Source organism: Enterobacter sp. MG-EB028, from assembly GCF_056673305.1.
Map to the genome: position 1 here is coordinate 2447648 of NZ_CP195079.1, position 56419 is coordinate 2504066.

At 58.0% G+C, this 56419-nt stretch carries 53 protein-coding genes and 2 pseudogenes (2 of these 55 cut by a window edge); 25 read left to right on the forward strand and 30 right to left on the reverse strand.

Features of this window, described 5'->3' with window-relative positions:
• The 3 genes in view from ACR42C_RS11650 to ACR42C_RS11660 are tightly spaced (at most 23 nt apart) and all read right to left on the reverse strand, a layout consistent with a single transcriptional unit that may run on beyond the window.
• Positions 1 to 100: the 5' end (the start) of an efflux RND transporter periplasmic adaptor subunit gene (locus tag ACR42C_RS11650; protein WP_479984109.1), read on the reverse strand. The gene continues 1151 nt to the left of window position 1, outside the view; 100 of the gene's 1251 nt are visible here — the first part of the coding sequence; its start codon is at positions 98 to 100; its stop codon lies beyond the left edge, outside the window.
• Between the two features lie 11 nt (positions 101 to 111).
• Positions 112 to 453, reverse strand: a complete 342-nt coding sequence (gene cusF, locus ACR42C_RS11655) for a cation efflux system protein CusF (protein WP_316379158.1) — start codon at positions 451 to 453, stop codon at positions 112 to 114.
• Between the two features lie 23 nt (positions 454 to 476).
• Positions 477 to 1862, reverse strand: a complete 1386-nt coding sequence (locus ACR42C_RS11660; protein ID WP_320719530.1) for an efflux transporter outer membrane subunit — start codon at positions 1860 to 1862, stop codon at positions 477 to 479.
• Between the two features lie 163 nt (positions 1863 to 2025).
• Here ACR42C_RS11660 and ACR42C_RS11665 point away from each other — a divergent pair, with 163 nt between their 5' ends.
• Together ACR42C_RS11665 and ACR42C_RS11670 are read left to right on the forward strand one after the other, a co-directional pair.
• Positions 2026 to 2709 carry a copper/silver response regulator transcription factor gene (locus ACR42C_RS11665; protein WP_479984110.1) on the forward strand — a complete coding sequence of 228 codons (684 nt, stop codon included), beginning with the start codon at positions 2026 to 2028 and terminating at the stop codon, positions 2707 to 2709.
• Positions 2699 to 4153: a Cu(+)/Ag(+) sensor histidine kinase gene (locus ACR42C_RS11670; protein WP_479984111.1), complete on the forward strand. Its 1455-nt coding sequence runs from the start codon at positions 2699 to 2701 to the stop codon at positions 4151 to 4153. Before ACR42C_RS11665 ends, ACR42C_RS11670 begins: the two co-directional genes overlap by 11 nt.
• A gap of 3 nt (positions 4154 to 4156) precedes the next feature.
• On the opposite strand, the gene ACR42C_RS11675 is transcribed toward ACR42C_RS11670, so the two are convergent.
• Positions 4157 to 5062 carry a LysR family transcriptional regulator gene (locus ACR42C_RS11675; protein WP_116339841.1) on the reverse strand — a complete coding sequence of 302 codons (906 nt, stop codon included), beginning with the start codon at positions 5060 to 5062 and terminating at the stop codon, positions 4157 to 4159.
• A 117-nt stretch (positions 5063 to 5179) separates the two neighbouring features.
• On the opposite strand from ACR42C_RS11675, the gene ACR42C_RS11680 reads away from it, so the two are divergent.
• The gene (locus ACR42C_RS11680) at positions 5180 to 6580 is read left to right on the forward strand and encodes an MFS transporter (RefSeq protein ID WP_479984112.1); all 1401 of its coding nucleotides are present in this window, start codon (positions 5180 to 5182) and stop codon (positions 6578 to 6580) included.
• Positions 6581 to 6659: 79 nt separating this feature from the next.
• Here the strand turns inward: ACR42C_RS11680 and ACR42C_RS11685 are convergent, their stop codons facing one another.
• The 3 genes from ACR42C_RS11685 to ACR42C_RS11695 are packed head-to-tail and all read right to left on the reverse strand — an operon-like array spanning position 6660 to position 9370.
• Positions 6660 to 7655, reverse strand: a complete 996-nt coding sequence (locus ACR42C_RS11685) for a DUF2891 domain-containing protein (protein ID WP_479984113.1) — start codon at positions 7653 to 7655, stop codon at positions 6660 to 6662.
• 9 nt (positions 7656 to 7664) lie between these two features.
• Positions 7665 to 8651, reverse strand: a complete 987-nt coding sequence (locus tag ACR42C_RS11690; protein ID WP_116339836.1) for a DUF979 domain-containing protein — start codon at positions 8649 to 8651, stop codon at positions 7665 to 7667.
• Positions 8648 to 9370, reverse strand: a complete 723-nt coding sequence (locus ACR42C_RS11695) for a DUF969 domain-containing protein (RefSeq protein ID WP_116339834.1) — start codon at positions 9368 to 9370, stop codon at positions 8648 to 8650. The genes ACR42C_RS11690 and ACR42C_RS11695 overlap by 4 nt, the downstream gene beginning before the upstream one ends.
• A gap of 199 nt (positions 9371 to 9569) precedes the next feature.
• Between ACR42C_RS11695 and ACR42C_RS11700 the strand changes: the two genes are divergently transcribed.
• Complete coding sequence (locus tag ACR42C_RS11700; RefSeq protein ID WP_116339832.1) at positions 9570 to 10115, forward strand: winged helix DNA-binding protein; 546 nt, start codon at positions 9570 to 9572, stop codon at positions 10113 to 10115.
• Between the two features lies 1 nt (position 10116).
• Here ACR42C_RS11700 and glgX read toward each other — a convergent pair whose 3' ends face one another.
• The 3 genes from glgX to treZ are packed head-to-tail and all read right to left on the reverse strand — an operon-like array spanning position 10117 to position 16460.
• Entirely contained in the window at positions 10117 to 12192 is a 2076-nt protein-coding gene (glgX, locus tag ACR42C_RS11705; protein ID WP_479984114.1) for a glycogen debranching protein GlgX, read from the reverse strand.
• Between the two features lie 15 nt (positions 12193 to 12207).
• Positions 12208 to 14676: a malto-oligosyltrehalose synthase gene (gene treY, locus ACR42C_RS11710; protein WP_479984115.1), complete on the reverse strand. Its 2469-nt coding sequence runs from the start codon at positions 14674 to 14676 to the stop codon at positions 12208 to 12210.
• Positions 14673 to 16460: a malto-oligosyltrehalose trehalohydrolase gene (gene treZ / locus ACR42C_RS11715; protein WP_479984116.1), complete on the reverse strand. Its 1788-nt coding sequence runs from the start codon at positions 16458 to 16460 to the stop codon at positions 14673 to 14675. The genes treY and treZ overlap by 4 nt, the downstream gene beginning before the upstream one ends.
• A 132-nt stretch (positions 16461 to 16592) precedes the next feature.
• Here treZ and ACR42C_RS11720 point away from each other — a divergent pair, with 132 nt between their 5' ends.
• From ACR42C_RS11720 to ACR42C_RS11735, 4 genes are all read left to right on the forward strand, one after another.
• A complete protein-coding gene (locus ACR42C_RS11720; protein WP_080329141.1) occupies positions 16593 to 17120 on the forward strand; it encodes a GNAT family N-acetyltransferase in 528 nt (175 codons plus the stop codon).
• A gap of 77 nt (positions 17121 to 17197) precedes the next feature.
• Entirely contained in the window at positions 17198 to 17956 is a 759-nt protein-coding gene (locus ACR42C_RS11725) for a 5'-nucleotidase, lipoprotein e(P4) family (RefSeq protein WP_479984117.1), read from the forward strand.
• A 141-nt stretch (positions 17957 to 18097) separates the two neighbouring features.
• A complete protein-coding gene (locus ACR42C_RS11730; protein WP_479984118.1) occupies positions 18098 to 19084 on the forward strand; it encodes an MBL fold metallo-hydrolase in 987 nt (328 codons plus the stop codon).
• A 1-nt stretch (position 19085) separates the two neighbouring features.
• Entirely contained in the window at positions 19086 to 19997 is a 912-nt protein-coding gene (locus ACR42C_RS11735; RefSeq protein WP_479984119.1) for a LysR family transcriptional regulator, read from the forward strand.
• Here ACR42C_RS11735 and ACR42C_RS11740 read toward each other — a convergent pair.
• A complete protein-coding gene (locus ACR42C_RS11740; RefSeq protein ID WP_479984120.1) occupies positions 19988 to 20872 on the reverse strand; it encodes a LysR substrate-binding domain-containing protein in 885 nt (294 codons plus the stop codon). The genes ACR42C_RS11735 and ACR42C_RS11740 overlap by 10 nt on opposite strands.
• A 113-nt stretch (positions 20873 to 20985) precedes the next feature.
• Between ACR42C_RS11740 and ACR42C_RS11745 the strand changes: the two genes are divergently transcribed.
• The 3 genes from ACR42C_RS11745 (at position 20986) to ACR42C_RS11755 (ending at position 24189) form a co-directional block, all read left to right on the forward strand.
• Positions 20986 to 22473: a UbiD family decarboxylase gene (locus tag ACR42C_RS11745; protein ID WP_192982253.1), complete on the forward strand. Its 1488-nt coding sequence runs from the start codon at positions 20986 to 20988 to the stop codon at positions 22471 to 22473.
• 128 nt (positions 22474 to 22601) lie between these two features.
• The gene (locus ACR42C_RS11750) at positions 22602 to 22889 is read left to right on the forward strand and encodes a VF530 family protein (protein ID WP_439206653.1); all 288 of its coding nucleotides are present in this window, start codon (positions 22602 to 22604) and stop codon (positions 22887 to 22889) included.
• 7 nt (positions 22890 to 22896) lie between these two features.
• A complete protein-coding gene (locus ACR42C_RS11755; RefSeq protein WP_192982247.1) occupies positions 22897 to 24189 on the forward strand; it encodes a glycoside hydrolase family 10-like protein in 1293 nt (430 codons plus the stop codon).
• Positions 24190 to 24230: 41 nt separating this feature from the next.
• On the opposite strand, the gene dsbG is transcribed toward ACR42C_RS11755, so the two are convergent.
• The 8 genes and pseudogenes from dsbG to ACR42C_RS11795 form a co-directional block, all read right to left on the reverse strand.
• Positions 24231 to 24989: a thiol:disulfide interchange protein DsbG gene (gene dsbG / locus ACR42C_RS11760; protein WP_479984121.1), complete on the reverse strand. Its 759-nt coding sequence runs from the start codon at positions 24987 to 24989 to the stop codon at positions 24231 to 24233.
• A 41-nt stretch (positions 24990 to 25030) separates the two neighbouring features.
• Positions 25031 to 25642 carry a DsbA family protein gene (locus ACR42C_RS11765; RefSeq protein ID WP_192982242.1) on the reverse strand — a complete coding sequence of 204 codons (612 nt, stop codon included), beginning with the start codon at positions 25640 to 25642 and terminating at the stop codon, positions 25031 to 25033.
• Positions 25643 to 25649: 7 nt separating this feature from the next.
• Complete coding sequence (locus ACR42C_RS11770) at positions 25650 to 27674, reverse strand: protein-disulfide reductase DsbD family protein (RefSeq protein WP_479984122.1); 2025 nt, start codon at positions 27672 to 27674, stop codon at positions 25650 to 25652.
• A gap of 48 nt (positions 27675 to 27722) precedes the next feature.
• On the reverse strand, positions 27723 to 28094 hold the full coding sequence (locus ACR42C_RS11775) for a hypothetical protein (RefSeq protein WP_463701564.1): 372 nt from the start codon (positions 28092 to 28094) through the stop codon (positions 27723 to 27725).
• 87 nt (positions 28095 to 28181) lie between these two features.
• Complete coding sequence (locus tag ACR42C_RS11780; RefSeq protein WP_320719656.1) at positions 28182 to 28742, reverse strand: RNA polymerase sigma factor; 561 nt, start codon at positions 28740 to 28742, stop codon at positions 28182 to 28184.
• A 5-nt stretch (positions 28743 to 28747) separates the two neighbouring features.
• Complete coding sequence (locus tag ACR42C_RS11785; RefSeq protein ID WP_233003318.1) at positions 28748 to 29167, reverse strand: hypothetical protein; 420 nt, start codon at positions 29165 to 29167, stop codon at positions 28748 to 28750.
• Positions 29168 to 29268: 101 nt separating this feature from the next.
• Positions 29269 to 29589, reverse strand: a pseudogene (locus ACR42C_RS11790) (GPW/gp25 family protein); the annotation flags it as partial.
• A gap of 34 nt (positions 29590 to 29623) precedes the next feature.
• Positions 29624 to 30090 (reverse strand): annotated as a pseudogene (locus ACR42C_RS11795) (phage baseplate assembly protein V); the annotation flags it as partial.
• Positions 30091 to 30182: 92 nt separating this feature from the next.
• Here ACR42C_RS11795 and ACR42C_RS11800 point away from each other — a divergent pair.
• Positions 30183 to 31253, forward strand: coding sequence for a hypothetical protein (locus ACR42C_RS11800; RefSeq protein WP_479984123.1), 1071 nt, complete (start codon positions 30183 to 30185; stop codon positions 31251 to 31253).
• Between the two features lie 115 nt (positions 31254 to 31368).
• On the opposite strand, the gene ACR42C_RS11805 is transcribed toward ACR42C_RS11800, so the two are convergent.
• From ACR42C_RS11805 to ACR42C_RS11840, 8 genes are all read right to left on the reverse strand, one after another.
• A complete protein-coding gene (locus tag ACR42C_RS11805) occupies positions 31369 to 32919 on the reverse strand; it encodes a methyl-accepting chemotaxis protein (protein ID WP_479984124.1) in 1551 nt (516 codons plus the stop codon).
• Between the two features lie 89 nt (positions 32920 to 33008).
• On the reverse strand, positions 33009 to 34025 hold the full coding sequence (locus ACR42C_RS11810) for a LacI family DNA-binding transcriptional regulator (protein ID WP_116339792.1): 1017 nt from the start codon (positions 34023 to 34025) through the stop codon (positions 33009 to 33011).
• A 28-nt stretch (positions 34026 to 34053) separates the two neighbouring features.
• The gene (locus ACR42C_RS11815) at positions 34054 to 35460 is read right to left on the reverse strand and encodes a sucrose-6-phosphate hydrolase (RefSeq protein WP_479984125.1); all 1407 of its coding nucleotides are present in this window, start codon (positions 35458 to 35460) and stop codon (positions 34054 to 34056) included.
• On the reverse strand, positions 35460 to 36830 hold the full coding sequence (locus tag ACR42C_RS11820; protein WP_439209806.1) for a sucrose-specific PTS transporter subunit IIBC: 1371 nt from the start codon (positions 36828 to 36830) through the stop codon (positions 35460 to 35462). The genes ACR42C_RS11815 and ACR42C_RS11820 overlap by 1 nt, the downstream gene beginning before the upstream one ends.
• Before the next feature lie 66 nt (positions 36831 to 36896).
• A complete protein-coding gene (locus ACR42C_RS11825) occupies positions 36897 to 38414 on the reverse strand; it encodes a carbohydrate porin (protein WP_116339786.1) in 1518 nt (505 codons plus the stop codon).
• A 172-nt stretch (positions 38415 to 38586) separates the two neighbouring features.
• Positions 38587 to 39477: an aminoimidazole riboside kinase gene (locus ACR42C_RS11830; RefSeq protein ID WP_163329481.1), complete on the reverse strand. Its 891-nt coding sequence runs from the start codon at positions 39475 to 39477 to the stop codon at positions 38587 to 38589.
• 88 nt (positions 39478 to 39565) lie between these two features.
• Positions 39566 to 40777 (reverse strand): diguanylate phosphodiesterase, encoded by a 1212-nt coding sequence (locus tag ACR42C_RS11835; protein ID WP_316379181.1) that lies wholly within the window; start codon positions 40775 to 40777, stop codon positions 39566 to 39568.
• A gap of 94 nt (positions 40778 to 40871) precedes the next feature.
• Positions 40872 to 42353 (reverse strand): alpha/beta hydrolase, encoded by a 1482-nt coding sequence (locus tag ACR42C_RS11840; protein ID WP_316379182.1) that lies wholly within the window; start codon positions 42351 to 42353, stop codon positions 40872 to 40874.
• Between the two features lie 266 nt (positions 42354 to 42619).
• Between ACR42C_RS11840 and ACR42C_RS11845 the strand changes: the two genes are divergently transcribed.
• From ACR42C_RS11845 to ACR42C_RS11875, 7 genes are read left to right on the forward strand one after another with little or no spacing between them, the layout of a single operon-like run.
• Positions 42620 to 43474 carry a MurR/RpiR family transcriptional regulator gene (locus tag ACR42C_RS11845; protein WP_316379183.1) on the forward strand — a complete coding sequence of 285 codons (855 nt, stop codon included), beginning with the start codon at positions 42620 to 42622 and terminating at the stop codon, positions 43472 to 43474.
• Positions 43475 to 43486: 12 nt separating this feature from the next.
• Positions 43487 to 44062 carry a D-alanyl-D-alanine dipeptidase gene (ddpX, locus tag ACR42C_RS11850; RefSeq protein ID WP_316379184.1) on the forward strand — a complete coding sequence of 192 codons (576 nt, stop codon included), beginning with the start codon at positions 43487 to 43489 and terminating at the stop codon, positions 44060 to 44062.
• 14 nt (positions 44063 to 44076) lie between these two features.
• Positions 44077 to 45609, forward strand: coding sequence for an ABC transporter substrate-binding protein (locus ACR42C_RS11855; RefSeq protein WP_302218321.1), 1533 nt, complete (start codon positions 44077 to 44079; stop codon positions 45607 to 45609).
• A gap of 23 nt (positions 45610 to 45632) precedes the next feature.
• Complete coding sequence (locus ACR42C_RS11860) at positions 45633 to 46655, forward strand: ABC transporter permease (RefSeq protein ID WP_116339772.1); 1023 nt, start codon at positions 45633 to 45635, stop codon at positions 46653 to 46655.
• The gene (gene ddpC / locus ACR42C_RS11865) at positions 46652 to 47545 is read left to right on the forward strand and encodes a D,D-dipeptide ABC transporter permease (protein ID WP_047647662.1); all 894 of its coding nucleotides are present in this window, start codon (positions 46652 to 46654) and stop codon (positions 47543 to 47545) included. The genes ACR42C_RS11860 and ddpC overlap by 4 nt, the downstream gene beginning before the upstream one ends.
• The gene (locus tag ACR42C_RS11870) at positions 47545 to 48531 is read left to right on the forward strand and encodes an ABC transporter ATP-binding protein (protein ID WP_479984126.1); all 987 of its coding nucleotides are present in this window, start codon (positions 47545 to 47547) and stop codon (positions 48529 to 48531) included. The genes ddpC and ACR42C_RS11870 overlap by 1 nt, the downstream gene beginning before the upstream one ends.
• Positions 48524 to 49453, forward strand: coding sequence for an ABC transporter ATP-binding protein (locus ACR42C_RS11875; protein ID WP_479984127.1), 930 nt, complete (start codon positions 48524 to 48526; stop codon positions 49451 to 49453). Before ACR42C_RS11870 ends, ACR42C_RS11875 begins: the two co-directional genes overlap by 8 nt.
• Here ACR42C_RS11875 and ACR42C_RS11880 read toward each other — a convergent pair.
• Positions 49450 to 50199: an SDR family NAD(P)-dependent oxidoreductase gene (locus tag ACR42C_RS11880; protein ID WP_116339766.1), complete on the reverse strand. Its 750-nt coding sequence runs from the start codon at positions 50197 to 50199 to the stop codon at positions 49450 to 49452. The genes ACR42C_RS11875 and ACR42C_RS11880 overlap by 4 nt on opposite strands.
• Before the next feature lie 114 nt (positions 50200 to 50313).
• On the opposite strand from ACR42C_RS11880, the gene ACR42C_RS11885 reads away from it, so the two are divergent.
• On the forward strand, positions 50314 to 51219 hold the full coding sequence (locus ACR42C_RS11885; protein ID WP_479984128.1) for a LysR family transcriptional regulator: 906 nt from the start codon (positions 50314 to 50316) through the stop codon (positions 51217 to 51219).
• A 23-nt stretch (positions 51220 to 51242) separates the two neighbouring features.
• Here the strand turns inward: ACR42C_RS11885 and ACR42C_RS11890 are convergent, their stop codons facing one another.
• Positions 51243 to 51671, reverse strand: a complete 429-nt coding sequence (locus ACR42C_RS11890) for an OsmC family protein (protein WP_028013230.1) — start codon at positions 51669 to 51671, stop codon at positions 51243 to 51245.
• 115 nt (positions 51672 to 51786) lie between these two features.
• Here ACR42C_RS11890 and ACR42C_RS11895 point away from each other — a divergent pair, with 115 nt between their 5' ends.
• Positions 51787 to 52746: a hypothetical protein gene (locus ACR42C_RS11895; protein ID WP_479984129.1), complete on the forward strand. Its 960-nt coding sequence runs from the start codon at positions 51787 to 51789 to the stop codon at positions 52744 to 52746.
• A gap of 7 nt (positions 52747 to 52753) precedes the next feature.
• Here the strand turns inward: ACR42C_RS11895 and ACR42C_RS11900 are convergent, their stop codons facing one another.
• Positions 52754 to 53629 (reverse strand): LysR family transcriptional regulator, encoded by an 876-nt coding sequence (locus tag ACR42C_RS11900; protein WP_116339760.1) that lies wholly within the window; start codon positions 53627 to 53629, stop codon positions 52754 to 52756.
• A gap of 110 nt (positions 53630 to 53739) precedes the next feature.
• Here ACR42C_RS11900 and ACR42C_RS11905 point away from each other — a divergent pair, with 110 nt between their 5' ends.
• From ACR42C_RS11905 to ACR42C_RS11920, 4 genes are all read left to right on the forward strand, one after another.
• Positions 53740 to 54591, forward strand: a complete 852-nt coding sequence (locus tag ACR42C_RS11905) for a Vmh family MBL fold metallo-hydrolase (protein WP_395312880.1) — start codon at positions 53740 to 53742, stop codon at positions 54589 to 54591.
• A gap of 231 nt (positions 54592 to 54822) precedes the next feature.
• Positions 54823 to 55038, forward strand: coding sequence for a biofilm-dependent modulation protein (gene bdm, locus ACR42C_RS11910; RefSeq protein ID WP_013096534.1), 216 nt, complete (start codon positions 54823 to 54825; stop codon positions 55036 to 55038).
• A 95-nt stretch (positions 55039 to 55133) separates the two neighbouring features.
• Positions 55134 to 55271, forward strand: a complete 138-nt coding sequence (sra, locus tag ACR42C_RS11915) for a stationary-phase-induced ribosome-associated protein (RefSeq protein WP_008501714.1) — start codon at positions 55134 to 55136, stop codon at positions 55269 to 55271.
• A gap of 176 nt (positions 55272 to 55447) precedes the next feature.
• Positions 55448 to 56419, forward strand: partial view of an NAD-dependent malic enzyme gene (locus ACR42C_RS11920; protein WP_028013235.1) — the 5' portion only. The gene runs 726 nt beyond the window's last position; 972 of the gene's 1698 nt are visible here — the first part of the coding sequence; it begins with the start codon at positions 55448 to 55450; the stop codon falls past the right edge of the window.

Here is a 56419-nt window from a genome sequence, read left to right on the forward strand (position 1 = left end):
CAAAGGAATGAATAGCCTGCCAGGCCGTCACCGATATCAGCCCTCCCGCAATTAGGCTGCTGACTATCATGGCAGCATATTTTATTTTTAATGAGGCCATGCTGTTTCTCGCTATTTAATGCTCTTCAGTAAAGAGATATTGCCCTGCTGAATAAACGAAAAATCAACGTGACTGCCGACTTTTAAGGCATTGATACTCTCATCAGCCTGAATAAAGGTGAAACGCATGGTCATCGCGGGCCAGCCAATCGCCGGAATGGCTTCATGAGAAATCGTCACTTTTTTATTCGTGAGATCAATGCCCTTCACGATACCGGTCCCGGTGATGAGCTGCTCTGAGGTCCCTTCACTGGCAGCACTGACCATCTCGTGCTGATGAACCTCAGCCTGGAGGCTGGCAGAAAACACAATAGAGACTGCACCGAATACAACGGCTTTAAGTGAATTACGCATTTTTATTTTCCTCTTTAATGAAGTTATTCAACCCAACCGCCGCCGAGCGCGGTGAAGAGATTAATCTCATTCACCTGGCGGGCGTAAATAAGGTCGAGAATGGTTTGCTGCGTGGAGAAAAGAGAACGTTCCGCGTCGAGCACCTCGATATAGCTGACCACACCGCTGGAATATAATCCTCTGGCCCGCTGCAGGGTAATTTGCAGCGAATCAAGATAACGCTGCTGCGCTTCAACTTGCTGATTAATGCTGTCCCGCAGCGCGAGCGCGTCGGCAACCTGTTTGAAGGCGGACTGAATTTTTTGTTCGTAATTCACAACCGACTGCTGCTGGCGAATTTCGGCCAGCTTCAGGTTGGCCTTATTCCTGCCCGCATTAAAAATGGGAATGTCGATTTTAGGAATAAAATTCCACATCCCGCTCCCTGACGTGAACAGGCTGGACAACTCCGTGCTGCCGGTTGAAAGCCCGCTGGTCAGCGAAATGGACGGGAAAAAAGCAGCACGTGCCGCGCCGATATTGGCATCGGCCGCTTTAAGCTGATACTCCGCCTCCATAATATCCGGGCGTTGCAGCAGTATTGCGGAGGAAAGATGGGGAGGTAGTTTTACCGGCGCAACGTAGCTGGCGTTCATGCTGCCGTCGCCCGGCAGCGCGCGATACGTGCCGAGGAGCAGCTGCAGGGCATTATTGGCCTGCGCCAGCTCCCCCTCTCTTTTGGCAATCTCTGCCTGCGTGCTTTCGATCTGTCCCCGGGCCTGTTCCAGCGCCAGGACGTTCGTGCTGCCCGTCACCAGCTGCTGCTCAACGAACGCATAGGAGTGCTGGTAATTCGCCAGCGTATCCCGCGCAATACGCAGCTGTTTATACGCCAGTTGCTGGTTGAAATAGCTCTGCGACACATTAGAGACGAGCAGGATATGCACCGCGCGACGGGCCTCTTCGCTGGCAAAATAGTTTTGTCGATCGGCCTCGCTCATGTTTTTCAGCTTGCCGAAAAAGTCGAGCTCGTAGCTAAGCGCCAGCCCCGCGTCATACTGTTGTGAAGTGGGTTTGTCACTTTTCAGCCCGCCGCTGTACGTGATGCCCGAGGAGGCATTCAACTGAGGATAACGATCCGCATCCGTTACGTTGAACTGCGCGCGGGCTTCCTCAACCTTCAGGGCGGCCTTTTTTATATCCCGGTTGTTCTTCAGGGCTTCCGTAATCAGCCCCGCAACCTGAGGATCGACAAAAAAGCGTCGCCAGCCGGTGTCCTGGTACCCCGCCGCCGCGGGCGTCAGGCCGTTACGGGAAAGCGAAAACTGCTGGGGTACCGGTGCTTCCGGCCGCTGGTATTCAGGCGCCAGCGAGACGCAGCCTGCCAGAATAAATACCGTACTGATGCTTAGTCGTTTTAACAGGAACATAACGGTTTAAATGAAGTCCAGAGTAGATTTAGGGTTACTCTACGGAACGCATCCTGTTTGACGGGTGACAGGATAATGACAATGTTGTCATTTTTAGCGTAAGTCATTGTTAACGGTCGCAGGCTCACTAGAATGTCTCCAGCAGCCAGCCAGGGGGAGCACGATGAAAATACTGATCGTCGAAGATGAAATGAAAACCGGTGAGTACCTCAGCAAGGGGCTGACGGAAGCGGGGTTTGTCGTGGACCACGCGGATAACGGCCTGAACGGCTACCACCTCGCCATGACCGCTGAATACGATCTGCTGATTCTGGATATCATGCTGCCCGATGTGAACGGCTGGGATATTGTCCGCATGCTTCGCTCGGCCGGTAAAGGGATGCCCATCCTGTTACTCACGGCTCTCGGAACGATTGAGCACCGGGTTAAAGGGCTTGAGCTGGGCGCGGATGATTATCTCATTAAGCCGTTCGCCTTCGCTGAGCTGCTCGCCAGGGTAAGGACGCTGTTAAGACGCGGGAATAAGGTGATCGCGGAAAGCCAGCTCCATGCGGCTGACCTGACGGTTGACCTCGTATCGCGAAAGGTCAGCCGGGCGGGCAATCGCATCCTGCTCACCAGCAAAGAGTTCAGCCTGCTGGAGTTTTTCCTGCGTCATCAGGGAGAGGTACTTCCCCGCTCCCTGATTGCCTCCCAGGTATGGGACATGAATTTTGACAGCGACACAAACGCAATTGACGTGGCAGTAAAGCGGCTGCGCGCAAAGATCGATAACGATTTTGAACCGAAGCTGATCCAGACGGTGCGCGGCGTGGGCTATATGCTGGAGGTGCCGGATGCGCGTTAAGCCCCTCCGACGCCCGTTCTCTCTTGCGCTGCGGCTGACCTTTTTTATCAGCCTCTCCACCATACTGGCCTTTTTCGCCTTTACCTGGTTTATGCTCCATTCCGTTGAAAAACATTTTGCCGAGCAGGACATCAGCGACTTACAGCAGATCAGCAGCGCGATGCATCGCATCCTCCAGTCTCCGGCCGATCCCGACCAAAAGAAAATCAGCAAGCTCAAAGAGTCGGTCGCCAGCTACCGCAACGTGGCCGTCCTGCTTCTGGATCCGCAGGGCAATACCCTCTTCAGCTCGGCGCAAGGGGCGGCACTGCGCCCGGCGATGAATACGGCGAACTTCAGCGCACACCGTCGTGCACAGGATGTGTTTCTCTGGACGGTTGAAGACCCTGCCGCCCCCCTGCACGCCGGGTCCGACATGAAGATGCAAACCTACCGGATTATCGCCTCTTCAGGCACGGCGACGCTGCAGGGCAAAACCCAGAACTACGTCATGCTGATCGGGCTCTCGATAAATTTTCATCTCCACTACCTTGAGGCGCTGAAGAAGAATCTTTTTGCCATAGCCGCAGCGATCAGCCTGCTGATTGTGCTGGTTATTCGTATCGCGGTGCGCCAGGGACACTTGCCCCTGCGTAACGTCAGCACCGCCATTAAAAATATCACCTCCGAAAATCTGGATGCGCGGCTGGAGCCGTCCCGCGTGCCCGTTGAGCTGGAACAGCTGGTGATCTCCTTCAACCATATGATTGGGAAAATTGAAGATGTCTTTACCCGGCAGGCGAATTTTTCCGCCGATATCGCCCACGAAATCAGAACCCCCATCACCAACCTGGTGACGCAAACGGAAATTGCGTTGAGCCAGAACCGCTCCCAGAAAGAGCTGGAAGATGTCCTCTACTCCAGCCTGGAAGAGTACAACCGGATGACCCGCATGGTCAGCGATATGCTTTTTCTGGCGCAGGCGGATAATAACCAGCTGATCCCAGACCGGGTGATGTTTGATTTAAGCGCCGAGGTCATGAAAGTGTTCGATTTCTTCGAAGCCTGGGCGGAAGAACGCCACATCTCACTGAAATTTAACGGGATGCCCTGCCTGATAGAAGGCGATCCGCAGATGTTCAGAAGAGCAATCAATAATCTGCTCTCCAACGCCCTGCGCTATACGCCGGAAGGGAAAACGGTAACGGTCTCCATCAGAAAACGGGATAACGACGTTGAGCTGGTGACAGAAAACCCCGGCACGCCGATCCCGCAGACGCATCTGCCAAAGCTGTTTGACCGTTTTTATCGCGTCGATCCGTCCAGACAGCGCAAAGGTGAAGGCAGCGGAATTGGGCTTGCCATCGTGAAATCCATCGTCACGGCGCACCACGGCAAAGTCCGCGTGGAATCGGATGCGGTGTCGACGCGCTTCATCCTCACCGTGCCCGGAAAAGTGTTCTGAGTGTCAGCAAACAGCGCGGCACACCTCAAGGACCTTTTCCCTGAGCCAGCGATGCGCCGGGTCCCGCTCCATGCGAGGATGCCACATCTGTGACACCGTAATGGTGCGGGTCTTAAAGGGCAGTTCAAAGACGTGCACGCGCTCGGTCATCGCCTGATTGAGCAGGTACAGCGCCGGCACCATGGCAATAAGATCGGAGGCCAGCGCCACGGATAACGCCGTCGGGAATCCAGGCACCACACTGGCGATCTTTCGTTTCATCCCCCGTTCCGCCAGCGCATCGTCAACAGACCCGTGTAATGCCCCATCAGGCGACGCCACCACATGGCCCCACGCGACATAATCGTCGAGGCTGACATCAGGCTGTGACGACAGCGGATGCCCCTTGCGCACCGCGCCAACAAACCGATCCTGAAAAAGCCGCTGCAGGCGTATTTCTGGCCCCATATTGTTCTGCACGCCGATCTCCAGGTCGACAAGCCCCTCCCGCAAATAGCGCGACGTTTTCTCTGGTTTGGGAGCGAAGCGGATGCACACTCCGGGCGCAACGCTCGCCACGGCGGCTATGAGCAGTGGCCCAAACGCCACCACAAAACCGTCGTTGGCCCGGATGGTGAACAGCCGCTCGAGACTTTCCACCTTCAGCGTGTCGGTGGAGGGCTGCAGCACCGCTCTCGCCTCATGCACGGCGCTTCGGGCGCGGTCCCGCGTGGCTTCAGCCCAGGGGGTCAGCACCATATGACGCCCGGCCCTCACCAGAATAGCATCGCCGGTCACCTCCCGCAGCCTGCTTAGGGTACGGCTCATGGCGGAGGTGCTCAGGTTCAAACGTCGCGCCGCGCCCGCCACGCTGGCCTCGGCCAGCAGAACGTCGAGCGCAACCAGAAGGTTAAAGTCAGGATCGGACACGATGGCTCCTCAGATAAGGCGTTCTATGCAACGATAAAGTGCAAACGCTGCGTCTTCCGCCCTGTATACCCCATGATTATAGTTTCGTCATCACTATTCTTATCCGGAGTAACGACGATGACGCTATTTTCAAACCTGCCCGGCGATGAAGGATTACCCGGTCATGAACGCGCCAGGGTGATGGCCGCCGTCATGACCACCACGCTGATGGGCGTCTTTGACGGCACCATGATCAACATCGCGCTGCCCTCCATGGCAAAGGCAATGCAGGTGCCCGCGAACGTTGCGGTTTGGTTTGCCAACGGCTATCTGCTGTCAGCGGCCATGACGCTGGCCATCTTCGCGGCGCTGGCGGCGCGAGTGGGCTATCGCCCGGTGTTTCTTGCCGGGCTTGCCACCTTTACGCTCACCTCGCTCGGCTGCGCGCTGGCGAAGACGCCCGACATGTTGATCGGCATGCGTATTCTGCAGGGCATCGGCGGGGCGGCCACCCTGAGTATCGCCCCGGCGATCCTGCGATCCGTATTTCCGGGTCGACTGCTTGGCCGAATTCTGGGGCTGCACGCCCTGCTTATCGCCTCCAGCACGGCGATTGCCCCTGTCCTGGGCGGAACCATACTGGACGCGCTGAGCTGGCAGTGGCTGTTCGCCATTAACATCATCCCGGGCAGCGTTGCCCTGCTGCTGGCGTGGCGGGCGTTACCGCGCCAGCCGGACGTTGATCGGTCCCCCTTTGATACGCCGGGCGCCGTGCTCTCCGCCGTGCTGTTAGGTTCTGCAATCATGCTGGCCGACAGCCTTCAGCACATAACGCAAAGTATCAACCCGGCGGCCACAGGCTGGGGGCTCCTCACGCTGGCCAGCGCCCTCGCCTTTATCTGGCGTATTCGGCGCGCGCAAAGTCCCATACTGCCGCCCGTTATTTTCAAAAATGGGTGCTTTACGCTTGCAGCCCTGACCTCGCTGGCCTCGTTTGTCAGCCAGGGCATTACCTTTGTCGCGCTGCCGTTCCTGTTTCAGAGCGTGTATGGCTACAGCCCGGTGGTTTCGGCGCTGCTGTTCACCCCGTGGCCGGTTGGCATCGTGCTGATCGCGCCGCACGCGGGGCGCTGGGCGGATACCGTTTCCGCGCCGCTGATCTCGACTGTCGGGCTGATGATTTTTGTCGGTGGGCTGGTTCTGCTGGCGACGTTGCCGGATAGCCCTTCCGCATGGAATATCTGCCTGCGCAGTCTGGTGTGCGGGATTGGGTTCGGCTGCTTTCAGAGCCCCAATAACCGGGAAATGCTCGCTAACGTGGCGCGGGAATATGCCAGCTATGCCTCCGGCGTGTTGTCGATTGTGAGGACATTTGGCCAGTGCCTCGGCGCCGCCGCGGTGGGCGTGCTGCTTGCTACGACCGAATCAGACCATGACCGGGCCGTGCATTTTGCGCTGTGGATCGCCGTCATCGCCTCGATGGGGTCGGTGTTGTTTAGCGTGAGTCGGCTGCGCCCTGCGGTTCGGGCATCAGCCTGATTCGCCCGGCGGCGCTACGCTTGCACAATGCAGGCCGGGTAAGCGCAGCGTCACCCGGCAAAAAAGACGACTCGCTCGTTTACTCCAGCGCCAGCAGCGCAAAGCTCGCCAGCCAGTGCCCGCCGCTGTAGTGGCTGCCCACCACGTGCTCGACGCTTGCCGTCAGGTGTTTCGCCACGGCATCACGCAGCGCCTGCTGCGCCGGATGGTTTGCGGGAAGCGCTTTAGCAATATGCTTCATACACCACGCGCGGCTGAGGTTTAATCCGTCGAGATGGGCGATTTTCGGATCGGTACGGTCGCTCACCTCCGCCGGGTTCATCAGCGCCGCAACGGAGCCGACATCCGGCAGAAACGCGTCAAACCAGGCCGGGAAGTCTTCTAACACCTTGCTCATCAGCAGCGCTTCCGTCAGCGCGCCGGAAATGTACTCATCCCCGCCGGGTTCGTAGTGGGCCGGATAGCGCGTGTCGGCGCGATAAAACCGCTCCGCCGCCGTGACAATCGCCTGCTCAAGCGCGCTATCCTCCACGCCTCGCGCGTAATCGAGCGCCAGCGCGAGGGCAAACGCCGTGTTGTAATGCGTCCCGACGCGGATTGGATAGGTGAGCTTGCTGAGGTAATCCACCAGCCTGTGGCGAATATCCTGCGTTAGCGGCTCAAGCGTTTGATACCAGCCTGCGGCCTGCGGCAGCGACGACTGTTTCAGCTCCTGAGCCAGTGCCAGCAGCCAGCCGTAGCCATACGGGCGCTCAAACGAGGCGCGGAACGGCGCGGTGAAATAGGCCAGCTCTTTCGCCACGTTCTTTTCCGTCAGGTGTTCGTCGAAAAGCGCGACGATTGCGTCCCGGCTCGGCAGCTCCGGATAGAGGCGCACGCAGCGCAGCAGCAGCCAGTAGCCGTGCACCGCCGAGTGCCAGTCGAAACAGCCGTAGAAAACCGGGTGCAGCTCGCGCGGCGGCAGAACGTCACCATCATCATTCAGCAGGTGCATGATGTGGTTCGGGTATTCCTGGCGCAAATAGGTTAAAGGCATGCGGGCAAACGCGTCAGCCTGATGTTGCGTCAATTCCATAACAGCTCCTTAGCGAAACACGAGGAAATACATGAGGAACACGTTCACCACCAACAGGGTTAACGCGGTCGGGATCTGGATCTTGATCACCTGATATTTGTCTTTCAGCTCCAGCAGCGCGGCGGGAACGATATTGAAGTTCGCAGCCATCGGCGTCATCAGCGTGCCGCAGTAGCCCGCGTACATGCCAATCGCCAGCAGCGGCGCCGGGTTGCCGTGATGCACGTTGATCAGGAACGGTAAGGCAATACCGGCACTTAATACCGGGAAAGCCGCAAAGGCGTTACCCATGATCATGGTAAACAGCGCCATCCCTACGCAATAAATCACCACCAGCATGAAGCGACTGTCCGGGTTCACGAACAGGCTCACCACCTTCTGCACCGAATCCCCGGTATTGGCCGCGACGAACACACCGCCGAGCATCGCCAGCATCTGCGGCAGGATCACCGCCCAGCCGATGGTATCGACAAGACGACGAGACTGGCGAATGGCATGCAGCGGCGTGCCTTTGGTCAGCCACCAGCCGGTGAGGATCGCCGCGACGCAGGCCACGCACAGCGCCGCCAGGGTGAGCTGTTTCTGATCGAGCAGGAACACGCCGCCAACCGACACCCCTTTCAGGAACAGCGTCCCGATAACCGTTACCACCGGGATCATCAGCGCGGGCAGGAACAGCCAGTTTTTAAGGCGCTTTGACGAGGCAATGCGTTCCTCCTCGGAGGCCATTTTGTAGTGCCCTTTCCCGACCAGGCCAAAACCCGCCAGCAGCGCGATAGCGATGACGCACCCGCCAACGATCCGGTACGCCAGCGATTTCCCCAGCTCCTGCACCATCAGGTCACCGAACAGGAAGATCCCGCCGAATAAAAACCAGAACAGCGCGGTGGTAAAACGCTTCGGATTGGCGCGATCGCGCAGGGTCATCACGACCAGCAGCATCACGACGAAGCCGATCAGGTAGTACACGCGGTTAATGGTGATAAGCGTCATCATTGCGCCACCTCCTGGTTACCCTGCTCTGCACGCCAGGCCATGACGTCGCGACGAATGCTGGCATCCAGGCGCAGCAGGCGCGTCATATGAATAATCAATGCCGCAATGGCGGTTGGGATAGCCCACAGGCCGATATGCAGCGGTTCGATGCCCTGAATACCGTTCTCTTTCAGGAACGCGTCGATCAGCAGCACCGCACCAAAGGCGATAAAGATGTCTTCTCCAAAGAAGACCGCAATGTTGTCGCACGCCGCGGCATGGGCCTTGATCTTGTCGCGAATGTGCTGCGGCAGCTCGCCATATTCGTTTAGCGCCGCCCCTTCGGCCATCGGCGCCAGCAGCGGACGCACCGTCTGGGCATGACCGCCCAGCGACATCAGCCCCAGCGCGGCGGTGCCTTCACGCGCCACGAAGTAGAGCATCAGGATACGCGCCGAGGTGGCGCTGGCGATCTTCGCGACCCAGGCCTGGGCGCGCTCTTTAAGCCCGTAGTATTCCAGCAGACCAATCACCGGCAGGATCAGGATGAAGGTCGCCAGCGATCGGCTGTTGACGAACTTCTCGCCGAAGGTCTCCAGCAGCATCCCGAAATCCATCCCGACCAGCAGGCCCGTCGCCAGCCCCGCCACCACGACTACCAGCAGCGGGTTGAAGCGCAGTGCAAAACCAATAACCACGATCGGTATCCCGATCAGCGGCAGCAGCGTAGTACCGTCCATAACGTTTACCCTATCGAAAGTGAGCGTTGCGCGCCGACGGCTATTTTTTTAATTTGCGGCGAGCGATGTTGTGTTTTACGTCAGGCTTCACAAAACCTGCGCTAAAAAGCTATATCTGAACCTCAAAAACATGTAAACAAATTATCAATAAAATGTTCTTATTTTATCGACGAGTTTACATTTCTGGCTAAGGAACGTTATGACCTCGAAAAAGAGTGCTTCACCCGATCGCGACGATATCAACGATGGCCGGATCGTCTCTTCCCGCCATCTGGTTTCCGAGCGCTGCGCAGAACTGTCAGAGCTGGAGTACGCGCTGATCATGACCGGCAACGCGTTCAACAAATGGATGGTGCGCTGCATGACCGCAGCCGGCGAACCGGATATGGGCGCCTTTGACGTTTCGCTGCTGCATCACGTGAACCACCGCGACCGCAAGAAAAAGCTGGCCGACATCTGTTTCGTGCTTAACGTGGAAGATACCCACGTGGTGACCTATGCCCTGAAGAAGCTGGTCAAAGCGGGCTACGTGACGAGTGAGAAAGCGGGTAAAGAGCTCTTTTTCTCCACCACGGAGGAAGGGAAAGCGTTGTGCATGAAGTATCGGGACGTGCGGGAAGCGTGTCTAATTGCCATCCACGCGGAGAGCGGCATTTCCGGGAAAGCGATCGGCGAAACCGCGCAGCTGTTACGCGCGATCTCCTCCCTGTATGACACCGCCGCCCGCGCGGCGGCATCGCTCTGAACTACGGACGTCTGAAAAGGGTAATGCTGCGTCCGGCCAGCTCGTACTCTACGGTGTCGGTGATCGCTGTTCCGGCGGCAGCGTCATCCGCCGTAGACAGTTCAAGAACCCATCCCCCTTCGCCAAACTGCGGGATCTGGAACGGCACGGTGCCTTCGAACGGGTTAAACAGCATCAGCACGTCGTGCCAGATGCCGTCCTCCTGCCTGAGATCCGGCCTGCTGATGGAGACCCCGAGCGTCGAACCTTCATCCCACTGCTCGGCCTGCTGCGGACCGCCCCCGGCATTAAACCAGCGGATCTCCAGCCCGTCGCGCCAGCTTTCACGGCGCAGCAGCGGCTGTTGCGCGCGAAGGGCAATGAGACGACGGGTAAACTCGCGCAGCGCAGCGTCGTTTTCGGAGAGCCCCTTCCAGTCAATCCACGAGATCTCGCTGTCCTGGCAGTAGCCGTTGTTGTTGCCCTTCTGCGTGCGGCCAAACTCGTCCCCCGCCAGCAGCATCGGCGTGCCGTGGGAGAACAGCAGCGTGGTCAGGAAATTGCGCTTCTGCCGTTCGCGGGTAGCAATAATATCCGGGTTCTCCGTCGGTCCTTCTTCCCCATAGTTGTACGAGCGGTTATCGTTATGCCCGTCGTTATTGTCCTCTCCGTTATCGGCGTTATGCTTTTCGTCGTACGACACCAGATCATTCAGCGTAAAGCCGTCGTGAGCGGTGATGAAGTTGACGCTGGCCCACGGACGACGCCCGCGCAGATCGTACAGATCCCCGGAGCCCAGCAGACGCGCGGCAAAGTCGGTGGAGACGTTATCCCCCTTCCAGTACTCGCGAACGGTATCACGATACTTATCATTCCACTCCCCCCAGCCCGGCGGGAAACCGCCGACCTGATACCCGCCGGGGCCAATATCCCAGGGTTCGCCAATCAGCTTGAGTCTCGATAACACCGGATCCTGAGTCATGGCGTCGAAGAAACCGCCGCGCGGGTCAAACCCTTCGGGCTCGCGGCCCAGTATCGTCCCCAGATCGAAACGAAAACCGTCAATATGCATCGATTCCGCCCAGTAGCGCAGGGAGTCCATCACCATCTGTAACACGCGCGGGTGCGAGGTGTTGACCGTATTTCCCGTCCCGGTGTCGTTGATGTAGTACCGGTGCTGGTCCGGCAGGGTTCGGTAATAGCTGTAGTTATCGATCCCCTTAAACGAGAGCGTAGGCCCCAGCTCGTTACCTTCCGCCGTGTGGTTATAGACCACGTCAAGAATCACCTCAATGCCCGCGTCATGATAGGCGCGCACCATGTCGCGAAAGCCCTGGATACCCGCCGGGCCGTAGTAGCGCGACGCCGGGGCAAAAAAGCCGAGCGTGTTATAGCCCCAGAAGTTTTTCAGGCCACGGTCGAGGAGATGCTGGTCGTCCGGGAACCAATGAACCGGCAGCAGCTCCACCGAGGTAATGCCCAGGCTTTTGATGTAGTCGACCGAGGCTTTATGTCCCATCCCCTCAAACGTTCCGCGCAGCTCGGGCGGGATGGCCGGGTTCATCTGGGTAAAGCCCTTGACGTGGCTCTCATAGACAACGGTATGCGGCCAGGGCACGTTTGGCCGGTTGTTATCCTGCCAGTCGAAAGCGTTCGGGTCGATAACCTTGCATTTCGGCGTGAACGGCGCGCTGTCCCGCGTATCAAAGCTTAAATCTAACTCGTCATGCCCCAGCTCATAGCCGAAATGGGCGTCGTTCCAGTCGATATCGCCCACCAGTTCACGGGCATACGGGTCGATAAGCAGCTTATGCGGGTTAAAACGGTGACCGTTTTCAGGGTCGTAAGGTCCGTAGACGCGATAGCCATACAGCGCGCCGGGCTTCAGATCGGGCACATAGCCGTGCCAGACCTCATGGGTATATTCCGGCAGCTCCAGCCGGGCGATTTCCGTTTTCCCGGACGGGTCAAACAGACAGAGCTCCACCCGCTCAGCGTGCGCGGAGAACAGCGCGAAGTTAACGCCCTTCCCGTCATAATTCGCCCCCAGCTGTTGGCCATGACCGGCCCGAATTTCAAACGTAGTATCCTTTGCCATTTTCGTTCTCCACGATTATTCGCAGGTAAGCAGAACCAGTACACATCCCTTTTCTGACGTTAAATCCAGCGTCTCTTGCAGAATGCGGCTTTCACCGCTGAACAGATCCCGATAGCGCTTCCCGGCCAGTTCGTCGGGTATCGCTACCGTGGTATTGACCCACAGCTGATGATTATCGTTGACGCCAAAAACCAGACGCGGCACGGCAACGATCAGCGCCTCGTCGTCCTTAACCCGTGCATAGACAATCAGGTTTTCCTCCCGCTCGCCGGAAACCTTGAGCGGCAGCCAGTCGCCGTAGCGGAAAAGCGCGTCGTAATGCGGTCGAAGTCGTAACAGCGTGGCGGTAACGAACTGTTTAACGCGCCCGTCACGCCAGCAGGCCGGGTTGTCAAACACCGTGGCATCCGCCGCGCTGAGGTTTTGCACCAGGGCCGGGAAGTCCGGCTCCCGTCGGTTATCCGGGTCGACGAGGCTAAAGTTGAGCGCCTCGCTGCCCTGATAGATATCCGGCACGCCGGGAGCTGTCAGCTTGATCAGCGTCTGGCTGAGGCTGTTCATCAGCCCGGCGCGGATAAAGGGCTGCATCGCCTCGCTGAAATCGTGCAGGAACAGGCTGTTATCCGGGGACAACAGGTGCCGCGCGTAGCTCAACACCACACTCTCGTAGCTCTCGTTGCTGTCGATCCAGTCGGTGCGCTGCTTCGCCTCGCGAAGCGCTTTCTCAAGGAAGCCTAGGAAGCGCGTCTCCAGTGATGCAAGCCCTTCAGCGTCGTCCGGTGACAGCGTGGCAGGCCAGACGCCCGCCAGCGCCTGGTAGATCATCCAGGTATCTGCGGCGTTCGGCGCGGTGCCGTCATTAAGAAAACGCACCCGGGTCTGGTTAATCTGCCGCCAGCGGGCGAGATTTTCTCCCCAGCGTTCCGGCGCCTCCGTCAGGGTGTAGAGACGCGCCCGGGCGTCTTCTCCGCGCTTGGTATCGTGCGTGGAGGTGCCCAGCAGCGCGTCCGGCTGACGGGCCAGACGAATGCGCATCTCCTGGTGAAAGCGGGATAGTGAAAACGCGCGCGGCGTCGGGTCAGCGCCCACTTCATTGAGCGCAAGCTCAAGGTTAAGGCGGAAAAACAGCGTGTCTTCCACCGACTTCGCCATCAGCGGCCCGGTCAGCTGCTGGAAGCATGTTCTGAAAAGCGCGGCGGACTCGCGGCAATCTTCCGGCAGGTCGCCGGTAAGAATGCACACAATCAGACTCAGGGCCGCCTCGGACGTATTTACGCCGGCGACCACGCGGCTAAGCAGCGCCACGTCCGGCGGGGTTAACCCCTCCCGGGTGCCATAGGTGCGGTACACCGGAAACGCAATAAGCAGCTCGCGCAGCGCGTGACGGATTTCCTCGCGCGGCAGCGCAACCTCATTACGGCGGGCCAGATCGTCAGCAAGGTTTAGCAGCGTGGTGAACTCGCCCTCAAAATTACGATCGGTCATCAGGCCCTTGGCATCGCGCAGTTCCGCATGGCGATCGACCGTCATTCCCAGCGTCTCGTCGTGGATGGTCTCCAGACGCGACAGGTTATCGTCATCGACCAGCACCTCCGCCAGCGAGGCGATAAACTCGTACCCGGTGGTACCGGAAACCGGCCAGTCGGTGGGCAGCTGCTCTCCCTTCGCGAGAATTTTCTCGACCGTAATGTAACAGTCGGGTCCGGTTTTCTGCCGCAGGCGCTGCAGATAACCCAGCGGATCGGCCAGGCCGTCAATATGGTCAATGCGCAGGCCGTCTACGACGCCCGCGTGAACCAGCTCAAGGATCAGCCGGTGCGTATCGTCGAAGACCGCCTCGTCTTCAACCCGAACGCCCACCAGACCGGTGATCTCGAAGAAGCGCCGCCACGAGAGCTGCTTCGGCGCTTCCCGCCAGGACATCAGCCGCCAGCTTTGCGCGTCGTGCAGTTCGGCAATGCTTTTCTCCTCGCTGTAGGTGCCCGGGTTGAGCGGGTACGCGGTGTCGTAATAGACCAGAGAAGCTTTGTTAGTGACAGTGTCACGTTTTAGCGTGATAGCCCCCTTCCCCAGCTCCGCCTCAAAGGTGTCGCCGAGAAACGGCAGCGTAAGCGGTCGCGACGCGTCGATATCGAAATAGCGGAAATAGCGGCTCTGCTGGCCGTATTCAATCACGTCCCGCCACCAGGCGTTCTCCAGCGAGGTGGACATATGGTTTGGGACAATATCAAGAATCAGCCCCATGCCGGCCTGCCTGAGCGCCGCGGCCATGCGGTCAAAGCCTTCCCGACCACCGATCGCGGGGTCAATTTCATTCGGGTTGGTCACGTCATAGCCGTGAGTGGAACCCGTTGTGGCGGTAAATACGGGCGAGGCGTAGAGGTGGCTGATGCCGAGGTCTTTCAGATACGGCACCAGTTCGACAGCGCGGTCAAACGTCATGCCGTTGCGGAACTGGATACGGTACGTGGCGGAAGGGATCATAACGATGCGTCTCCATCAGCAAAGCGAACGACAATACTGTTCGGCGGCAAAACGTCCGTTACCTCCGGCCAGGCAAAGCGCGTCTCCCCTGAAAGCACAGGCAGAGCGACAGGCTTACTGCCGATATTAAGCGCCAGATAGAGCGTCCCGGACGGGAAGTGCCAGCTCACCACCACCATGCCGGGCACGGTCTTGATTACCTTGCCCTGAACGGTGCCGCCATGACGCAGAAGCGGAACGATATGGCGATGGCGCAGCGTCAGCAGGTGGCGCGTGAAGCGCAGCCACGTTTTACCTTCGTCGGTGGCAATCTTATGCCAGTCGAGCTTTGATCGAACGAAGGTGTTCACGTCGTTCGGATCCGGGACGGTTTCATCGTGCCCGGCGTGGCCGGTGAACTCTTTCGCGCGCCCTTCACGCACCGCTTTTGCCAGTTCGCCGTGAAAATCGGTGAAGAACAGGAACGGGTGCGTTTCACCGAACTCTTCGCCCATAAACAGCAGCGGGATATGGGGAGAAAGCAGCAGCGCGGCAAGCAGCACCCGCGTCTTATCGGCCCCCGCGAGGGTGATAAGCCGCTCGCCCTGGGCGCGATTCCCGGTCTGATCGTGGTTCTGAATAAAATCGACGAAGAACTGCGGCGGCTGCGTGCTGCACTCCACCCCGCGAGATTCACCGGTTTGCAGCGAAATCTCACCCTGGTAGACAAACCCTTCCGCCAGCGCACGAGCGAACTTTTTCTCCGGCTCAAAGGCAAAATCCTGGTAGTAGGCGTGCGTTTCGCCGGTAGCAAACACGTGGGCAGCGTTGTGGAAGTCATCATTCCACTCGGCGGTGAACAGCGGCGTGTTGCCCTGTTCATCGCGCGGATGCAGGAAAATCACGTTGCGGCTGTCTTCCGTGGCCAGGTGAACGTAACGGTGCGGGAGCGCCTCGCGGATCTTCGCGGCAATCTCCTCAAGAATGTGCGTCTCCGCGCTGTCTTTAATCTGGTCGATGGCATCAAAGCGCAGGCCGTCCAGACGGTATTCCGTCAGCCAGTAGAGCGGCGCATCGGTAATGTACTGCCTCACCGGCTCGCGCTCGTAAGCGATGCCGTTGCCCCACGGCGTCATCCGATTCGCATCGAAAAACGCGGGCGACAGCAGGGGCAGATAGTTCCCCTCCGGGCCGAAGTGGTTGAGCACGATATCCAGCACCACGGAAAGCCCCAGCCCGTGCGCGGCGTCGATAAACGCGTGGAAATCCTCCGGCGTGCCGTAGGCAGAGTGCGGGGCATACAGCAGCACGCCGTCGTAGCCCCAGCCGCGGGATCCGCCAAACTGGGAGACGGGCATAACTTCAAGCTGGGTGATACCCAGCTCTGCAAGATAAGGCAGCTTGTCGATGGCCGCCCGGAAGGTGCCCTCCGGGGTAAAGGTGCCGATGTGAAGCTCGTAGATAACCGTCTCTTCCCACGGCCGCCCTGCCCAGTCCCGGTTAACCGGCTGATAGCGTCGGGGATCGATAACGACGGAGGGGCCGTTAACATCGCCCTTTTGCGCGCGCGATGCCGGGTCGGGTACCGCCATGCCGTCCTGCAGGACAAACTGATACTCTGTACCGTGCGTGACGCCATGAACGTCTGCCTGGAACCAGCCGTGCCCCACCGCCGTCATCGGCACGTCGGTGGCGGCCAGACGTAGCGTAAGTTCTTTCTGTCCTTCTGCCCAGACGCGAAAACGTACAACGTCATCGGAAATAAACTCAGCACCCCACTGCTTTTGAAATGTCCTGAATTCCATTCATTGTCCTCGAATGACCCACATTTTACGCGGAACGAAGTACAAGCTTAGTTCAGGATTAAAAGTCCGTTAGCTCAGCGGATTTAACCGCTTCGTCTATCCTTTATGAAATAACTCACTACCGGGAATACTATGCAGATTCGAAAAGGATTAAATACCGATCTCCCACGCCTTGAATGCTGTGACTTTTCTTTCACCATTAGCCGCATCGCCAGAGAGCCTTTTATCCACGGTGATTTGCATATTGAAGCCGTTGCCGAGCCCTGGATAAAAACCTACGAGCTCGACATCCAAACCCTTGAAAACCACTGCGTTAATCCGGATGCCATCTTTCTTGTTGCTGAAACGGATGACGGTGAAATAGCCGGATTTATTACCGCGTCGATCGGCTGGAATAAATTTATCTCAGTGGATTACATCGCCGTGGAGCGCACGAAACGCCGAACCGGCGCCGCTCAAAAGCTGATGGCCGCCGCGCACGTCTGGGCCCGGAGCGTAAACGCGCCGGGATTACGGCTTGAAACACAAAATGTGAACGTCTCTGCCTGTCTGTTTTACCGTCACTACGGGTTTACCCTGGGCGGATACGATCGTTATCTCTACAACGCCTTGCCGGAAAAAGACGAAGTCGCCCTGTTCTGGTATTACATGCTGGTGTAGCGATGCAGCCTTCATATTTCTGTCATTGAACTTCATTACGCTTTCGGGATTTTAACCACGGTGTTGAGGAAAGAAGTGTGAATTCAATGGCTAAGGCATTACTGCTGGTATTACCTGTTATGAGTGCAGCGGCAGCGGCGACGGCTGCCGGGCGCGAGTTGTGTGAACCCAAAGCGTACGAAATGGCGCTGCGCTATCAGCAGAAATCGGCAGAGATTATGGCCCTTCAGCTGCAGACGTATCGGTTTGCCACCGAGCGTTTTAACGAGAAGTTAAAGGATCTGAAAACGCCTGAAAATTACGCCGTAGTGATGGACCTGGATGAAACGGTACTGGATAACACCCCCCTGCTGGTGCGCGACATGGAGCAGTGTCACGACTATACAAAATGGGATACCTGGAGCGACTGGGAGAAGCAGGGAAAACCCGGCTTAATTCCGGGAGCGAAGGCATTTCTTGACCACGTTAATCAAAGCAAGGTCCGTATCTATTACGTCTCGGACCGCATGCAGGAAAATAAAGCCGATACGCTCAGAACGTTAACAGCCCTGGGACTTCCGCAGGTGTCCGATGAAAGCGTGCTTCTGGATACGGTCAGCAAGGAAGAGCGTCGCCAGAGCATCCTCAAAAAGCAGCAGATCGTGATGCTGTTTGGCGACAGCCTGCCGGATTTCGCCGTGCAGTTTAAAAACAAAAAGCCGAGCGAGCAGCAGCGCGAGCTGGTTGAGGCCAGCGTGGAACACTTCGGTAATGACTGGATTGTGCTGCCTAATGCCGCTTATGGCTCCTGGTCGAAAGCCACGCCGGACGGCTGGAACGCATCGCTGAAAAAATAACGTTTTACGAGCCGGGAAAGGCTTTACTGTCACCCGGCTTTTGCGCTGAGCTATTTATCTCGTTTATAGGTCCTATCATTTCCGGGCAGGTTCTTATACTTTTACGGAGCAGTAAGATGAGCACTTTCAAAGGAGACTCGTATGCTTACCGTGAAAAAACTTGCTCTTTCCACGCTGATTTCAAGTTCAATGCTTTTTTACCCTGCGCTGCAGGCCTCGGCGGAGACGCCGCAGCACGTCGTTAAACAATCGGCAGGCGGTTACAGCGTGCAGGTCGGCGACGTTGTGGTGACCTCGTTTACCGACGGGACCGTCGCGCAGGATCTGCACAAGCTGCTGCGCCGGACCACAGAGCAAAAAACTGACGCACTGCTCGCGAAAAATTTCCAGACCAACCCGGCGGAAGTGTCCATCAATGCCTTTCTGATTGCGATGCCCGGACACAAAATTCTGGTCGATACCGGCTCCGGCCAGCTCTTTGGCCCCGGTAACGGCGGACGTCTGATTGAGAGCCTCGCCACTCAGGGAATCAAACCCGAGGACATCACTGAAGTCCTGCTGACCCACGCCCATTCCGACCATGCGGGCGGCCTGGTGAAAGATGGCAAGGTGGTGTTCAGTAACGCGCGCGTTTACGTCGGTAAACCGGACGTCGACTTTTTCTTTAACGAAGACAATCAGAAAAAAACCGGCTACGACCAGAACTACTTTGACGTCGCGCAGAAAACCTTAAAGCCCTATCTTGACGCCGGCAAAGTGGTGCCGTTTAGCGGAACCTCTGAGATTCTTCCGGGGCTTACCGGCACGGTTCACCCTGGACACACGCCGGGTTCGGCCTTCTACACGCTTGAAAGTAAAGGCGAGAAGATCACCTTCATCGGTGACGTTATTCACGTTGCGGCGGTCCAGTTCCCGCAGCCTGAGGTTACTATCGCCTACGATCAGGATCAGGACGGCGCAGCCCGCGTGCGCGAGCATGCGTTCGCAGAGTTTGTGAAAAACAGAGACCTGGTTGCCGCACCCCATCTGCCTTTCCCGGGCATCGGGTATGTGACGAAAGGAGAGAAAGGCGGCTATGCCTGGGTACCTGTCACCTATACCAACCGGGACGCCAGCAGCGCGAAATAAGATGGCGCCCGTTTCTGAGATGGACATAGACCTGCTCCTGACGCTGGACGCTCTGCTTCAGGACAGGAACATCACCCACGCGGCCGCGCGGCTGGGCATCAGCCAGCCCGCGCTGTCCGCTCGCCTGGCGCGTCTGCGCGCGCTCTTTGGCGAACCGCTATTTATTCCTTCTCCGCATGGACGCGGGGTGTTACCCACGCCGAGAGCGGAAGCGCTGAAGCCGCAGGTAGAGAGCGTTTTGCGCGGTATTAGCGCGATGTTTGCCCCCGCCGCGTTTGATGCGAAGACCAGCACCCGGACCTTTGTCATCGCGCTGCATGAAAACCCGGCGCTGATGCTGGGCACCGGGTTGCTTAATCAGGTGGTGGCCGATGCTCCCGGCATCCGCCTGCGCTTCGCCCTGCCGGAGATGGCTGCCCTGCCGCAGCAGCTGGAAAACGGTGATGTCGATATCTATATCGGCGTGAGCGCGGGTGCCCATGACGGCTGGGTGAGGCGTAAACTGCTCGACGACGCGTTTGCCACCGCCCAGCGCAAAGGCCATCCGCGCGGGACCGGTGCGTTAGACCTGGAAAGCTACTGCGCGCTTTCCCATCTGGTAGTGTCGTCGGCCGGGGATCCGTTTACCGGCTTTGTCGATCAAACCCTGGCCGGGCTGGGCCATCAGCGGCACGTCGCGATGTCCACCCAGAGCTACGCCATGGCGCCTGCGCTTGTCGCCGGTACCGATCTCGTTTGCACCTTACCGGAACGGATGCTGCGACAGTTCGCCAGCACGCTGGATATTTTTCCCCCGCCGCTGCCGCTCCAGCCGATTACCATTTACATGTACTGGCACCCGAAAAACAGCCGGGATCCGGCGAGCGTCTGGCTGCGCGAGCAGCTGCTGGAGGCGGCCGGGCGTCAGGTGTGATCGAGGGTAACCAGAAACTTTTTAAGCACTTCTGAGCGAATAATCCGGTGGCAAACCAGCGTCAGCTCGCTTTCCCGGAGCCGGTCCAGGATGTCCACGTAAACCACATTCTCGACGCTCACCGCCTTTACCGACGCTGGCAACAGCGCCAGGCCAAATCCGGCCGAGACAAGGCTTATCACCGTGGGCACGTCAGTCGCGTTTTGTACCACGTCCGGCTGAAAGCCCGCGCCGCTACAGGCGTCAAAAAAATACTGTTCCAGCCCCATTCCCTCCGGGTCGCGCAGGGAGATCCATTTTTCATCTTTCACCGACGAAAGCGTCAGCGCGGACGATCCCGCCAGCGGATGCTGACGATAAAGCGCCAGGACCGTTTTCTCTGACGCGAACGGGCGGCTTTGCAGATCGTCAGGCAGCGACGGCAGCGGTGCCCGGATAATGGCCACATCCAGCTGGTTACTCTGCACAGCAGAGTAGAGCGTCTGCACGTTTCCCGTCACCAGCGACATGGTAATGGCCGGCCAGCGCGTGTGCATCTGGCGCAGCGCAGTGGGCAACCTGCCGTCAAACATCGCGCTCGATACGCACCCCAGGTTTAACACCCCCTGCTCACCTCGTGCCGTTTGTCTGGCGTCCAGAACCGCCTGCTCGGTCAGGGAGATGGCGAGCCTGGCTTTCACCAGAAACGCTTCGCCCGCAGGCGTCAGGGTTAAGCGGCGGTTCGCCCGGCTAAAGAGCGTAACGCCTAAACGTTCTTCCAGCGCCTTTATCTGCTGGCTTAACGCCGGCTGCGCCATGTTCAGACGCTCGGCAGCCCGGTGCATGTGGAGCTCTTCGGCAACGACGATGAAATGGCGCATCTGACGAAACTGCACGGAACGCCTCCTTATTTTGATATGAATTCCCTTATCAATTTAATAGTAATGATGCAATTGATGCTATTGGTCATTGCCATAAAAATGGAGGTATTCAAACGAGGGAGGAAAATATGGAAAACCCGATCAACGATCTCCGCAGCGCCATCGCCCTGCTTCAGCGCCACGAAGGGCACTATCTTGAAACCGATTATCCGGTCGATCCCAACGCGGAGCTGGCGGGTGTGTACCGTCATATCGGCGCGGGCGGTACGGTAAAACGTCCGACGCGCATTGGCCCGGCCATGATGTTCAACAGCGTGAAGGGCTATCCGGGCTCCCGCATTCTGGTGGGCATGCACGCCAGCCGCGAGCGCGCGGCGCTGCTCTTGGGCTGCGAGCCCTCTGAGCTGGCAAAACGCGTCGGCCAGGCGGTGAAAAAGCCGGTCGCCCCCGTTGTCGTCCCCGCCTCGCAGGCGCCGTGTCAGGAGCAGGTTTTCTACGCTGACGATCCTGACTTCGACCTGCGTAAGCTCCTTCCGGCACCGACCAATACGCCGATTGATGCAGGCCCGTTCTTCTGCCTGGGGCTGGTGCTGGCAAGCGATCCTGAAGATAGCTCGCTGACGGATGTCACCATTCACCGCCTCTGCGTCCAGGAACGCGACGAGCTTTCTATGTTCCTTGCCGCCGGCCGCCATATCGAAGTCTTCCGCAAAAAGGCGGAAGAGGCCGGAAAACCGCTGCCGGTGACCATCAACATGGGGCTCGACCCGGCCATCTATATCGGCGCGTGCTTTGAGGCCCCTACCACCCCGTTTGGCTACAACGAGCTGGGCGTCGCCGGGGCGCTGCGCCAGCAGCCGGTCGAGTTGGTACAGGGCGTGGCGGTAAAAGAGAAAGCGATAGCGCGGGCGGAGATTATCATCGAGGGTGAACTGCTCCCGGGCGTGCGCGTAAGAGAAGATCAGCACACCAACACCGGCCACGCGATGCCGGAGTTCCCGGGCTACTGCGGCGAGGCGAACCCCTCCCTGCCCGTGATCAAAGTGAAAGCGGTGACCATGCGAAACCACGCGATCCTGCAAACGCTGGTGGGACCGGGAGAAGAACATACCACGCTGGCCGGTTTGCCGACGGAGGCCAGCATCCGCAATGCCGTTGAGGAGGCGATTCCAGGCTTCCTGCAAAACGTCTATGCGCACACCGCAGGCGGCGGCAAGTTCCTCGGCATACTGCAGGTAAAAAAACGCCAGCCGTCAGACGAAGGACGTCAGGGCCAGGCGGCGCTTATCGCCTTAGCCACCTATTCGGAATTGAAGAATATTATCCTTGTCGACGAAGACGTGGATATTTTCGACAGCGACGACATCCTGTGGGCGATGACCACCCGTATGCAGGGCGATGTCAGCATTACCAATATTCCGGGGATCCGCGGCCACCAGCTGGATCCGTCCCAGTCGCCGGAGTACAGCACCTCGATTCGCGGAAACGGCATCTCCTGCAAGACCATCTTCGACTGCACGGTGCCGTGGGCGCTGAAGGACCGCTTCGAGCGCGCACCGTTTATGGAGGTGGATCCGCGTCCGTGGGCGCCGGAGCTGTTTAAAGACAAAAAGTAAACGGACATTTCTCTTTTCTTCACCCCTCTGGGGTGAAGAATCTCACGCTAAAATTGCCGCTTCCCCTGCTTTCTTGTACCCTTTCACCGGTAAACCCACCCCCACTAAAACTGAGACCTTCGACGCCTATGACTGCACACATTTCCAAAGATCCTTTACATGGCGTAACGCTGGAGATGATGGTCAACGCCCTTGTGGCGAAATATGGCTGGAGCGAGTTGGGTGACCGCATCAAAATTAACTGTTTCAGAAAGGACCCCAGCATTAAATCGAGCCTGAAATTTCTGCGCCGCACCCCATGGGCGCGGGCGGAAGTTGAAGCCCTGTATCTGGACTCCCTCAACGACGAGGAAAGTGCAGAACAGGCGGTGCCCACCTTTAATCCCTGGGCTAACAGTCGGATTATCAAGAGCTAATACGCAAATGACGCGACACGTAAAACGGATCGGTGCGCTGGCTGCCTGCGCACTTTTACTTGTAAGCTGCTCCTCAAAACCACCCAAATCACTAGTTACCCCTCTCCCCACCGCGAGCAAACCGACACCGCAGGCCAACGCGCCGATGCGCGGGATCTGGCTGGCGACCGTCTCGCGTCTCGACTGGCCGCCGGTGGCCTCGGTGAATGGCCGCAGCGACGACCAGCGCATCGCCATGCAAAAGCAGGCGCTCACCAGCAAGCTCGACAATCTTAAGCACCTCGGGATTAACACGGTATTTTTCCAGGTGAAGCCGGACAGCACCGCGCTCTGGTCATCAAAAATTTTACCGTGGTCGGATATGCTGACGGGCAACATCGGCGAGTACCCGGGATACGATCCGCTGCAGTTTATGCTGGATGAAGCGCACAAGCGCGGCATGAAGGTCCATGCCTGGTTTAACCCATACCGCGTGTCGACCAACACGAAGCCGTCAACCATCGCCGCGCTGAACCGAACCTCATCTCTCTCCCCGTCCAGCGTCTATGTGCAGCATCCGGAATGGGTGCGCGTCTCCGGCGATCGTTTTGTTCTCGACCCAGGCATTCCCGAAGTGCGCGACTGGATAACCAAAGTGGTGACCGAAGTGGTGGCGAACTACCCGGTAGACGGCGTGCAGTTTGATGATTATTTCTATGCTGAATCGCCGGGATCCGCGCTCAACGACGCGCAGACCTGGCGACAGTACGGTCAGGGATTTGCCTCAAAGGCCGACTGGCGAAGACACAACACGCAGCAGCTGATCGTGCAGGTGTCCCGCGCGATTAAACAGACAAAGCCCGACGTTGAGTTTGGCGTCAGCCCGGCGGGCGTGTGGCGTAACCGCTCCTTTGACCCGGCAGGCTCGGACACCCGCGGCGCCGCGGCTTATGATGAATCCTACGCAGATACGCGTCAGTGGGTTCAACAGGGCTTGCTCGACTACATCGCGCCGCAGATTTACTGGCCCTTCTCCCGGGACGCCGCGCGCTACGACGTCCTGACCAAATGGTGGGCCGACGTGGTGAAGCCGACCCACACGCGCCTGTATATCGGCATTGCGTTCTACAAGGTGGGCGAGCCCTCGAAAAATGAGCCGGACTGGACGGTTCAGGGCGGCGTGCCGGAGCTGAAAAAGCAGCTCGATCTCAACGATTCGCTGCCCAACGTCAACGGCACCATCCTGTTCCGGGAAGATTACCTGAACCAGCCGCAGACACAGCAGGCGGTGAACTACCTGAAAGGGCGCTGGGGAAGCTAAGTAACCATCAGGCAGAAACGGGGCGTTTCTGCCTGATTTTTTTACGGCTTCGGCCCGAACATCGCCTCAAGCTGCTGCGCGTCCGGCATTCCGACCACCTGCTGTAGCTCATTGTCTGCATTCAGATAGTAAATGGCCGGCGTGGCGTTAGCGCCCAGGCTGTCCATCAGCGTCTGGTGCTTCTGCAGGATTGCTACCGTTTCGCGGGAAGCGTCCCCTTCTGGCCTGGGCAATTTTTTCCCACCGGAAAGCTCGTATTCACGCCAGGCGGAGACCGGATCTTTCGCATTCAGGATCGCAGAGGCATTGCGCCCGCTGTTAGGGTTGAGAAACGCCACCAGCAGCGTGTTGAGCTGAACCTTGCCCGCCTTCACCCACGGCTGCGCTTCGGCCCAGAACTGCTTGCAGTACGGGCAGAACGGATCGGCGAAGACGAAGACCTTACGCGGGGCGTTATCCGCTCCTTCCTTCAGGGGATGCGCCGCGTTCAGGTTCTTCCACATCTCGCGTCCCATCGGAGCATAGATCTCTTTCTGGAAATAGCCCTCGCTGAGGTTTTTTCCTTTGTCATCGTACAGATAGCCCGAAATGACGTGCTTGCCGTCCGGCGTTAAAAAGATCGTCACGCCCATGTCCTGATATTGCCCCAGCCAGGCCGGTGCGCCGCCGGGAGCATCAAGTTTTTTAATGATTTTAATCTGCTGCTGTTCGCTGAACTGCTTCACCACATCCGGTATGGTATCAGCGGCCTGGGTCAGCCCTGAGGTCACCAGCGCCGAAAGTAACAATAATTTTTTCATTTCCCTCTCCGGTTTGTCGGGGGCATTCCGCCCCCTTCAGGTTAGCGGTTTTTCAGAGCGTCACTGACCATTTCGTCGAACTGTTCAAACGGAACCCAGCCGGGCAGCAGCCCTTCGCCGATAAGCGTGGCGGGCGTGCCCTGAATTCCCATTTTTTCTGCGACGATCAGGCTGCGTTTGATCGACACCATACTCTCATCATCCGGCGCGGTGACGCTCACCCCGGCCCGTTTTTGCGCCTCCTGAATGCTGGCGTCATCGTGGTATCCCTTTTTTGCCATCAGGGTATGGTTAAATTTCATAAACTGCTCGGGATGCGCGCGCCAGACGGTTAACGCGTCACGTGCGGCGGTCAATGAACTTTCCGAGCGGAAAGGTAAAAACTTAAAGACCACCGCAACATCCGGGTGTTTTTCGACGATCTTCTCCAGGTACGGATCGAATTTCTTACAGTACGGGCAGTTGTAGTCGGTAAACACCACAAGGGTGAGCTTTGGATTTTTCGCGCCGATACGCGGTGAGTTCGGATCGTTAAACAGGAAATCAGCGATCATTTTCTGCGCGCGCTGCTCCTGGTCCGGCGTCAGCGGCTGGGCAGCGAACACCTGAAGCGGGGCCAGCAGGAGCAGAAGCGTTATAAGGAATTTTTTCATGACACAGTTAGCCTTTTGCGTTGTTCAGGGTGGTGACCAGGGTGCGCTTATCCAGCAGCGGCGAGAAGATCTCCCCCTCAGGCGTGCCGGGGCCATACACCTCATTAAAGGGAATGGCGTAGCGGTTTCGCTTCGCCAGAAACTCCGCGATTAGCGCGGACGGCTGGCTCCAGTCTCCGCGCAGGGCCACCACGTCCGGCTGGCTCAGCGCGGCAATAACGTCCGGCTGGGTCAGTACCCGATGCTCGTTAACTTTGCAGGTCACGCACCAGTCCGCGGAGATATCCACAAACACCCGTTTCCCCTGCGCCAGCGCCTGCTGGATGGCCTCCTCGCTGAGCGGCTGCCACGGGATAGTCTGAGCGTCATTCCGCGCCATGGCGTCAGACGGTGAGTTAAGCAACCCCCGCAGCTGATACCCGCCGAGCACCGACAGCGCGATAACCACGACCCAGAACAACGGCGAAGAGGTTTGCCCCTTCTTCACGAACAGTGCCAGCGCGATAGCGATCAGCACCAGCATCACGATCTGGCTGACCGCCTCGCCCAGATGCAGGCTCAGCAGCGTGACCAGCCAGAGGCTGGAGGCCAGCATCATCAGGCCCAGGATCGTTTTGAGCGTGTTCATCCAGCGGCCGGGTTTTGGCAGCAGCATGGCCGTTTTCGGCACCAGGGCGACAAACAGCCACGGCAGGCTCATGCCCACGCCGAGCATCAGAAAGATGAGCCACAGGGAGTGCAGCGGCGCGCCAAGGGCAAAGGCAACCGCCGTACCGAGAAACGGTGCGGAGCACGGCGTCGCCAGCAGCGTAGCGAACATCCCTTCGCAGAAGCTGCCGCCGATCCCCGCTCCCCCTGCCGTCGCCAGCCGTCCTGCCGCAGAGGAAGGCAGCAGCATTTCAAACGCCCCAAACAGGTTCAGCGCAAACAGGAAGGTGACGGCGACCATCAGGCCGATAAACCACGGGTTCTGGAACTGAATGCCCCACCCCAGCGATGCCCCGGCCAGCTTCAGCGCGGTCACCATCGCGGCCAGCAGCATAAAGGAGGTAAGGATCCCGGCGCTGGTGGCCAGAAAGCGCAGCCTGATGGCGCGCCTGTCCGATCCTGCCTGCAGGATGCTGTTAAGCTTCATGCCCATGACCGGCAGCACGCAGGGCATCAGGTTGAGGATCAGCCCGCCCAGCAGGGCAAAAAGCACCATTTTACCCGTTCCGCCTGGAGTGGAAGGCTCTGCGGGAGTTGCCCCAACGGTCATGGTGGTCTGCTGCGCGTTACCGCCATTAGTCAGCACAAACGACAGCCTCTTGCCTTCCAGCGAGGCGGGTTTATCGCCCCATTCGTCGGTCACGGGTACCGTTACCCGAAGCGTGTTGCCGTCGTGTTTAATGACCGGCTCGCCGGGCAGAATGTCACCCTCCAGCGGGTCAAAGTAGATCCCCGGATTGACCCACTTCCCGTCCGTGGTGCCGGTAATCACCAGCTTGTCGCCAGAGAGCCAGGCGGAAAGATCTGCGGATACGCCAGACGTGCCCGGAACAGTGCGCATCGCTTGCTCGAACTCGCTACGGAAGCCCTCATCCACCGGCTGGGTAAAATCGAGATGCAGCGGGTAGTCCGTCAGCAGGCAGACGTTGCTGCAGGTGGAGAGCGTGAGCGTTCCATTGAGCGCGTCGCTCTTCACCCCGTCGAGAACGATCGGAATCGTGACCTTATCGTGATACCCCTGCGTCGTCATGCCGGAGATATCGAAGCGCGATGGAACCGGCCAGGACCAGCTGTCCGTTACGCCTTCCGGCCAGCTGATTTTTGGCGCGACGCCACCCTCGCCCGGCGATCGCCAGTAGGTTTTCCAGCCGGGCTTTAGCTCAACGGTGAGCAGGCCTTTTACGTGCGTTTGTTCCCTCTCCGCCTGAAAGCGGATGCGGGCGTGATCGTTTTGTGGGGAGACCAGCCAGCCGGTGTCTGCCGCATGGGCAATGCCGATGCAGGACAGCCACAGGAAGACGAATCCCCTGAAGAGGTTAACCATGTATTACTCCGTGAACAGTGAAAAATTATCGTGTGGTGACGATGATTTTCATTCACGGAAAACGCAGTTTTTAAGGTGTATTCGGGGAGGCGGTGCCTGAACGGGCTGTTCCGCGGGAGCAAAGGCCCGCCCTTGCGTCAGCAGCTGTAACAGCGCGAAGAAGATAATGATGGCCGGTAGCGCGCCGTCAAAGAACAGCGGCTGGGCACAAAGAAGCGACTGGGCGCCTAACTGGCAGGGCGATGGCCCGGACTGCTCAGTCTTGCTGCTTTGCGTTGGGGCATCTGCACTCAGTGAAATCTGCGGATCCAGTCCCTGTAAAAAATGGTTGAGCATCACCGCACGCTGCACGAGGCAAAGCGCCATCGCGAGACAGGTGATAATCAAAAGCCATTTTCCGAGGAGCTGACGGTTGCGCATAATATTCCAGAGTAACAAGACGCCCCGATCATAAACGATAGTGATGAATCTACAAGTGCCCGGAGTGTAAGGTTTTGTCTGTCGCCGCTATTCACCCGTCAGCGCGTCGTAGATATCCCGCAGCCGCGTACGCAGAAACAGCACCGCCTTGTGCTTGCGGGATAACAGCGCCTGCTCTGTGGCCCCCGTCTCCTCTGCCAGCATTTTAATGCTGTAGCCGTGCAGCTCGGTCTTTTCAAACACCTCGCGCTGCGGCGGCGGCAGTTCAGACAGCGCCTGCCCCAGCTCTTCCCACAGCAGCGTTTTGAGATACTCCTCCTCTGGCGTTTGCGGTACGCCGAACAGGGTTTCGGCCAGCTCGTCTTCGGGGAAACCCTCTTCGTCTTCGCCAGTAAAATAGCCGGAGAGCGACACCTCGCGCTTTTTACGCGCCCGGTCGGTCATCTCGTTACGCGCCGCGCGGAACAGCCAGGCCGCGACGTTTTCGACCGGCTGCTCCACTTTCATCAGCTGAAAGGTCACTTCCTGCAAAATGTCGTCGGCATCATCGCGAACGGACGTTCGTCCGCGAATGAAGGCTTTCAGCCGGGCGCGGCAGGCGTTGAGCGCCGACATCAGCATGGATCCGCCCGTCTCCCCGGCTTTCATTTCGCTCACTCGGTTTCCGGCGCTTTTGGCGCGGCGTCATCGCGCTTATCGTCACGATGGCCATGCCAGCCGCAGTGACCACGACCGTGGCGACCAAAGCCTTCGCGGCGCTGCTGAATAAACGCCTCACGCTGCTCGGGCGTCATGTTCATCCAGCGCTCGTGCATCCGGCGGTGCGCGCCAAACATCCCGGGGCGGAAACCTAACCCGCCAAACAGAATGCGGCTCAGCACCAGAATGCCCAGCGCCTGCCAAAACCCGATGGCCTTCACGCCGAGGATAGCCGGGAGCAAGGCGTTCCACAGGGACATCACCAGCAGGCCGAGCACGATGAAAATTACCGCGCCGATGATTAAGCCCTTACCCATACGGTGGCGACCGAATCCGCGCCCGTGACCCCTGCCGTGCAGTTCAAAATCTCTCATGGTGTTTACCTCGTTTACAGTAACTGATTATGGCTTGTGATGAGGTAGACGGATGAGGAAGGGAAATATTGCTGGGGTGAATATAAAATTACCGCTTTCGGCGTCGCTGCGATGCTCTCAGACGCACTGTCTATCGCACTGCTTAGCTGATAAAGCCTTTCTCTTAAGCGTGGCGTCAGGATGGTCGAGAGGTTTATGCAGTGCACCCATTCCTGGATCGCGGAATAGCACGCGGCCATACTCTGCAGGCTCAACGCCGGGGTCTGCGGCTGGTCAATTATCAACGATAGGAGCGAGCCGTATTCACGGCGCATGACGCTAGACCCAACCGGCATGACCAAAGTGTCGAGCACGCTTTGCCGGATATGCTCAACCTAAGAGATACTGAAACCGGTCTGGCTGTTTATTCCCAGATTGCGCACCGTCGTTGCGTCCCATTATTCCTGCGTCAGCGCTCTGTACGTTGTCGTGCGCATGGTTGTCCACATGCACGCCGTTTGATTTCAGTGTCCCGCCTGTGTGCTCGATGTTCCCGCTCATCTTCCGGTCCTGTTTCACTTCATGATGCCTAACACGGTGAGCGCCCCATTTTCGGACTCGTACTCCATAACCGCGCCGTCAGGAAAGGGACACATGAAGCGCATCAGGGGGACAGACGGTGCAGAATTGTTATCCGAGAAAATGCCGGGCAGTACAAAAGCCGTATCGAGCTTGCAGCCGATCGCCAGTAAAAGCACCTGCTCACCAACAGACGAAGCCCACCATACACGCGAGCGACCGGCGCGAGAAGTAAGCCAGTTCAGCCAAGTGATTTCCTTGCCGTCGGTCTGGACACGGCACAACCCCACGTCGATATCCGTCACGATGCCGGTGCGGATGAGATTTCTAAGTAGACGTAAAATTTCGTTGGTTTGTATGTTTATGTCGCAATCGTGAGGTCTTCTGATTTAACATGAAATTCAACTAGATTCTGACATTTCCTACACAACAAACTTATGACCATTAGGATTATATAATGAATACTGTTTTCTTCAGCAATCCAGATAATCAATATCTCATTTCAAATAAACTTCGTGAGTTGAATGCAATTGACACCGATGGCGATATAAGTTTTAGTAAAGAACGAGACTATCTCGTGATAGGGGCGTTACAACTTTTTTTAAAACATGCTGCAATATGGGATGAAAGGGTTCAGTTTAATATAGAGCTAATCGGTGAGGCGTTTATTAGAGAGCTAAAGACACCTATAAATGAAGATAATCTTAACTTACTTTTCACCTCTTGCTTTAGATTTTTTATGGAAGATCATATATTCCATAAAGACAATCTCTTTCAACTCACTGAGGCCATAAAACAATTCGCAATTTACAGACAAGATGAATTCGACGAAAGATCTTCAGGCCAGATCACATATGCTCTAAAAGAAATGCCTCTAACAATGATTAGAGAAATTTTAAGTAGCGATAGCGCTAAGTCATACAAAGAGTATATCCGAAGAGCTGATGACCTTGAAGATGCAGGACGCCATTGGGATTCAATTTTAAAAGAGAACTTAGCTAAATCCGAAAAATTAAATGAATCCCTAGTTATGCAGGCAAATAAATTTAACTTTGTTGGTCTTTATAAGGGATTTGCTGAGCTTGGGGAAAATAAGTCTAAGGAGCTAAAATCAGCTAAGTATCTTATGTTTATCTTAGGCATACTTATTCCGCTTCCTCTACTGATAGAGATCCTGACGTTTGCAGAGTCTGGAGCATTACCCTCTGGGTGGTCAAGCTTGGTTAAGATCATCCCCATACTTTCACTGACATTAATACTCGTATACTTCTTTAGAGTTTCACTTTTAAATTTCAACTCTATCCGCGCACAATTAATCCAAATTGACCTTAGAAAAAGCCTTTGCCAGTTCATCCAGAATTACGCAACTTATGCTCAAGAAATTAGAGAGCATAACACAGATCTTTTGGTGAAATTTGAAGAGGTTATTTTTTCTAATATAATGCCATCAGAGGACAAGATACCCTCAACTTTTGATGGGATTGAGCAATTAACAAATTTAATTGGTGCGTTAAAAAAGGGAGGTTAGCCGCTTTTTATTGCTTTTGACTGCTAATAGTAACAAATGAAACCTTGTCTGGCGCAGCTTTCCAGTTATGCCAGACATTAATAAAAAGGCTCCCTGCGGAGCCTCCCTTATACAATCAAGCCCGCACCGGCAACCTAAAACTCGAAATACTCCGTGAAAGCTGCTGCGCCTGCTCTTCCAGCGAGGCCGCTGCGGCGGCGGACTGCTGCACCAGCGCGGCGTTCTGCTGGGTCACGCCATCCATCTCGGTCACCGCCTGCCCGACCTGGCTGATCCCGCGGCTCTGCTCTTCGGAGGCGACGGAAATTTGCTCCATCAGCGTATTCACTTTGTTCACCGACGAAATGATCGAGTCAATCACCTCGCCCGAGCGGCTGACCAACTCCGCACCGTTTTTCACGCTGGAGACCGACTGCGCAATCAGGCTCTCGATATCCTTGGCTGCCACCGCGCTTTTCTGCGCCAGGGTGCGCACTTCGCTGGCCACGACCGCAAAGCCGCGGCCCTGCGTACCGGCCCGCGCCGCTTCAACCGCCGCGTTCAGCGCCAGAATATTGGTCTGGAAAGCGATGCTGTTAATCACGCTGGTAATGTCTTCGATGCGCTTCGAGTTCGCCGCGATGGTGTTCATCGTGTCGATCACTTCTCGGGTCACCGCTTCACCGGTGTGGGCATTTTTCACCGCGTCCTGCACCAGTTTACCGGCCTGATAGACGTTGTCGGTATTGTTCGCCACCGTCGCGCTCAGCTCTTCCATGCTGGCCGCCGTCTGGGTTAAGGCGGAAGCCTGCTGCTCGGTGCGTGACGCCAGGTCAATATTCCCGGAGGCAATCTCCTGGGCCGCGTGCGTCACGGTATGGCTCGCATCGCGCACCTGGGCGATGGTCGCGAGCAGTGCCTGACGCATCTGCTCCATCGAGCCCATCAGGTGGTCGATTTCGTTATGTGAACTCCCCTTCACCGGCACCGGAGTGTCCAGCTTGCCCGCCGCAATCTGGCTGCAGTGCTCGCGCGCCAGGTTAACCGGGGCAAAGACGAAGCGCTTCATAAAGAGGCTGACCGCGACAATCACCGCCAAAAACAGGCAGGCAATAACGGCAATCATCGCCAGGCCGGAGACAAAATTACTGCTCGCATCTTCGTTCAGGCTTTTGGCGTATTTCTGGTGAACCGAAAGCACCTGGTCGAGAACGATTTCGTACTGGCGGTCAAGACGGGAAACTTCCGGGATCAGGGCGTTAAATTTAGCGACATCGTGCGCCGCCGCGGCATCGATCAGCGGTGCCAGTCCCTGGTTGCGGTAGTTTTGCCAGGCGTCCTGATAGGCACTCACCAGCGGCGCTTCATCCGTCAGACGCGGCGAAGCCATAAAGGCCGCAAAGGCATTGTCGGCTTTGGTCAGCGCCTCTTTCACTGCGGCAAGCTTTGCAGACTCGTCTGTCGAGTTGCCCGCTTCCACCATCTTCACGTACTCCATCACCCGCACGCGCAGCGTACGGCTGTGGTTGATGGGGTCAATAATCGACAGCACCACCTGGATCTCTTTGTTCACGTTATCCAGGGAGTTATTACTTTTAATGATGAGGCCAACGCTCGTCACGGTGCTGACGATAAAGAACAAAAGCAGCGAGAACAGGACAATCAGGGACGACTTTTTCAACGACATAAACCAATACCTCAAGGAGAATTATTCCTTATGGTTATCGGCGCTTCCAAAACTTAAATTAATTAAAGTTATTGATGTATCGCGCGGGGCTATACCGCTGGCTTATAGCGCCGCTGCAGAGTGGCATCCAGCTTGCGCTGCAATGGTTGCGGCGTCTCCCCTTCGATCAATTTGCCTATCAGATCAAAGCAGTGCCACGCCAGCTGGCGGTTGTCCTGGCGAATGGTATCCACCGGGATCGTCAGCGAATCGTAGAGATAGTGATCGTCGAAGCTGGCTAGCCTGATATCGCTTTGCAGCAGATTATGCTGGCCCATATAGCGCAGCACACCCTCCAGCAGCCCGCAGGCGGCGGTGAACAACGCTTTTGGCGGACGCCCAAGGCGGGCGCAGAGTTCGGCAAACATCTCGTACCCGGAGCTCGGGTGATAGTTGCCGTGAACGATCCACTCGGGGCGCAGCGCCACGCCGGCCTCTCTCAGACCTTGCTTAAACCCTTCCAGGCGGTCGCGCGTCGGAGACAGGCGCGGCTGTCCGCCGAGGAAGTAGAACTCATCCGGATGCTGACGCGCAATGTCCGCTACCAGCGCCGTCGTCGGGGTAATGGAGTCGGTGATCACCAGCGGCAGCGCGCTGTCGTTCATGTGGCGGTCAAAAAGCACCACGGGCAGCTGCTCGCTGAGCTTCAGGTAGTCCGCATCGTTCAGCATGCTGGAGGCCACAATCAGCCCGTCCACCTGACGCGCCACCATGTTGTTCACCACCACTGTCTCCTGCCCTGGGTTTTCATCGCTGCATGAGATCAGCAGCTGAACGCCGGCCTCGCGGCACAGCGTCTCCAGCTCGTGAGAAAACACGGCAAAACCGTAGTTGGTGATCTCCGGAACGACAAGACCAATGGTGTGGCTGCGGTTATCGCGCAGCGACCGGGCGTGAATGCTGGGCTGATAGTGGTGCTCTTTTGCAATCGCCAGCACACGCTCGCGCGTCTCTTCCGCCACGCGAAGCTCTTTGCTGCGCCCGTTCAGGACCAGGCTGGCGGTGGCTTTTGACACCCCCGCCAGCTCCGCGATGTCTTTGATGGTGACGCGTTTTGTTTTTCTCACAACGACTTAGATCCGGCTGCCAAAACCCTCATTCTATCATGCAGGCGCGCAGCGACCAGTAGCGTAATGTGATGTCGGACGCACCTTCGAATCGCACCCGCACCGGATGGTCAGGAAAATAGCGGCTGCTCATTACCCCTTCACCGTGATTGATGAAAATTTCAACGCTGGAGCAGTCGCACAGAACGCGTAAATGACGAACCTCACCCTGCCAGTAGCGGGTCAATGTTTCACCGGTTTTCAGGCTCGCGCGTTCAAGGCGTAAACCCTGCTCATCGACCGTGAGGCGCAGCGCGCCGGCAAAATCGATATTCACCTGCGATGCGCCCAGCTCAAACTCCAGGCGCGTCGCGTCCAGTTCCGGCGCCTCGCTGGCGCGCCCCTGCCAGCGCTGCTCATCTTCACGCAGCGCCGCCAGCTCGCGCGCCGGGGTCTGCCAGAGCCTGCCGTCGCTAAAGCGCAATTCTCGCGGGCAGGTCATCTGGTGCATCCAGCCGTGCGCCCGCGTGGGCTGAAGCATCTCTTCCCCGTCCGGTACGCCCATCCAGCCGATCAGAATGCGGCGTCCGTCCTCCGCCAGCGCGGTTTGCGGGGCGTAAAACTCAAAGCCCGCGTCCAGCTCGTGCAGCTCGCCGTGATCGAATGCGGCGTTTGCATAGTCAAACGCCCCGCTCATCCAGGTGGCCGGATAGGTGTTGAGATAGCGATGCGGCTCGCGCGCCAGCCCCTGCGGGCAGCAGATCAGCACGTGCGTCCCGTCGAGGGCGAACAGGTCCGGGCACTCCCACATGTACCCTGCGTCCGTCAGGCCGTTGACCCCGTGACCGGCGATCTCCCCGCAGGACGCCCAGGCGTGCAAATCGGCTGATTTAAACAGCAGCACTTTGCCGCGCTTTTGCACATCCTGCGCGCCGAGCACCATGTACCACTCCCCGTCGTGCTGCCATACCTTCGGGTCGCGCACGTGGCCGGTGTAGCCTTCCGGCAGCGCCAGCACTGGCCCCAGCTTCTTAAAGGTTCCGTCCGTTTGTTCCTCCGCCAGACACTGCCAGGCGGTGCGGCTGCCGTCATCAAACTTAACGTTGCCGGTGTAGCACAGCGTGAGGACGCCCTGGTTATCCACGGCGCTACCGGAGTAGCAGCCGTTGCGGTCATACGCTTCGTCCGGCATCAGCGCCAGCGGTTCGTGCCGCCAGTGCACCAGATCCGCAGAGCTCCAGTGCCCCCAGCACTTAAAGCGATGCTCACAGTCCAGCGGGTTCCACTGATAGAACAGATGGTAACGGCCAGCAAACCAGATAAACCCGTTCGGGTCGTTCATCAGCCCCGTCACCGGCGCGGGGTGCCACTGCGGGTAGTGGCTATCCGCCTGCGCGCGGGGCTGCCCTTTCATAACGGCCTGCAGGATCGCAGGCCAGCGGGAAGGTAACGTCATTATTCAGAGTCCGTTTTATATTTCAGCAGCAGCGAGACGGTAAACGCCACGCCGAAGGCAATCACCATGCCGATAATATAGTTAAGGAGCGAGCTGGCCTGCACGATAGCCATGCCCGGAATAGCGGTCAGCCCGACGGCGGTCATGTAGACATGCACTGACACCACCCAGGCCCCGCCCGCCGCGCCGCCGATCAGCGCAGCGATAAACGGCTTCACGAAGCGCAGGTTGATACCAAAAATGGCCGCTTCGGTGATGCCCAGCATGGCAGAGAACGCCGACGGTAAGGTAATGGCTTTGATTTTGACATCTTTGGTTTTGAACCACACCGCCAGACAGGCGCCGCCCTGCGCCACGTTCGCCATGGCCCAGATCGGTAGCAGGAAGTTTACGCCAATCGACGGGTTACCCAGCAGCCCGGCTTCAATCGCGTGGAAGCTGTGGTGAATACCGGTGATCACAATCACCGAGTAAAGCCCGCCGAACAGTAACCCGGCCAACCAGCCCGCGTGTTCAATCAGCGTGCTCAGGATAAAGGAGATGCCGTCGCCCAGCGCGCGCCCCGCCGGGCCGATAATCAGCAAGGCGATAAAACCGGAGATAACGACGGTGAGGAACGGTGTCAAAATCAGATCCAGCGCGTCCGGGATTGCGCGGCGCAGGTTTTTCTCGACGATGCTCATAAACCAGACGGCCAGCAGCACCGGGAATACCGTGCCCTGATAGCCAATCATCGCGATCTCAAGGCCGAAGAAGTTCATAGTGTGGAAGCCGGAGGCCACGCCCCAGGCGTTGGTCAGCGCCGGGTGGGTCAGAATGCCGCCCAGCGTCGCTCCGAGATACGGGTTGCCGCCAAACTCCCGCGCGGCGGTAAAGCCGATCAGAATAGGCAGAATGATAAACGCCGCCGAGCTGCACATGTCCAGCATGATGTAGAGGGCATTATCCGCGTTGACCCAGCCGTAGGTTTTCACCATGCCGAGCAGGCCCATCAGCAGGCCGGACGCCACAATCGCCGGAATGATCGGTACAAAGATATTGGAAAGCAAACGAGCAATGCGCTGGAACGGGTTCAGCTTGCGCGCCGCGATATCCGCCGCTTCAGACTTGCTGGACTCGCTAATCCCCGCCGCCTGAATAAACGCGGCGTAGACTTTATTCACCACGCCCGTGCCGAAAATCACCTGCATCTGCCCGGCGTTACGAAAACAGCCTTTTACGCCGTCGACCTTACCGATCGCCTGCTGATCGGCAAGCGCGTCATCGACCAGCACCAGACGAAGACGCGTAGCGCAGTGCGCCGCGCTGGCGATATTTTCCTTACCACCGAGCAGCGGAATAAGCTCGCGGGCGATTTGATTAACATCCATAGATACCTCTGCCTGACTTCTTTTTATGATGTGCGAAACGCCCCCGCCGGGCGGGAGCGTGATGGGTTAAAACCAGGTTTCCATCTGGACCCCAAAGTTCCATTCCCCGCCGGCGTTGAAGCCGCTGCTGCCAAAGGCATCATCGCTGGCGTAATTATCGAGCTTGCTGCTCCAGTCCATCCAGGTGGCAAACAGGCGCAGCTCCGGACGGCTGAAGAAATCGCCGATTTTGCTCGCTTTTAACGTTGGCGCAAAGGTCAGCTTGTAGAAACTGCCGTTAACGGCGTTGCGGTCCTTATAGCCTTCCGGATTTAAGTCCATGTACTGATAGCTTCCCTCAAACGCCAGCGCGAAGTTCTGGGTTACCTCTTTAATCAGGCGGGTGTTGAGCGTCACCCACTCATAGCTGTCGCCCTTGACGTAGCGATCTTTACTGCTCTGCGCCAGCACGGCAGGCGCAACGCTCCAGCCACCGCCGATTGGCGTGACACCGTAACTTGCGAAGCGCCAGGTATCAGCATCAGACAGCAGCGCGCCGTCGGAGCCGATGCTTTTTACTTCCGCCCCCAGACCGTGGCCGTACAGCAGCGCCGTTTTGGCACTTCCTTCACGCAGGCCATAGAAGCTCTCGTTGTGCAGCCCCACCAGGGCATGAACGCCGTTATTTGCCGCGTCGGTTTTGATGAGATCGCCGTTAGCGTCTTTCCGGTCGTCGTTATCCTTCGCCCGCAGGCCGCTCACCATCACCTGCAAAGGCCCGGCGAAGTGGTTCATGCTGAGGATGTAGTTCTGAACGTTGTTGTCCGTCTGCTCCACGCTGCCGAAGTTGCGGCCGTAGATCGAGAAGTTGCTGCGCAGCGAATCGTTCCACTTCACGTCGTAGACGCCGCCGCCGGTACCGGCCAGAAACACCACGTCGGAATCCAGCCAGTGAATATCAAAGTTGTCGCGGTCGAAGCGTTTACCCGCCCAGAAGGTACTGCCCTTCAGCGCGCCGGTAAAATCAGGCAGGTTGCCCAGCTCCGCAAAAGCCTGGCGAATGTTGAGATCGCTGGTATCGGCTGACCAGTCGTTATAGGTTCGCTGACCGTCGGCCAGCATCGCCTTAAAGCGCGTGGTCGCCCCGTTATCCAGAGTTTGCTTGTGCTCTAGGTTCAGCTCGACGTAGGTGTCGGCTTCGTTACCCAGACGCCCTACCGCACCGCCGGTTTCCCCGGCCGGGGTCAGGTAAGGACCGCTTTTGCTGCTGGAGGCCGCATCGTTCATCAGCAGGCCGGAACGGGCGTAGCCATGGAACTCAAACCCGCTGCTCTGGTCCGCTTTTTTCTCCAGCGCGGTGGTACGCTGCGCCACCGCCTGGGCCGTGGTTTGCGTCTGCTGCTGGGCGGCTACCAGCTGCTGCGTTTTTTGTTCGGCTTCGGTGGCCCGTTTTTCAGCGACCTGCGCACGCGCTTCAGCAGCCTGAAGGCGCTGCTCCATTGCGGCAAGGCGCGCTTCGATACTTGTCATATCCGTCTGAGCAAAAACAGAGGTACTGCCGGCCAGCATGCCTATCATCACGGCAAGTCTGCGTTTTTTATACATTTTGTCGCATCCCTAAAAGTATTAATCGAACGTGCTAAATTGCTAAACCGGTTTAGGTTGCTGATACTAAACCCCGGAATTTTGGATCGGCAATCTTTTTTGCTAAACCGTTTTAGTAAGTGTGATCGAGGCGACAATTCAGGCCGCTGGTCGGCGGCCCGTGAAGGAAGGATTACAGGTCGTGCTGCCAGGGCAACGCGGTCATCGCCCCCTTTGCCGTAGTGGCTAACGCGCCGCAGCGCTGGGCTAAGGCGATTACCGGGACCAGCTCCTGACCGGCGGCCAGCCCGTAGAGCAGCCCGGCGACGAAGGCATCGCCCGCGCCGGTGGTATCAACGCATTGCACAGGGTTAGCCGGATAGTGTTTCACCTCGCCTTGATGCCAGGCGATAACGCCCTCTTTACCCTGCGTCACCAGCACCAGACGCGCCGGACAGCGCTGCATCAGCGCGTTCAAACCGTCTTGTACATCCGTATCGCCGGTTAAAAACGTCAGTTCCTCAACGGAAAGTTTCACCACGTCGGCGCTCTGCAGGGCCTGTTGCAGGCAGCGACGCAGCGCGTTTTCATCCGGCCAGAGATCAGGGCGAATATTGGGGTCAAAGCTTACATAACCGCCCGCTTTCCGGATGGCGTCCATCGCCTGAAAGGTCGCAGAACGGCTCGGCTCTGCGCTTAACGCGATGGAACAGACGTGCAGCCACTCGCCCGCGCTGAACGTCGGCAGGTCAGCGGGTTCAAGAAACAGATCGGCGCTCGGGCGCACCATGAAGGTAAACGAACGTTCGCCGTGGTCGTCCAGATCGACCACTACCGTAGAGGTGCGGTGCGTCGGGTCAAGGCGCATGTACTTCACGTCGACCCGCTCGTTAGCAAGAGTTTTCGCCATAAAGCGCCCGAAAGGATCGTCGCCAACCCTGCCGATAAACGCGCTCTGACCGCCCAGACGGGCAATGCCCACCGCGACGTTTGCCGGTGCGCCGCCGGGGCACTGCAGTAATTTCCCTTCACCATCGGGCAATAAATCCACTACCGCATCACCAAGTACCCAAATTTTTTCCATGTGACCCTCGAAGCTAAACTATATTAAACCGTTTTAGCTATTTAAGCACAGGCAGGCCAAAGGGGAAATAACGCGGGAGGAAAATTGCCTAACGTTTCAGATGCGGCCAGCGGATATCTCCGACGCCGTTAAGCTGCGGACGAGCAAAAAGAAAGCCCTGGAAGCGGCGGATCCCGGCAGATTCGAGCCAGCACCACTCCTCTAACTTCTCGATCCCTTCGGCCACCAGGGTAATTTCAAGATCGGAGCAGCAGCTGATGATGGAGCGCACAATCGCCTGCTTCGGGCCGCTGAGGTGGATATCGCTAACTATCTCCCGGTCAATCTTAATTTTATCCGGCTGGAACCGGGTCAGCAGCGAAAGACCGGCATAGCCGGAACCAAAATCATCAATTGCCAGCCCAACGCCCTCGCCGCGAAGCTGCTTAATGGCGCTGTTGAACTGGTTAAGTCCGGAGATCATCTCGTTTTCTGTGATTTCAATAACCACCTGCTCCGGCTGAAGCCCATGCTGTTTAATCTGATCAACCAGAAACGCCACTGCGCCAGGAACATTCACCAGCGACATCGGCAGCAGATTGACCGCAATCTTATGGCTGCCAATCCCCAGCTTTTCGGCCAGCGCGAAGGCATACGCTTTCGTCTGTAGATCGACTTCATAAACTTTGGCCGGGTCCAGAGAGCTGAAGAAATGCTCCGGGCTGCCGCCGTCATTGCCGCGGATAAGGGCTTCAAAGGAGCTGATCTTGCCTTCCGAGGGCTCAACAATGGGCTGAAGCGCAAACTGGCAACGCTGGCTGGCAATCAGATCCAGGCTCTCACCCAGAGGCAAGTTTTCCGTTGAGAGCGTCCACTTTGCCGGATCGTAGCGTTCCCCCGACGGGGCCGGACGTTTGCCCATAATAAAGGTCTGAATAAATTTGAACACCCGGTCATCGGATGTCAGATAGCTGTCCAGCCTGCTGTAATTCAGAACCGACTGCAGCACCTCTTTCGGTGACTGCGTCTGCAGATCGAACAGCAGCATACCGACATTTTCAAAACGCCTGCGCGGGCCATAATCCCGCATCAGTTCAACCACCCCACTGTGCCGCTTGTCATCGCGGATTTTATGGAACAGCTTAACCACGCTCTCCTCAGAACCTTCGAGTATTTGCAGCACGTCACTGCCCTTTGCGAGCAAAACCCCGGTGATATTCAGATTGGCATTGCGGATCCGGGCGTGCTCCACCAGCTCCCTCAGCACGGAGGACTGACAGGATAATTTTAACTGGCTTCGGTAAATCAGCGTGGTCAGCACAAAAAGGTGTTCCGATGAATGAAAGGTGCCTTAAAGCTACTGTTTAACATACTTTAACAATGTGACCTAACACATTCACACCACGTATAGAACGCTACTTTTTCTCGTCGCCAATCCGGCTGTTAATCCTCTCCTGCATATAGCCATAAAACGGGTTTGAGGTGACCCGCATCAGCGCCTCTTTTCCGACGCTCAGCACGGACGTTTCTCCCCACAGCGCAATCGTCCCCAGGCTGATGCCATAGCGGTTTTTCACCCCAGGTTCGCGACCATAGAGATCGTCATCCGGCGGGAACGGCACCGCAACGTGCGACAGGGAATAGACATCCTGCGGCCAGGCCTGCGCAAGCGGCACAACCGTCTCCCGCATGCTGCCTGCCGGGGTGGTTTTCGCCACCGTCGAGAAACTGTGCTCGCTGGCATTGGTGATAATCGTGACACTGTAACGTCTCTGCGCAACCGGCAGAAGCGCCGAGGTTGCTGTCCACGACGACGGCTTGAACAGCGGACGGAAGCTGGCCGCCTGGTTGATATCAAACACCACCAGTTCGCTGCCGTTTGCCGGAAGCTGGTCAAACAGGCCGGTCACCACCGCGCGGGTGCTGACCGTGGAATCCATGACCGACTGGAACGCCAGCACCGGCGGCAAATTCGCCAGCCTGTTCTCCCGCGCCTCGCGGCCTGTCTGCTCCTGCAGGGCCTTCGTCAACAGCCAGGACTGGCGGGCGGCGTTCACCGGGAACGAGTTGTATTTATACGGGTTATATTCCGGGGAGATATTCAACCACGCCGCTTTGGCAAACGCCGGCAGCAGCGCCGGTAATCCGGCGAAACCGGCAAAGCGCGCAAAGGCCGTCACACCGATCATCGGTGAAAGCAGTACCACCTGCTGCGGTCGACGAAGCGCAGGCGATTCCAGCGCATCGAGGGCATATTTCATCGCCAGCGCCCCGCCGTTGGAGTAGCCCACCAGATGCAGAGGCACGTTCTCCCCCGTCAGGCGCGTGGCTTCCCGCACCGCAAGACGCGTTGCGGCGAGCCACATCTCCCAGTCAACGTCCGTCAGCGCACCGGGCGCGGTGCCGTGTCCGGGCAGGCGCGGAACCACGGCCACAAAGCCGCGCTGCTGATAGTTCTCGGCGAGGTGCCTGACGCTGTAAGGCGAATCCGTCAGCCCGTGCAGCAACACCACCGCGCCGCGCGGCTTCCCGGCAGGCATCAGCACAAAGGAGCGGTTGGCATCGGGCGTAAACTGCCCCGGCCATACCAGGCTCTGGCGATAATAACGGTTTAGCGGCGTTTGTTCCTCGCGCCCCGTTTTCGCCGTCACGGCGTTATCGAGATCGGCGAAAATGGCGTTTTCCCGGGCGACATAACCGGCAAAGTCGGCGTTATCCATTTCACGTACGGACATCTCATCTGCCCGCCAGGTGTGCCATAGGTGCAGTTCCAGCCCCTGCTGCGAGAGATAAACCCGCACCGCCAGCAGGACGACCAGGACGATCCCCACGACCATCCCTGTTTTCTTTGCAAGCGCCACCAAGCGCATGCTGATTCGCCAGGGCAAATTCGCCATGCCGGGATCCCTTTAAAATTCACAGTACATCTATCTTATCAAAAATGTGAACGGGCTGACGTATTCACCAAATTCATACCTGCCGCGTCAGCCACTGCACCAAAAGTGAACTACGCTGCACAAATGTTGATCATCGGTTAACTAAATATTGCATGAAATTTACAGCGCAGCGGGCTTTGACCGCCCTGTGAACATGGCACGCGTCGTGCATTGTTAACCGGATAACACTCATCCAGCTTTTGACAGCCAGTTAACAGCGAGGCGGTATGACGACGAAACCAGAGATGTTGAGCCGTATCGAAGCGACGTTCAGCCAGCTTACGCCCAGCGAAAAGCGGGTGGGAAGCTGGCTGCTGGCGCACGCCGCGCAAATCCCGTTTGAAACGGCAGAGAGCGTCGGCCAGGCGAGCGGAACCAGCGGAATTACCGTCGGACGCTTCCTGCGCAAGCTGGGGTATCGCAACCTGGAAGATGCCAAAAAAAGCCTGCGCGATCCGTATCAGCCCTGGGGTATGAACGAGCGGCTGGACTCCTGGCAGCAGCAGCCCCCCCTGCCCAACCGCCTTCAGCACGCCCTGGCGCTGGAGGTGGACGCCATCACGCAGGTGTACCAGCTGGCACAAACGGACGCCTTCCGGCAGGTGGTGAACAACCTCGCCCACGCCGACGCGGTGTTTGTGCTGGGGATCCAGTCCACGCGCGGGATTGCCAACGCCTTCTTCAGCCACCTCGAATATCTCCGTCCGCGCGTGAGCTATTCGGAGGGGGCTTCCGGCAGCTGGGTTGAATCCCTGAACTCGGGTTTTTCGCACCCTTATGTTGTGCTGACCGACACGCGCACCTACTCGGCGATGGCCCGCCAGTACTGCCGCGTCGCCAGCGAGAAAGGCATTCCGCTGGCCTTGATCACCGACATCTGGTGCCCGTGGGCGCGGGATTACCCGATGGATTTACTGCAGGTGAAAACCGATACCGGTCATTTCTGGGATTCACTTGCCCCCGTGAGCTGTCTGTTCAACCTGCTGCTGTCGGGCGTGGTGGAAGCGCTGGGTGATGCACTCCCGGCGCGCCTGGCGGTAAACCGACAATTACAACAAGAGTTTGGTCAATTCGAACGCTAAAGGAGCGGAGCTATGCCCGAAGAGAGTGAACTGATTGATGTGGCGAAGACGTTTCCCACGCTGCACATCGATCTGAAGTACGCCACCGCCGACAACATCACCGGCCGCCCGATCTATCAGGAGGCGCTGTGCCTGCTGCATACCGACGCGGCCACCGCGCTGGCAAAAGCCATCAGCATTGCCGCGCTGGCCGGGCTGAAGCTGGTGGTCTACGACGCCTATCGCCCGCAGCAGGCGCAGGCCCAGCTGTGGGACGCCTGCCCGAACCCGGAATACGTGGTCGACGTGGCGATTGGCTCTAATCACAGCCGCGGGACGGCCATCGACGTCACCCTGATGGACGAACATAACCGCGTGCTGGATATGGGCGCCGGCTTTGACGAAATGCATGACCGATCGCATCCCTATCACCCTTCCGTACCCCCGCATGCCCAGCGCAACCGTCTGCTGCTGAACGCCATCATGTTCGGCGGCGGTTTTGTGGGGATTAGCAGCGAATGGTGGCACTTCGAACTGCCGAACGCTGCCAGCTACCCGCTGCTGGAAGACCGTTTTGCCTGTTTTCCCCTGACGCACACCTCTCTTTAACCTGGAGCTCTGCCATGAAAACAACGCTTCTCACAACCCTGATTGCCGCCACGCTGGTTTTAAGCACCCCGCTGGCGCTGGCTGCCGTTCCGAAAGACATGCTGGCAATCGGTAAAGCCGCCGATCCGCAAACGCTCGATCCTGCCATCACCATTGATAACAACGACTGGACCGTCACCTATCCGTCCTACCAGCGTCTGGTCAAGTACAAGCCCGGCTCTACCGAGGTGGAGGGCGATCTGTCGACGGGCTGGAAGGCATCCGACGACCAGAAAGAGTGGACCTTTACCCTGGCGGATAACGCCAAATTCTCCGACGGTACGCCGGTCACCGCCGAGGCGGTCAAGCTCTCCTTTGAGCGCCTGCTGAAGCTCGGCCAGGGGCCGTCTGAAGCCTTCCCGAAAGATCTAAAAATTGATGCCGTGGATGACCACACGGTGAAATTCACCCTCAGCCAGCCGTTCGCGCCTTTCCTCTACACGCTCGCAAACGACGGGGCGTCTATCATTAACCCGGCGGTGCTGAAGGCCAATGCCGCTGACGATGCGCGCGGTTTTCTGGCGCAAAACACCGCCGGCTCCGGGCCGTTTATGCTCAAAAGCTGGCAGAAAGGCCAGCAGCTGATCCTGGTGCCTAACCCCCACTGGCCGGGCGACAAGCCGCACTTTAAGCGCGTCTCGGTGAAAATTATCGGCGAGAGCGCCTCGCGCCGACTGCAGCTTTCCCGCGGCGATCTGGACATTGCCGACTCCCTGCCGGTCGATCAGCTCGCGGCCCTGAAGCAGGAAGGCAAAGTCGCCGTCGCCGAATACCCGTCCCTGCGCGTGACCTATCTCTACCTCAACAACAGCAAAGCGCCGCTCAATCAGGTGGATTTACGCCGGGCTATCTCCTGGGCGACGGATTACCAGGGGATGGTAAAAGGCATTCTGAGCGGCAACGGCAAGCAGATGCGCGGCCCGATCCCGGAAGGTATGTGGGGCTTTGACGCCGCGGCAATGCAGTACAGCTTCGACGAGGCCAAAGCCAAAGCGGCGCTGGAGAAGGTCAAAGACAAACCCGCCAGCCTGACCTTCCTCTACTCGGACAACGATCCAAACTGGGAGCCAATCGCCCTCTCCACTCAGGCCAGCCTCGGCAAGATCGGCATTAACGTCAAGCTGGAGAAACTGGCCAATGCCACCATGCGCGATCGCGTCGGCAAAGGCGATTACGACATCGCCATCGGCAACTGGAGCCCGGACTTTGCCGACCCGTACATGTTTATGAACTACTGGTTCGAATCGGACAAAAAAGGGCTGCCGGGCAACCGCTCGTTCTATGAGAACAAAGAGGTCGATTCCCTGCTGCAGGCCGCGCTGAAAACGACTGACCAGGCGGAACGCACCAAAGATTACCAGCAGGCGCAAAAGGTGGTCATCGACGAAGCGGCCTACGTCTATCTGTTCCAGAAAAACTACCAGCTGGCGATGAACAAAGAGGTCAAGGGCTTCACCTTTAATCCGATGCTGGAGCAGGTATTCAACATCGCCACCATGAGTAAATAACGGTTCTCGCTGGGGGAAAGCGTATGACGTTCTGGAGCATAGTGCGCCAGCGCTGCTGGGGGTTACTCCTGGTGGTGGCCGGTGTCTGTATCATTACCTTTATTATTTCACACCTGATCCCCGGCGATCCGGCCCGTCTGCTGGCAGGCGACCGCGCCAGCGACGAAATCGTGCAGAACATCCGCCAGCAGTTAGGGCTGGATCGGCCCCTGTATGTTCAGTTTGGCCGCTACGTGGACGCCCTGGCCCACGGTGATTTAGGCACATCCATCCGTACCGGACGCCCGGTTGCGGAAGACCTGAAGGCCTTTTTCCCCGCCACGCTGGAGTTGGCCTTTTGTTCTCTGCTGCTGGCGCTGGTGATCGGCGTGCCGCTGGGGATTTTGTCGGCGGTCTACCGCAACCGCTGGCTGGATCACCTGGTGCGTTTAATGGCGATGACCGGGATCTCCACCCCGGCCTTCTGGCTTGGGCTGGGCGTCATTGTGCTGTTCTACGGGCACCTGCAGATTCTGCCGGGCGGCGGCAGGCTGGACGACTGGCTCGATCCGCCGACGCACGTCACCGGGTTTTATCTGCTGGACGCCCTGCTGGAGGGCAACGGTGAGGTGTTCTTCAACGCGCTTCAGCACCTGATTTTACCCTCGCTGACGCTGGCGTTTGTTCACCTGGGGATAGTGGCGCGCCAGGTGCGCTCGGCGATGCTGGAGCAGCTCAGCGAGGACTACATTCGCACCGCGCGCGCCAGCGGCCTGCCCGGCTGGTACATCGTCCTGCGCTACGCCCTGCCCAATGCCATGATCCCGTCCATTACCGTGCTCGGGCTGGCGCTGGGCGATCTGCTTTACGGTGCCGTACTGACCGAGACCGTCTTTGCCTGGCCGGGCATGGGCGCCTGGGTGGTGACATCCATTCAGGCGCTTGATTTCCCGGCAGTGATGGGCTTTGCGGTCGTCGTTTCGCTGGCCTACGTGCTGGTTAATCTGGTGGTCGATCTGCTTTACCTGTGGATTGACCCGCGAATCGGGCGCGGAGGTGCCGAATGATGTTAACGCAGGAAACGCCCGTCCCGGTGAAAACCGCCAGACAACGCATCAACTGGGCAAAGCTGTTCTGGATGCTGCGTCAAAGCCCGCTCACGATCGTTGGCGGCGTCATTATGATTGCGATGCTCTTTCTGATGGTGGCCTCACCGTGGATTGTGCCGCATGACCCGAACGCGTTGGATCTGACCGCCCGCCTGCAGGCGCCGTCTGCGCAGCACTGGTTTGGTACCGATGAGGTAGGACGCGATCTGTTCAGCCGCGTGCTGACGGGCAGCCAGCAGTCGATTACCGCCGGGCTGGCGGTCGTGGTGATTGCGGGCGGCATTGGCTCACTGCTGGGCTGTTTGTCCGGTGTACTGGGCGGGCGCGGTGACGCCATCATCATGCGGGTGATGGACATTATGCTCTCCATTCCCTCTCTGGTACTGACCATGGCGCTGGCCGCCGCGCTCGGTCCGAGCCTGTTCAACGCCATGCTGGCGATTGCGATTGTCCGCATCCCGTTTTACGTCCGCCTGGCGCGCGGGCAAACCCTGGTGGTGCGCCAGTTTACCTACGTGCAGGCCGCACGCACCTTTGGCGCTTCCCGCTGGCATTTGATCCGCTGGCATATCCTGCGCAACGCCCTGCCGCCACTGATTGTGCAGGCTTCGCTGGATATCGGCAGCGCCATTTTGATGGCCGCCACGCTGGGGTTTATTGGCCTGGGCGCGCAGCAGCCCACTGCCGAATGGGGCGCGATGGTGGCCGTTGGCCGTAACTACGTCCTGGACCAGTGGTGGTACTGCGCGTTTCCCGGTGCGGCGATTTTGATTACTGCCGTGGGCTTTAACCTGTTTGGCGACGGCATCCGCGATCTGCTGGACCCGAAATCGGGAGGAAAACAGTGATGACCGAATCGGTACTCAATATTGAAGACCTGCATCTGAGCTTCCCGATTTTTCGCGGTGAGGTTCATGCGCTGAACCACGTCTCGCTGGAGATCGGCAGGGGCGAAATTGTCGGTGTGGTGGGCGAATCAGGTTCGGGCAAATCCGTTACCGCCATGCTCGCCATGCGCCTTCTGCCGGAAGGCAGCTACCGCATTCATCACGGTCAGGTGAGATTACTCGGTGAAAACGTCCTGACGGCGTCCGAGAAACAGCTCCGTCAGTGGCGCGGCGCTAAAGTGGCGATGATTTTTCAGGAGCCGATGACCGCCCTCAACCCGACGCGGCGGATTGGCAAACAGATGGTGGAGGTGATCCGCCAGCATCAGCCGCTTTCCCGGCGCGAGGCGCAGCAGAAGGCGATCGCCCTGCTGGAAGAGATGCAAATCCCGGACGCGAAACAGGTCATGGATCGTTATCCGTTTGAACTCTCCGGCGGTATGCGCCAGCGGGTGATGATTGCCCTTGCCTTCTCCTGCGAGCCGGAGCTGATCATCGCCGACGAGCCAACCACCGCGCTGGACGTTACCGTCCAGCTCCAGGTGCTGCGGTTGCTGAAGCATAAGGCGCGGGCCAGCGGTACCTCGGTGCTGTTCATCAGCCATGATATGGCCGTGGTGTCGCAGCTCTGCGACAGAATGTACGTGATGTATGCCGGCAGCGTGATCGAGAGCGGCGCCACGCAAACGCTGATCCACCGCCCTGTGCATCCCTATTCCATTGGGCTGCTGCAGTGCGCGCCGGAACACGGCCAGCCGCGCGCCCCGCTTCCCGCCATCCCCGGCACGGTGCCCAACCTCAGCGAGCTTCCGCAGGGTTGCGCATTCCGCGAGCGCTGCTTTGCCGCCGGGGCGAAATGCAGCGAAACCCCGCGCTTAGCGCCCACTGGCGCAGAAGGCCAACAGGCTGCCTGCTGGTATCCACAACGGGAGAAACGCCATGTCTGATGTACTGCTGGAACTCGATAGCGTGCACGTCAATTTTGCGGCACGTAAAAACTGGCTGGGCCGCGTGACGGAACAGGTCCATGCGCTTAACGGGCTGGACCTTGAGATCCGTCGGGGAGAAACGCTCGGCATCGTCGGGGAATCCGGCTGCGGGAAAAGCACGCTGGCCCAGCTGCTGATGGGCATGCTGAAGCCCAGTACCGGCGCGTGCCTGCGGACGCACCACGCGGGCGGCATGCAGATGGTATTTCAGGATCCGCTCTCCTCGCTCGACCCGCGGTTGCCGGTCTGGCGCATCATCACCGAGCCGGTGTGGGTGCAAAAACGCAGCAGCGAGCGCGAGCGCCGTCAGCTGGCGGAGGATCTGGCGCTGCAGGTGGGCATTCGCCCGGAATATCTCGACAGACTTCCGCACGCCTTCTCCGGCGGGCAGCGCCAGCGCATCGCCATCGCCCGTGCGCTCTCGTCCGACCCTGATATTATCGTGCTTGATGAACCCACCAGCGCGCTGGATATCTCCGTGCAGGCGCAAATCCTCAACCTGCTGGTGACCCTGCAGCAGCAACGTAATCTGACCTACGTGTTGATCTCGCATAACGTCTCGGTGGTCAGACACATGAGTGATCGCGTGGCGGTAATGTATCTTGGGCAGATTGTTGAGCTGGGCAGCGCCGCGCAGGTGCTTGGCGAGCCGCGCCATCCCTATACCCGCCTGCTGCTCGACTCGGTTCCCCGCACCGGTGAACCGCTGGATGAAACGCTGGCGTTACGCAAAACGGAGCTTCCCGGCAACCGTCATCTGCCCGAAGGCTGTTTTTTCCGCGACCGCTGCCCGATGGCAGCGCAGGGGTGTGAACGTCCCCAGCCGTTACAGCCCTCACGCGAGGGCCGTAACGTTCGCTGCTGGCGTAATCTGGGTTAAATTTGCGCCATCCCGCCGTCCACAAACAGCTCGGTGGCGTTAATAAAGCTGGCAGCGTCGGAGGCCAGAAACGCCACCGCTTTACCCACCTCACCCGGCGCGCCTAAACGCCCCAGCGGTACCTGCGCGGCCAGCGCGTCGTACAGCCCCTGACGGTGCTCTTCCGGCACCAGATCGCCGAGACCCGGCGTTTTGATCGGTCCCGGGCTTACCACGTTGACGCGGATCCCGCGGCCCTGCAAATCAAGCGCCCAGGAGCGGGCAAAGTTGCGTACGGCGGCCTTACTGGCGCTGTAGACGCTGAAGTTGGCCGTCCCTTTAATGGACACCGTCGAGCCGGTCAGAATAATCGACGATCCGGCGGAGAGCAGCGGCAGCGCCTTCTGCACCGTGAACAGCACCCCGCGAACGTTGGTGCCGAAAATACGGTCAAACTGCTCTTCGGTGATCGCGCCCAGCGGCAGCATATCGCCGCCACCGGCATTGGCGAACAGGATATCAAGACGCCCTTCATCTTTGGCTATCCGGGCATAGACCTCATCCAGATCGGCAAGCTTTGAGACATCCGCGCGGATGCCTACCGCAGTTGAAGCAATTTCAGCCACCGCCGCGTCCAGCTCGGCCTGCCGACGTCCGGTGATGTATACCTTCGCGCCCTGAGCCGCCAGCTCCTGCGCCGTGGCAAGACCAATACCGGTGCTGCCGCCGGTGACCAGTGCGATTTTTCCTGAGAGAGTCGTGTTCATGTCATTTACCTTTTGTTGGGTTTGCGTTGGACAGACTTTAGCCCTTGCGGCATTAGTGAAAAACAGGCAAAAATGAAAATGACTATTCATCCACAGAAATAATCAGAGGTCATTATGGACCAGCTCATGGCGATGCGCGCTTTTACGCGGGTCGTGGAGTCCGGCAGTTTTACCCGCGCGGCGGACTCGCTGAATATGCCGATCGCCACCCTGAGCAAGCTGGTAAAATCGCTTGAGACGCATCTGGAGATACGCCTCCTGCACCGGACGACTCGCCGGGTGGTGGTGACGCCGGAAGGGATGGAATACTATGAAAAAGCGCTCAGGGTGCTGATAGATATCGAAGATATCGACACCTCGTTTCGCGTTTCCCGCGCGACGCCAAAAGGGCATTTGCGGGTTGACGTGGGCGGCTCCACCGCCCGGGACGTGCTCATCCCCCTGCTTCCGGAATTCATGCGGCGCTACCCGGATATCCGCATCGACCTTGGCGTAGCCGACCGGCCGGTCGATCTCATCAGCGGTAACGTAGACTGCGTGATCCGCGGCGGGCCGCTGGACGACTCGACCCTCATCGCCCGTCATCTCGGTAACGCCGAAATGGTCACCTGCGCGACGCCGGGTTACCTGAAAAATCACGGCGTCCCGGCCTATCCGCAGGAGCTGTGCAACGGGCACAAGCTGATAAGCTACCTTTCGCCCGTCACCGGGCGGGCATTTCCGTTTCGTTTCAGACAACACGGCGAGGCGCTGGAAATCAATATTCCGCACTATCTTGGCGTCAATGAAAGTAATGCCCATCTGGCTGCTGCCGCGGCGGGGCTGGGGATCGTTCAGACCTTTGAGTATTCGGCAAAGTCGTATTTGCTGGCGGGAACGCTGACGGCGATCCTCGGCGACTGGCGCCCTGCCGCCTATCCGTTTCATGTGGTTTACCCGCAGAACCGGCATTTGACGCACAGACTGAAGGTATTTATCGCCTGGCTGGCTGAGGTGTTCCCCGCCGCGCTGAAGGGATAGCCGGGCGCGAACCCGGCTGGGGCTTAGTTAAGCTTATAGTCCAGGGTAATCTCGGCTTTCAGGAGCTGCGACACCGGACAGCCCGCTTTGGCTTTCTGAATAATGCCGTCAAACTGCTGTGGCGCAATGCCCGGAACGGTTACCTTGCTTTGCAGTGCAACCTTAGTGATGGCAAAGCCGCCGTCGGTTTTATCCAGAGAGACGTCCGCGGTCGTATCAATCGAATCAGCGGTATAGCCCGCTTCACCCAGCATCAGCGACAGCGCCATTGAGAAACAGGCCGCATGTGCCGCGCCAATCAGCTCTTCCGGGTTGGTCCCCTTTTCACCCTCAAAGCGGGTATTGAAACCATAAGGCTGTTGATTGAGAACGCCGCTCTCGGTGGAAACCGTTCCTTTTCCGCGCTTAATGTCGCCAGACCAGTGTGCCGAACCGTGCTTATGAATCGTCATTCTTGCTCTCCTTTTGGCTTACAAAGGGTTAAGTATAGACTACGCATCTGACACGCCCAGGAACACAGACGATTCCGGGACTTTCACCTGCTGTACCGACAACAAGGATAACGATATGACGCTAAAAATCAGGATGGCCGTCGCGGTAACCACGCTGGCTCTCTCATTGTCTTCACTGGCCAAAACGCCGGAGAACTTTATCTATACCAGTTCGGGCGACCTCGACGCGGCGCTCCCGCTTGTTGCGCGTAGCGACATCGGCGGCGTGCAGATCGTGTACAACTGGCGCCTGCTTGAACCCGAGAAGGATAGCTATGACTTCACGCGAATTGAGCAGGATCTGGCGCGCGTTAAATCCGCCCGGAAAAAACTCTTTATTCAGATCCAGGATCGTTTTTTTGAGCCGGACGCCCGCTACGTGCCGGACTATCTGATGCACGATAAGCAATACAACGGCGGGATTGCGCCGCAGTTCGATAACCCCGGCGAAGGCAAGCCTGTCGGCGCGGGATGGGTAGCGCGTCAGTGGGACCCCACGGTGCGCCAGCGCTACCAGGCACTGCTGGCAGCGCTCGCAAAACGCTTTGACGGCGAGGTGTATGGCGTAAACCTGCCTGAAACCGCCATTGATATTGACGAGAAAAATCCGCCAGCGGGGTTTACCTGCGAAAGCTATTTCGCAGGGGAGATGGAAAACCTGGCCTTTGCGCGAAAGGCTTTTCAGAAATCACACGTGGTGCAATACGTAAACTTCTGGCCGTGCGAGTGGGACAATGACCACAACTACATGGGGCGTCTTTTTGCGTATGCCAGCGCCAACAATATCGGCCTGGGCGGGCCGGACATTGTTCCCAACCGCAAGGCACACATGAAGAATGCCTATCCCTTTTTCCATAAAAATAAACAGACGCTGCCGCTCATCGCCATGGCGGTTCAGGAACCGACCCTGACCTATAAGAATCCACAGACCGGTAAGCCTTTTACCAAAGCGGAATTTGTCCGCTTCGGCGAAAGCTATCTCGGGGCCGATATTATTTTCTGGAGCACGGCGTCCCCCTGGCTAAAGGCGAAGTAATCCCTTCTTATGCCAGGTAGCGCGAAAGTTCATCGAGGAACACGCGCAGCGCGGCAGGCTGATACTCCCGGGACTGATAAATGCCATGGATGGCAAGCGGTTTCGGCTTAAGCGCCTCCAGCACCGGCACCAGCAATCCCTTCTCCAGCGCGGCACGCGCTTCGCGCTCCGGCAGCATGGCAATACCGCAGTGCTCGATCGCCGCGTCCATCAGCAGCGAAGAGATGCTGGCGCTCAGGTTGCCGCTGACGGCCACGCTCAGGCTTTCGCCTTCCGGCGTCAGGAAGTGCCAGGACTGCCCGGCGAAAAAGCTGTAGTGCAGGCAGTTGTGCTGCGCTAATTCTTCGGGGCTGGCGGGTGTTCCGTGCTGCGCCAGATACGCCGGCGAGGCGCAGAGTACGGAGCGACACTCCCCCAGCCGGCGGGCAATCATGCCGGGTTCGGGGTTATCCGTAATGCGCACGGCGACGTCTATGCGCTCTCCCACCAGGCTGACCGGGTGATTGTTCACGTCCAGCTCGATGCGCAGTTGCGGGTAGCGTGAGAGCAGCCCGGGCAGCACGGGCGCAATCAGGTGCATCGCGGTAAAGTGCGCGCAGGCCACCCGCAGCGTGCCGGACGGCAAATCTTTTACCGACTGACCTTCGATTTCCTGCGAGATCTGCGAGAGCGTCCGCGTTTTTTGCAGCACCTTTTCCCCCGCCGCGGTCAGCGTTAGCTTGCGCGTGGAGCGGTTTACCAGCCGCGTACCCGCCCACTTCTCCATTTGTTCCAGGTAGCGGCTCACCATCGGCCGGGAAATGCCCAGCGCGCGCGCCGCCGCGCTCAAACTTCCCAGCTCGCATATCCGGTTGTAGACCTGAGCGGCAATAACGCGATCCATAAAAGCTCCATCTGCTCGATTTATGAAACTAAGCATGTCTTGTTTCAGGAATTCTGGCAAATGAGAATATCCGTACAATAGCGATATTCCTGAACAACTGAGACAACAGCATGAAACTCACTCATATTGCCCTGCTTTCCACCCTTTTCGCTCCGGCTGCTTTTGCCGCACCGTTGACCATTGATACCTATAACCCGCAGGAAAAAGGCATTTTCGCGGTCTCCTCCACGCTGGTGTCCGGCCCGAAAGAGGCAGTGCTGTTTGACGCGCAGTTCAGCGTGAAGGATGGCGAAGCGCTGGTAGAGAAAATTCGCCGCAGCGGTAAGACCCTGAATAAGATTGTGATCACCTCCGGCGATCCGGATTTCTACTTTGGCCTGCAGCCGCTGGTGAAAGCCTTCCCGAATGCCAAAGTGGTGGCCACGCAGCAGGTGGTTGACCATATTAAGGCCACCAAAGACGCCAAGCTTGCCTTCTGGGGCCCGCAGATGAAGGACGGCGCGCCGACTAAGCTGGTGGTGCCGCAGGTGCTCGCCTCCACCACGTTCATGATTGACGGTGAAAAGATCGATATCGAGCAGCCGGACAGCTATGCGGCCTATGTGTGGATCCCGTCGGCAAAAACGATCCTCGGCGGCACCGGGGTAGCCTGGGGCATTCACGTCTGGACGGCAGACACCCAGACGCCGGTTCGCCGTCAGGAGTGGCAGCAAACCCTGGACAATATGGCCGCGCACAAACCGGAACGCGTGATCCCGGGCCACTATCTGGGTACTCCGCCTGCAGGAACCGGGGCGATTGATTTTACCCGTGGCTATTTGCAGCATTTTGAACAGGCGTTATCGGCACATAAAGACTCAGCGGGCGTCATCGGTACCCTGAAAAAACAGTATCCGGGCCTGGCTGAAGAGAGCTCTCTGGAATTAAGCGCCAAAGTGAATACTGGCGAAATGAAGTGGTAATTTAAAAACGGCTCCTGCTATATTTTCGTGATGGCAGGAGCTTCCAAATATATCCTCACCGCTACACATCAATATATCCACACATTTTAAAAGCGCATAAAAGCATACACTTATGTCGTTTTTATTTCTAAGATGAATCTGAGCCACAACCGGGAAAATATTTGCCATTCTGTTTATGAATTAAATTTTTTGCGAGCCGTACCATTAAACAGACAACGACACGGAGGCAGCATGTTTACTTATTACCCGGCTAATACCGCAGCAGCACAACCTGAACTCGTTAACGCGATTGCGCAGGGTCTTCACGCCGAGCACGGTGCTGTGACTGAAGATGACATTTTGATGGAACTGACCAAATGGGTGGAGTCCACGGATAATGACATCCTCAGTGACATCTACCAGCAGACCATTAACTACGTCGTCAGCGGGCAAAACGCACCTTTGTAAAAACCTGCTAAGCTGGATCTGCAACCTAAGGGGTTACATTTCGTTTGTGAAAGCAAACTGGTCCTTAAAACTATCAACAGGATTGAGGAGTTAACATGAAATCGAACCGTCAGGCACGCCACATTCTGGGACTGAACTACAAGCTTTCTAATCAGCGTAAAGTGGTGATTGAAGGCGACCACGAAACGCAGGTCACTCACGCCACCGGCAGAAAACGCCACGCGGGCAAGTAAGTTCCAGACTAAGATCCAGAACACCATCGGCAAAACCGATGGTGTTTTTGTTTATGTGTTGCGGTAATTAATATTTAGCTCCTTTATAATACCGCCCGACCGCACCCCGTAGCACAGGCCAGAAAGATGACAAACAGCAGTGTCAGGGACGGATCTTCAAAAAAAGAGTGAGTGACATGGACAACAAACTGAAAAAACATCGTTCCTTATATATCCCTTATGCCGGCCCGGTTTTACTCGAATTCCCCCTGCTCAACAAAGGTAGCGCCTTCAGCATGGAAGAGCGCAGCAGCTTTAACCTGCTGGGCCTGCTACCGGAAGTGGTTGAAACCATTGAAGAGCAGGCAGAGCGTGCGTGGATCCAGTATCAGGGCTTCAAAACCGAGATCGACAAACACATTTACCTGCGCAACATCCAGGACACCAACGAAACCCTCTTCTATCGCCTGGTGCAAAACCATCTCGAAGAGATGATGCCGGTGATCTACACCCCAACGGTGGGTGCGGCGTGTGAACGCTTCTCTGAGATCTACCGTCGCTCACGCGGCGTCTTTATCTCTTATCAGAACCGTCACAATATGGACGACATCCTGCAGAACGTGCCGAATCACAATATTAAAGTGATTGTGGTCACCGACGGGGAACGTATTCTCGGCCTCGGCGACCAGGGCATTGGCGGGATGGGGATCCCAATCGGTAAGCTCTCTCTCTACACCGCCTGCGGCGGCATCAGCCCGGCGTATACCCTGCCGGTAGTGCTGGACGTCGGCACCAACAACCAGCAGTTGCTTAACGATCCGCTGTACATGGGCTGGCGCCATCCGCGCATTACCGACGACGAGTACTACCAGTTTGTCGACGACTTCATCCAGGCCGTGAAGCACCGCTGGCCGGACGTTCTGCTGCAGTTTGAAGACTTCGCGCAGAAAAACGCGATGCCTCTGCTGAACCGCTACCGCGATGAGATCTGCTCCTTTAACGACGACATCCAGGGCACCGCAGCCGTGACCGTGGGGACGCTTATCGCCGCCAGCCGCGCGGCCGGCAGCCAGCTGAGCTACCAGAAAATCGTCTTCCTGGGCGCAGGCTCTGCGGGCTGCGGTATTGCCGAGCAGATTATTGCCCAGACGCAGCGTGAAGGCTTAAGC

What these genes read in the sequence shown, in the direction of transcription:
- cusF (WP_316379158.1), bottom strand. Translation starts at nt 453, where the DNA reads ATGCGTAATTCACTTAAAGCCGTTGTATTCGGTGCAGTCTCTATTGTG.
- ACR42C_RS11660 (WP_320719530.1), bottom strand. Translation starts at nt 1,862, where the DNA reads ATGTTCCTGTTAAAACGACTAAGCATCAGTACGGTATTTATTCTGGCA.
- ACR42C_RS11665 (WP_479984110.1), top strand. Translation starts at nt 2,026, where the DNA reads ATGAAAATACTGATCGTCGAAGATGAAATGAAAACCGGTGAGTACCTC.
- ACR42C_RS11670 (WP_479984111.1), top strand. Translation starts at nt 2,699, where the DNA reads ATGCGCGTTAAGCCCCTCCGACGCCCGTTCTCTCTTGCGCTGCGGCTG.
- ACR42C_RS11680 (WP_479984112.1), top strand. Translation starts at nt 5,180, where the DNA reads ATGACGCTATTTTCAAACCTGCCCGGCGATGAAGGATTACCCGGTCAT.
- ACR42C_RS11685 (WP_479984113.1), bottom strand. Translation starts at nt 7,655, where the DNA reads ATGGAATTGACGCAACATCAGGCTGACGCGTTTGCCCGCATGCCTTTA.
- ACR42C_RS11690 (WP_116339836.1), bottom strand. Translation starts at nt 8,651, where the DNA reads ATGATGACGCTTATCACCATTAACCGCGTGTACTACCTGATCGGCTTC.
- ACR42C_RS11695 (WP_116339834.1), bottom strand. Translation starts at nt 9,370, where the DNA reads ATGGACGGTACTACGCTGCTGCCGCTGATCGGGATACCGATCGTGGTT.
- ACR42C_RS11700 (WP_116339832.1), top strand. Translation starts at nt 9,570, where the DNA reads ATGACCTCGAAAAAGAGTGCTTCACCCGATCGCGACGATATCAACGAT.
- glgX (WP_479984114.1), bottom strand. Translation starts at nt 12,192, where the DNA reads ATGGCAAAGGATACTACGTTTGAAATTCGGGCCGGTCATGGCCAACAG.
- treY (WP_479984115.1), bottom strand. Translation starts at nt 14,676, where the DNA reads ATGATCCCTTCCGCCACGTACCGTATCCAGTTCCGCAACGGCATGACG.
- treZ (WP_479984116.1), bottom strand. Translation starts at nt 16,460, where the DNA reads ATGGAATTCAGGACATTTCAAAAGCAGTGGGGTGCTGAGTTTATTTCC.
- ACR42C_RS11720 (WP_080329141.1), top strand. Translation starts at nt 16,593, where the DNA reads ATGCAGATTCGAAAAGGATTAAATACCGATCTCCCACGCCTTGAATGC.
- ACR42C_RS11730 (WP_479984118.1), top strand. Translation starts at nt 18,098, where the DNA reads ATGCTTACCGTGAAAAAACTTGCTCTTTCCACGCTGATTTCAAGTTCA.
- ACR42C_RS11735 (WP_479984119.1), top strand. Translation starts at nt 19,086, where the DNA reads ATGGCGCCCGTTTCTGAGATGGACATAGACCTGCTCCTGACGCTGGAC.
- ACR42C_RS11745 (WP_192982253.1), top strand. Translation starts at nt 20,986, where the DNA reads ATGGAAAACCCGATCAACGATCTCCGCAGCGCCATCGCCCTGCTTCAG.
- ACR42C_RS11750 (WP_439206653.1), top strand. Translation starts at nt 22,602, where the DNA reads ATGACTGCACACATTTCCAAAGATCCTTTACATGGCGTAACGCTGGAG.
- ACR42C_RS11755 (WP_192982247.1), top strand. Translation starts at nt 22,897, where the DNA reads ATGACGCGACACGTAAAACGGATCGGTGCGCTGGCTGCCTGCGCACTT.
- dsbG (WP_479984121.1), bottom strand. Translation starts at nt 24,989, where the DNA reads ATGAAAAAATTATTGTTACTTTCGGCGCTGGTGACCTCAGGGCTGACC.
- ACR42C_RS11765 (WP_192982242.1), bottom strand. Translation starts at nt 25,642, where the DNA reads ATGAAAAAATTCCTTATAACGCTTCTGCTCCTGCTGGCCCCGCTTCAG.
- ACR42C_RS11770 (WP_479984122.1), bottom strand. Translation starts at nt 27,674, where the DNA reads ATGGTTAACCTCTTCAGGGGATTCGTCTTCCTGTGGCTGTCCTGCATC.
- ACR42C_RS11775 (WP_463701564.1), bottom strand. Translation starts at nt 28,094, where the DNA reads ATGCGCAACCGTCAGCTCCTCGGAAAATGGCTTTTGATTATCACCTGT.
- ACR42C_RS11780 (WP_320719656.1), bottom strand. Translation starts at nt 28,742, where the DNA reads ATGAAAGCCGGGGAGACGGGCGGATCCATGCTGATGTCGGCGCTCAAC.
- ACR42C_RS11785 (WP_233003318.1), bottom strand. Translation starts at nt 29,167, where the DNA reads ATGAGAGATTTTGAACTGCACGGCAGGGGTCACGGGCGCGGATTCGGT.
- ACR42C_RS11800 (WP_479984123.1), top strand. Translation starts at nt 30,183, where the DNA reads ATGAATACTGTTTTCTTCAGCAATCCAGATAATCAATATCTCATTTCA.
- ACR42C_RS11805 (WP_479984124.1), bottom strand. Translation starts at nt 32,919, where the DNA reads ATGTCGTTGAAAAAGTCGTCCCTGATTGTCCTGTTCTCGCTGCTTTTG.
- ACR42C_RS11815 (WP_479984125.1), bottom strand. Translation starts at nt 35,460, where the DNA reads ATGACGTTACCTTCCCGCTGGCCTGCGATCCTGCAGGCCGTTATGAAA.
- ACR42C_RS11820 (WP_439209806.1), bottom strand. Translation starts at nt 36,830, where the DNA reads ATGGATGTTAATCAAATCGCCCGCGAGCTTATTCCGCTGCTCGGTGGT.
- ACR42C_RS11825 (WP_116339786.1), bottom strand. Translation starts at nt 38,414, where the DNA reads ATGTATAAAAAACGCAGACTTGCCGTGATGATAGGCATGCTGGCCGGC.
- ACR42C_RS11830 (WP_163329481.1), bottom strand. Translation starts at nt 39,477, where the DNA reads ATGGAAAAAATTTGGGTACTTGGTGATGCGGTAGTGGATTTATTGCCC.
- ACR42C_RS11840 (WP_316379182.1), bottom strand. Translation starts at nt 42,353, where the DNA reads ATGGCGAATTTGCCCTGGCGAATCAGCATGCGCTTGGTGGCGCTTGCA.
- ACR42C_RS11845 (WP_316379183.1), top strand. Translation starts at nt 42,620, where the DNA reads ATGACGACGAAACCAGAGATGTTGAGCCGTATCGAAGCGACGTTCAGC.
- ddpX (WP_316379184.1), top strand. Translation starts at nt 43,487, where the DNA reads ATGCCCGAAGAGAGTGAACTGATTGATGTGGCGAAGACGTTTCCCACG.
- ACR42C_RS11855 (WP_302218321.1), top strand. Translation starts at nt 44,077, where the DNA reads ATGAAAACAACGCTTCTCACAACCCTGATTGCCGCCACGCTGGTTTTA.
- ACR42C_RS11860 (WP_116339772.1), top strand. Translation starts at nt 45,633, where the DNA reads ATGACGTTCTGGAGCATAGTGCGCCAGCGCTGCTGGGGGTTACTCCTG.
- ddpC (WP_047647662.1), top strand. Translation starts at nt 46,652, where the DNA reads ATGATGTTAACGCAGGAAACGCCCGTCCCGGTGAAAACCGCCAGACAA.
- ACR42C_RS11870 (WP_479984126.1), top strand. Translation starts at nt 47,545, where the DNA reads ATGACCGAATCGGTACTCAATATTGAAGACCTGCATCTGAGCTTCCCG.
- ACR42C_RS11875 (WP_479984127.1), top strand. Translation starts at nt 48,524, where the DNA reads ATGTCTGATGTACTGCTGGAACTCGATAGCGTGCACGTCAATTTTGCG.
- ACR42C_RS11880 (WP_116339766.1), bottom strand. Translation starts at nt 50,199, where the DNA reads ATGAACACGACTCTCTCAGGAAAAATCGCACTGGTCACCGGCGGCAGC.
- ACR42C_RS11885 (WP_479984128.1), top strand. Translation starts at nt 50,314, where the DNA reads ATGGACCAGCTCATGGCGATGCGCGCTTTTACGCGGGTCGTGGAGTCC.
- ACR42C_RS11890 (WP_028013230.1), bottom strand. Translation starts at nt 51,671, where the DNA reads ATGACGATTCATAAGCACGGTTCGGCACACTGGTCTGGCGACATTAAG.
- ACR42C_RS11895 (WP_479984129.1), top strand. Translation starts at nt 51,787, where the DNA reads ATGACGCTAAAAATCAGGATGGCCGTCGCGGTAACCACGCTGGCTCTC.
- ACR42C_RS11900 (WP_116339760.1), bottom strand. Translation starts at nt 53,629, where the DNA reads ATGGATCGCGTTATTGCCGCTCAGGTCTACAACCGGATATGCGAGCTG.
- ACR42C_RS11905 (WP_395312880.1), top strand. Translation starts at nt 53,740, where the DNA reads ATGAAACTCACTCATATTGCCCTGCTTTCCACCCTTTTCGCTCCGGCT.
- bdm (WP_013096534.1), top strand. Translation starts at nt 54,823, where the DNA reads ATGTTTACTTATTACCCGGCTAATACCGCAGCAGCACAACCTGAACTC.
- sra (WP_008501714.1), top strand. Translation starts at nt 55,134, where the DNA reads ATGAAATCGAACCGTCAGGCACGCCACATTCTGGGACTGAACTACAAG.